The sequence below is a fragment of the Pirellulales bacterium genome (assembly GCA_036267355.1).
Taxonomy (GTDB): domain Bacteria; phylum Planctomycetota; class Planctomycetia; order Pirellulales; family DATAWG01; genus DATAWG01.
In genome coordinates this window covers 1-57,671 of sequence record DATAWG010000079.1, presented here as the reverse complement: position 1 = coordinate 57,671, position 57,671 = coordinate 1, and the positions used below count along the sequence as shown (strand labels likewise).

Annotated in this window: 36 protein-coding genes (1 of these 36 running past the window's edge); 13 read left to right on the top strand and 23 right to left on the bottom strand. The window is 61.7% G+C overall.

What is annotated here, in order from left to right:
- Together VHX65_12660 and surE are read right to left on the bottom strand one after the other, a co-directional pair.
- Positions 1–515, bottom strand: the 5' end (the start) of a protein-coding gene (locus VHX65_12660) for a hypothetical protein (GenBank protein HEX3999395.1). 1,666 nt of this gene lie to the left of the window's left edge; only the first 515 of its 2,181 coding nucleotides appear in the window; its start codon is at positions 513–515; the stop codon falls past the left edge of the window.
- Between the two features lie 35 nt (positions 516–550).
- The gene (gene surE / locus VHX65_12655; protein HEX3999394.1) at positions 551–1,336 is read right to left on the bottom strand and encodes a 5'/3'-nucleotidase SurE; all 786 of its coding nucleotides are present in this window, start codon (positions 1,334–1,336) and stop codon (positions 551–553) included.
- Between the two features lie 435 nt (positions 1,337–1,771).
- On the opposite strand from surE, the gene ppc reads away from it, so the two are divergent.
- Positions 1,772–4,618 carry a phosphoenolpyruvate carboxylase gene (gene ppc / locus VHX65_12650; GenBank protein HEX3999393.1) on the top strand — a complete coding sequence of 949 codons (2,847 nt, stop codon included), beginning with the start codon at positions 1,772–1,774 and terminating at the stop codon, positions 4,616–4,618.
- Between the two features lie 110 nt (positions 4,619–4,728).
- Here the strand turns inward: ppc and VHX65_12645 are convergent, their stop codons facing one another.
- Positions 4,729–5,064, bottom strand: coding sequence for a hypothetical protein (locus VHX65_12645; protein ID HEX3999392.1), 336 nt, complete (start codon positions 5,062–5,064; stop codon positions 4,729–4,731).
- Between the two features lie 267 nt (positions 5,065–5,331).
- Here VHX65_12645 and VHX65_12640 point away from each other — a divergent pair, with 267 nt between their 5' ends.
- Positions 5,332–6,579, top strand: coding sequence for an aminoacetone oxidase family FAD-binding enzyme (locus VHX65_12640; protein ID HEX3999391.1), 1,248 nt, complete (start codon positions 5,332–5,334; stop codon positions 6,577–6,579).
- 325 nt (positions 6,580–6,904) lie between these two features.
- Here VHX65_12640 and VHX65_12635 read toward each other — a convergent pair whose 3' ends face one another.
- From VHX65_12635 to VHX65_12625, 3 genes are all read right to left on the bottom strand, one after another.
- Positions 6,905–8,356: a DUF1501 domain-containing protein gene (locus tag VHX65_12635; protein HEX3999390.1), complete on the bottom strand. Its 1,452-nt coding sequence runs from the start codon at positions 8,354–8,356 to the stop codon at positions 6,905–6,907.
- A 12-nt stretch (positions 8,357–8,368) separates the two neighbouring features.
- Positions 8,369–11,506, bottom strand: a complete 3,138-nt coding sequence (locus tag VHX65_12630) for a PSD1 and planctomycete cytochrome C domain-containing protein (GenBank protein HEX3999389.1) — start codon at positions 11,504–11,506, stop codon at positions 8,369–8,371.
- Between the two features lie 157 nt (positions 11,507–11,663).
- Positions 11,664–12,533: a Ku protein gene (locus VHX65_12625; GenBank protein HEX3999388.1), complete on the bottom strand. Its 870-nt coding sequence runs from the start codon at positions 12,531–12,533 to the stop codon at positions 11,664–11,666.
- Positions 12,534–12,733: 200 nt separating this feature from the next.
- Here VHX65_12625 and treZ point away from each other — a divergent pair, with 200 nt between their 5' ends.
- The 3 genes from treZ to VHX65_12610 are packed head-to-tail and all read left to right on the top strand — an operon-like array spanning position 12,734 to position 18,672.
- Positions 12,734–14,659: a malto-oligosyltrehalose trehalohydrolase gene (treZ, locus tag VHX65_12620; GenBank protein ID HEX3999387.1), complete on the top strand. Its 1,926-nt coding sequence runs from the start codon at positions 12,734–12,736 to the stop codon at positions 14,657–14,659.
- 22 nt (positions 14,660–14,681) lie between these two features.
- Positions 14,682–16,565 carry an alpha-amylase family glycosyl hydrolase gene (locus VHX65_12615; protein HEX3999386.1) on the top strand — a complete coding sequence of 628 codons (1,884 nt, stop codon included), beginning with the start codon at positions 14,682–14,684 and terminating at the stop codon, positions 16,563–16,565.
- Positions 16,566–16,602: 37 nt separating this feature from the next.
- Entirely contained in the window at positions 16,603–18,672 is a 2,070-nt protein-coding gene (locus tag VHX65_12610) for an amylo-alpha-1,6-glucosidase (protein HEX3999385.1), read from the top strand.
- Between the two features lie 216 nt (positions 18,673–18,888).
- Here the strand turns inward: VHX65_12610 and VHX65_12605 are convergent, their stop codons facing one another.
- From VHX65_12605 to VHX65_12590, 4 genes are all read right to left on the bottom strand, one after another.
- Entirely contained in the window at positions 18,889–21,240 is a 2,352-nt protein-coding gene (locus VHX65_12605; protein ID HEX3999384.1) for a hypothetical protein, read from the bottom strand.
- A gap of 83 nt (positions 21,241–21,323) precedes the next feature.
- Positions 21,324–21,833 carry an RNA polymerase sigma factor gene (locus VHX65_12600; protein ID HEX3999383.1) on the bottom strand — a complete coding sequence of 170 codons (510 nt, stop codon included), beginning with the start codon at positions 21,831–21,833 and terminating at the stop codon, positions 21,324–21,326.
- A gap of 359 nt (positions 21,834–22,192) precedes the next feature.
- Positions 22,193–22,690, bottom strand: a complete 498-nt coding sequence (locus VHX65_12595; GenBank protein HEX3999382.1) for a hypothetical protein — start codon at positions 22,688–22,690, stop codon at positions 22,193–22,195.
- 303 nt (positions 22,691–22,993) lie between these two features.
- Positions 22,994–24,214 carry a sialate O-acetylesterase gene (locus VHX65_12590; GenBank protein HEX3999381.1) on the bottom strand — a complete coding sequence of 407 codons (1,221 nt, stop codon included), beginning with the start codon at positions 24,212–24,214 and terminating at the stop codon, positions 22,994–22,996.
- Positions 24,215–24,301: 87 nt separating this feature from the next.
- Here VHX65_12590 and VHX65_12585 point away from each other — a divergent pair, with 87 nt between their 5' ends.
- On the top strand, positions 24,302–25,189 hold the full coding sequence (locus tag VHX65_12585; GenBank protein ID HEX3999380.1) for a DUF3472 domain-containing protein: 888 nt from the start codon (positions 24,302–24,304) through the stop codon (positions 25,187–25,189).
- A gap of 83 nt (positions 25,190–25,272) precedes the next feature.
- Here the strand turns inward: VHX65_12585 and VHX65_12580 are convergent, their stop codons facing one another.
- The 4 genes from VHX65_12580 to VHX65_12565 all read right to left on the bottom strand — a co-directional run bounded on the left by VHX65_12580 (position 25,273) and on the right by VHX65_12565 (position 29,396).
- Positions 25,273–25,629 carry a cytochrome c gene (locus VHX65_12580; GenBank protein ID HEX3999379.1) on the bottom strand — a complete coding sequence of 119 codons (357 nt, stop codon included), beginning with the start codon at positions 25,627–25,629 and terminating at the stop codon, positions 25,273–25,275.
- Between the two features lie 87 nt (positions 25,630–25,716).
- Positions 25,717–26,565, bottom strand: coding sequence for an alpha/beta hydrolase-fold protein (locus tag VHX65_12575; GenBank protein HEX3999378.1), 849 nt, complete (start codon positions 26,563–26,565; stop codon positions 25,717–25,719).
- A gap of 110 nt (positions 26,566–26,675) precedes the next feature.
- A complete protein-coding gene (locus tag VHX65_12570) occupies positions 26,676–28,718 on the bottom strand; it encodes a M13 family metallopeptidase (protein ID HEX3999377.1) in 2,043 nt (680 codons plus the stop codon).
- Between the two features lie 264 nt (positions 28,719–28,982).
- On the bottom strand, positions 28,983–29,396 hold the full coding sequence (locus tag VHX65_12565; GenBank protein HEX3999376.1) for a hypothetical protein: 414 nt from the start codon (positions 29,394–29,396) through the stop codon (positions 28,983–28,985).
- 422 nt (positions 29,397–29,818) lie between these two features.
- Between VHX65_12565 and VHX65_12560 the strand changes: the two genes are divergently transcribed.
- The 3 genes from VHX65_12560 (at position 29,819) to mutY (ending at position 34,934) form a co-directional block, all read left to right on the top strand.
- Positions 29,819–31,078 carry a hypothetical protein gene (locus tag VHX65_12560; GenBank protein ID HEX3999375.1) on the top strand — a complete coding sequence of 420 codons (1,260 nt, stop codon included), beginning with the start codon at positions 29,819–29,821 and terminating at the stop codon, positions 31,076–31,078.
- A 1,100-nt stretch (positions 31,079–32,178) separates the two neighbouring features.
- Positions 32,179–33,804: a phosphoglycerate dehydrogenase gene (serA, locus tag VHX65_12555; protein HEX3999374.1), complete on the top strand. Its 1,626-nt coding sequence runs from the start codon at positions 32,179–32,181 to the stop codon at positions 33,802–33,804.
- An 11-nt stretch (positions 33,805–33,815) separates the two neighbouring features.
- Positions 33,816–34,934, top strand: a complete 1,119-nt coding sequence (gene mutY, locus VHX65_12550; protein ID HEX3999373.1) for an A/G-specific adenine glycosylase — start codon at positions 33,816–33,818, stop codon at positions 34,932–34,934.
- A gap of 303 nt (positions 34,935–35,237) precedes the next feature.
- Here the strand turns inward: mutY and VHX65_12545 are convergent, their stop codons facing one another.
- The 3 genes from VHX65_12545 to VHX65_12535 all read right to left on the bottom strand — a co-directional run bounded on the left by VHX65_12545 (position 35,238) and on the right by VHX65_12535 (position 41,806).
- Complete coding sequence (locus tag VHX65_12545) at positions 35,238–36,548, bottom strand: DUF1552 domain-containing protein (protein ID HEX3999372.1); 1,311 nt, start codon at positions 36,546–36,548, stop codon at positions 35,238–35,240.
- A gap of 201 nt (positions 36,549–36,749) precedes the next feature.
- The gene (locus VHX65_12540; GenBank protein HEX3999371.1) at positions 36,750–40,982 is read right to left on the bottom strand and encodes a DUF1592 domain-containing protein; all 4,233 of its coding nucleotides are present in this window, start codon (positions 40,980–40,982) and stop codon (positions 36,750–36,752) included.
- A 137-nt stretch (positions 40,983–41,119) separates the two neighbouring features.
- Positions 41,120–41,806 (bottom strand): DUF1080 domain-containing protein, encoded by a 687-nt coding sequence (locus VHX65_12535; GenBank protein HEX3999370.1) that lies wholly within the window; start codon positions 41,804–41,806, stop codon positions 41,120–41,122.
- A gap of 539 nt (positions 41,807–42,345) precedes the next feature.
- Here VHX65_12535 and VHX65_12530 point away from each other — a divergent pair.
- From VHX65_12530 to VHX65_12520, 3 genes are all read left to right on the top strand, one after another.
- A complete protein-coding gene (locus tag VHX65_12530) occupies positions 42,346–43,992 on the top strand; it encodes a hypothetical protein (GenBank protein HEX3999369.1) in 1,647 nt (548 codons plus the stop codon).
- Positions 43,993–44,278: 286 nt separating this feature from the next.
- Positions 44,279–44,842: a thioredoxin family protein gene (locus tag VHX65_12525; protein HEX3999368.1), complete on the top strand. Its 564-nt coding sequence runs from the start codon at positions 44,279–44,281 to the stop codon at positions 44,840–44,842.
- A 166-nt stretch (positions 44,843–45,008) separates the two neighbouring features.
- The gene (locus VHX65_12520; protein ID HEX3999367.1) at positions 45,009–45,713 is read left to right on the top strand and encodes a hypothetical protein; all 705 of its coding nucleotides are present in this window, start codon (positions 45,009–45,011) and stop codon (positions 45,711–45,713) included.
- A gap of 19 nt (positions 45,714–45,732) precedes the next feature.
- Here the strand turns inward: VHX65_12520 and VHX65_12515 are convergent, their stop codons facing one another.
- On the bottom strand, positions 45,733–48,303 hold the full coding sequence (locus VHX65_12515; GenBank protein HEX3999366.1) for an NPCBM/NEW2 domain-containing protein: 2,571 nt from the start codon (positions 48,301–48,303) through the stop codon (positions 45,733–45,735).
- Positions 48,304–48,764: 461 nt separating this feature from the next.
- Here VHX65_12515 and VHX65_12510 point away from each other — a divergent pair, with 461 nt between their 5' ends.
- Complete coding sequence (locus VHX65_12510) at positions 48,765–48,893, top strand: hypothetical protein (protein HEX3999365.1); 129 nt, start codon at positions 48,765–48,767, stop codon at positions 48,891–48,893.
- A gap of 251 nt (positions 48,894–49,144) precedes the next feature.
- Here the strand turns inward: VHX65_12510 and VHX65_12505 are convergent, their stop codons facing one another.
- The 5 genes from VHX65_12505 to VHX65_12485 all read right to left on the bottom strand — a co-directional run bounded on the left by VHX65_12505 (position 49,145) and on the right by VHX65_12485 (position 56,421).
- A complete protein-coding gene (locus VHX65_12505) occupies positions 49,145–51,049 on the bottom strand; it encodes a TolC family protein (GenBank protein ID HEX3999364.1) in 1,905 nt (634 codons plus the stop codon).
- A gap of 308 nt (positions 51,050–51,357) precedes the next feature.
- Positions 51,358–52,020, bottom strand: a complete 663-nt coding sequence (locus VHX65_12500; GenBank protein HEX3999363.1) for a hypothetical protein — start codon at positions 52,018–52,020, stop codon at positions 51,358–51,360.
- Between the two features lie 116 nt (positions 52,021–52,136).
- Positions 52,137–52,577, bottom strand: a complete 441-nt coding sequence (locus VHX65_12495) for a hypothetical protein (protein ID HEX3999362.1) — start codon at positions 52,575–52,577, stop codon at positions 52,137–52,139.
- Positions 52,578–52,587: 10 nt separating this feature from the next.
- Positions 52,588–54,033, bottom strand: a complete 1,446-nt coding sequence (locus VHX65_12490) for a DUF3592 domain-containing protein (protein HEX3999361.1) — start codon at positions 54,031–54,033, stop codon at positions 52,588–52,590.
- Between the two features lie 192 nt (positions 54,034–54,225).
- Complete coding sequence (locus VHX65_12485; GenBank protein HEX3999360.1) at positions 54,226–56,421, bottom strand: PAS domain S-box protein; 2,196 nt, start codon at positions 56,419–56,421, stop codon at positions 54,226–54,228.
- Between the last annotated feature and the right edge of the window lie 1,250 nt (positions 56,422–57,671).

Sequence of the window (57,671 nt, the reverse complement as noted above, 5' to 3'; positions counted from 1 at the left end):
GCGAACGTCCCTCGCGGAAGTAGAGACCTTCCCGCGGCTGGGGCAAGATGCGATGTTTCTTGCCGGTTGGCGGGCAGGCCGTGCAGGGTCACCGTGTAGAACTTCGTGGGGGACGCTTGGCCCTGCACGAATTCGTAGGCAATTTGGTAGCGGTAAGCACCCGGCGACGCCCTCGACACTTTCGCGTCGGAAAGTTTGATAATCGCTTGGCCGTGCGACGCCGGGTTTTGGCCCGCCGTGGGTGCCGCAAGGGGTTGGCCATTGTCGGAAAAATCGAACGGCTGTTTTCCGTTGTCGGCAGAACTCGGCGCCGCAATCTCGATCTTCGGCAGCGGGGCGGGGGCGAGCGGGGGCGGGCTCAGCTTTAGATCGCGATCTTCCGGCGCTGGGGGCATCGGCTGCAGCGCCGCCGTCTGAGCCTGGGCGGCGGCCGCGTTGCTCCCCTTCACCTCGCCGCAACCGCTCATCACAAGCAGGCCGAGTGACACGGCCAGAAGTGCGAATGTTCGAGTCATCGTCAGGGTGGGGGGTCAGGGGATACGGCTAGGTGTTAGAAATCGGATTTAATCTCGCAGTCTAAGGAGGCCCAGTTCCAGCGCTCCATTTCGGAGATTGTGTTCCGCTGTGTCAGGTCGTAGTTGAGCGGAGTGACGGTGATGTAGCCCTGCTCGAGGGCCGTGATGTCGGTCTCTTCTTTGCCGCGAGGGGGCATCGGTTCGTTGGTGGCCCAAAAATACTCCCGGCCGCGCGGATCGATCCGTTTTTCGAACTTTTCGCCGTAGCGATAAACGCCCATCGGCACGACTTTCACGCCCTTCGGCTTGTTGATCGCGCTGGTCGGAATATTGACGTTGTAGAGCCGCGGTTGCGGGCCCTTCGCGGCCAAAATTTGCCGGATCACCCGCAAAGCCAACTCGGCGGCCCGGTCGAACTCGGCCTGCTCGTCGAATTCCAAGGAAATCGCGATGCTCGTGATTCCGAAAAACGCCCCTTCGATCGCCGCCGCCACGGTGCCCGAATAAAGCACGTTGATTCCCGCGTTCAAACCGCCATTCATGCCGCTGACGACCAGATCGGGCCGTCGCGGGCAAAACTCGAACACGCCGATCTTCACACTATCGGCCGGGCTGCCGTCGACCGCCCAACCCCGTCGCCGCGGACCGTCGAACACCTCTTTGGCCGTCAGCGGCCGGAGATAAGTAATCGAATGAGCCACGCCGCTTTGCTCGGTCGCCGGAGCGACGACAGCCACCTCTCCCAGCTTTAGCAGGGCTCGCTCCATCGCGGCCAAACCGGGGGCGTATATGCCGTCGTCGTTGGTCAGCAGAATCTGCATAGGCCACCGCTGCTCGAACGAGGTTTCCTCCGTGAACGCCAGCCTCCACTATAATCATCTCACCCAAGAGGGGCAACGCGGCGGATGGGCCATTCGGCGAACTGCGCAGCGGAAATACCGAGACGAAATCCGATTTTTCCGGCGGTCATGTTCCGCCGCTAGCCTCGTCCCATGGCGAAAAAATCGCCGCAACGAAGCGTTCGCCAGTTGCGAAAGCCGCCATGCGCGATACAACATTATCCATGCTGGGCAGCGGAAAGGGCTCGCCTCCCATCGGTCTATCTCGTGCCCCAGCGAGACAGGCCGTGCCAGGCAGGACGGCGAGCAACGCCGCCACTCACGACAGCCAGCATAGCGACCCGCCCTGATCGCGCACATGCCTGCCACACAACTGCTTTCGCCCAAAAAAAGTCACGGCGATCTGGGGTGCCATCAATGATCAGCGACGACTTACGTAGCGACAGTCTCCGCACCGAAAAGCCGCGCCGCGACAAAGCTCGCGACGACCAAAAGCCGGCCGACAACACCCCCGGCGACGGCCTGCTGCATCGCGATGTGCGGCTGCTTGGCGATATGCTCGGCCGAGTGCTCAACGATCTGGCGGGCGCTCCGGCCTTCGAGTTGGTCGAGCAGATTCGCCGCCTCTCGCTCGAGCGCCGCGGCGGCTCGGCTCAAGCGGAAGAAGAACTGGCTGCGAAAATCGCGGCGATCGACGGGGCCTCTGCCCGAGTGGTGGCTCGAGCGTTCAGCATTTTCTTCGATCTAACCAATATCGCCGAAGACCGGCAGCGCGTGCGCGTGTTGCGATCGCGCGAGCAGCAGCGCGATCCGGCCCCGCTCTCCGAATCGCTCGGGGCGGCCATCGCCCAACTCAAAGCGGAAAACTATTCGGCCGAGATGGTGCAACACGCGCTCGATGCCCTGGCGATCGAGCTGGTGTTCACCGCGCATCCCAGCGAAGCCAAGCGGCGGTCGATTCGGGCCAAGCTCCGCCGCATGCGCCACGTGCTCCAAGAATACGATCGCAGCGACCTGCTCCCGCGCGAGAGGCGAGCGCTCGACCTCAGCCTGTTGGGCGAGCTGACGGCGATGTGGCAAACCGAATTCTTGCGGCCCCAGCGCCCGACCGTGTTGGAAGAAGTCGAGCGCGGGCTGTCGATCATGCCCCGGCTGTGGGATGTCGTGCCGCAAGTCTATCAAGCCATGCGCCGGGCACTGGCCGAACATTATCCGCAGCATGCGTTTCGCGTGCCGATTTTTCTGCGGTTCGGCTCTTGGATGGGCGGCGATCGCGACGGCAATCCGCATGTCACCGCGTCGGTCACCGCGCAGACGCTTTGCCGCTTGCGAAATGCCGCGATCGAACATCATCTGGCTACGGCCAAGCGAATGTACGACTATCTGACCGTTTCGACGGCGATCACGCCGGCCGCCGCGGCGCTCTCGCACCGCATCGCCGCGGCCGTCGAGCGCTGGCCCGACCTCGAGCAAGAGTTGGCCGGCGTCGCGCCGAGGGAAATATTGCGACGCTGGGTCAAAGTGATGGAATGGCGGCTCGAGCGATCGCGGGCCGTGGGGGCCATCGAGCCGGTTCGCCCGGGCAATTATCAAGATGCCGAAGAATTCACGGCCGACGTCGAAGCGCTGGCCGAACAATTTACCGCGGGCGGCGGGCGCTTGGGGCGCGACAACGAGGCCCAGCGCTGGCTCGACTTGGCAATGGCGTTCGGCCTGCACCTCACACGGCTCGATATTCGCCAAGATTCGCGGCGCTATTTGGAAGTGATCGCGGAATTGCTCCGTGCCGCGGGCGTGGAAAACGATTTCGCAGCGCTCGACGAGCGGCAGCGCGCCGAAGTGTTGCAGCGGTCGATGGGCGCGCCTTTAACCGTGCCGCTCGATTCCCTTTCGCCGCTGGCTCAAGACACCTTGGAGTTGTATCGAGTGCTGCATCGGGCGCTGGCGCAGTTCGGCGCCGATTGCCTGGGAACCAACGTCATCAGCCTCACGCAATCGGACGGCGACGTTCTTAGCGTACTCTGGCTCTGGCGGTGGGCTCAGGCCGACGCCAGGCGTCGGAACGAACCCGCCGCCGCGAGCGAGCTGCGCATCTCGCCGCTGTTCGAAAAGATCGGCGATCTCGAACGAGCGCCGCAAACGCTGGCCGCGATCCTTGCTTCGCCGGTCTACGCCGAACATCTGGCCCGGCAAGGAAATCGCCAGATCATCATGGTCGGCTATTCCGACAGCACGAAAGACGGCGGCTACCTCGCCGCCTGCTGGGGGCTATTTTTGGCGCAGAGCGGGTTGCACCGAGTGGCCAGCGAACATGGCGTGCGTGTCACGTTTTTCCACGGCCGCGGCGGCTCGCTTGGCCGCGGCGGCGGCCCGGCGGCCCGCGGCATCCTTTCGTTGCCCGGCGAAGCCCTCGACGGCACGCTGCGGCTGACCGAGCAAGGCGAAGTGCTCGCCGAGCGCTACGACGATGTGCAGATCGCCTACCGGCATCTCGAGCAGGTGACCTGGGCAACACTCGTCGGATCGACCGTGCATCGCTGCGATCCCGAGCCGGCGTGGATGGACTTGATCGAGGGGCTTGCCAACCGTTCGCTGGCGGCCTATCGCGAATTGGTCGATCAGCCGGGCTTCATGGAATATTTCGTCGCCACGACGCCGATCGAGGAAATCGAAGATCTGCCCATCGGCTCGCGGCCCTCGCGCCGCCGCGGCGAACGCACGCTCGGCGATCTGCGGGCGATCCCCTGGGTTTTCTCCTGGACCCAGAATCGCTGCATCATTCCGGCGTGGTATGGCCTGGGCGCGGCGCTCGGCGATCTGCAATCGCGCGATCCGCTAGCGTGGCAAATCGTCAAGCAGATGTATCGCGGCTGGCCGTTCTTTCAAGCTACGATCGACAACGCCGCCCTGGCGCTCGTGAAGGCCGACATGTACGTCGCCGGCCGTTATGCCGATCTGATCGAATCCGACGAAGTTCGCCGGGCCTGCTGGTCGCGGGTGTCGGCGGAGTACGACCGAACGCGGCAAGCGGTGCTCGATCTGGTCGGCGGCGAGGATCTTTTGGTGTCGGCCCCGTGGCTGCAACGCTCGATCGAAGCCCGCAATCCGTATGTCGATCCGTTGAATCTGATCCAAATCGAATTCATCCGCCGCCGCCGCACCAAGCCGCTCGAAGAACTCGAACCCCTCGAAGCCGCGAAACTACGCACGCTGCTGCGCCTAACCGTCCAAGGAATCGCCGCCGGAATGCGCACCACAGGTTAGGCCCTTCATGGCGGGCGCGCGGCGCGGGGATGTCTAGCCCTTCGACCGGCAGACTGTCCCGACGATGAGTTCCAATTGCATTGAACCATGGTGCGAAAAGGGCTTTCCCCTCATTTCTTGACGACGACCCAATCGATGGGAAACGTGTGGTTGGCGTTGTCGTACGAGGCGGTTGAGCCGGCGCCTAGAGATGGATCGACCATCGTTACGTCGAAGCCGTCGGCGGCCGGTTTCCATAGCGGCGAGAAAAAGGGATAGCCCGCTTTGGGATATCGTGCCGAAACGAGAACGATGTAATCGTCGCCGAGCCGAGCAGCGACGTCGGCGGCGAGCTTCACGTGCGTGAATGTGGCGTTGTCTTGCTCCGCGCCCATTCGAAATGTGGCCGTCCCGGCGGCGACGATATACGGCGCTGCAGCGGCGGGCGGCGGGGCCGAAGTCGCCATTCCATGCAGCCGCGAAATCGCGAAGATCGCGCACAACGCGACCGCAACCAACGCCGAACGATGGGACGCAATCCGGTGGCGAATCATACTCAGTTCCTTTTTTTGGCGCGGACAACTAATTGGGACGTTCGTTCGCTACGCGATTTCCCCGCCGATTATGCAAGTGCTTCTTCGCTTGCAACACCCGGCTTGTCGGCGGGCGAGCGGCAGCGGTAGTTTAGCAATATTCGCACACGGAAAAGCAACCGCGCCGGGATTTGTTATCGCATGAACGATGAAACTCGAACGGAGCCCTGGGATGTTGTCGTGGCCGGGGCGGGGGCGGCTGGGCTGGTCGCCGCGTTGCGCGCTGCCGAACTTGGCCGAAGCGTTCTGCTGTTGGAGAAGAACAAGCGGCCGGGAATCAAGATCCTCATGTCGGGTGGCACACGCTGCAACCTGACCCACGCCACCGATAACCGCGGCATCGTGGAAGCCTACGGCCTGCCGGGCCGGTTTCTGCATTCCGCCCTTGCCGCCCTCGGCGTCGAGGCCACGATCGCCATGTTCGAAGCCGAAGGCATCGCGACCAAGGTCGAAGAAACCGGCAAAGTGTTTCCCGAGTCGGACAAAGCCGCCGACGTGCTGGACGCATTGCTCGCACGGTTTTCTCGTAGCGGCGCGACGATGTCGCTCGGCGAACCACTCATGCAGCTCGAACGCGCAGGCGATTGCTTTCGATTGGCGACGCCACGGCAAACGGTGCTTGCCCGGAGCGTCGTTCTCACGACCGGCGGGCAATCGTATCCCGGCTCGGGAACCACCGGCGATGGCTATCGCTTTGCGGCGCAGTTCGGGCACACGATCGTTCCGCCGCGGCCCGCGCTGGTGCCGTTGACGACGACCGCGCCGTGGGTGCTCGATTTGCGTGGCGTCACGCTGCCGGATGTCGTGCTGACGGTGTTGGACGGCGACGGCCGGCCGCTGGCAAGCAGGCGCAGTTCGCTGTTGTTTGCACATTTCGGATTGACCGGCCCGGCAGCGCTCGATGTCAGCCGAGCCGTGTCGGGGCATCCGTGGCCGGGAACGCTGGTGGCCCAGATCGATTTGTCGCCTCAGCAACGTGAATCGCAATTGCTCGAATGGCTGCGCGCTGAATCGGCTGCCTCGGGCAAGAAGCAAGTGTCGGCCTTGGTGGGCCAATTGCTGCCGCGACGGCTGGCCGAGATCGCGCTCGAGCAATCGAGCGTGCCGGCGGATCGCAAGGCGGCCGAATTGAGCAAGGCGGACCGCGGTCGATTGGCCCACATGCTCAAGCATTTGTCCGTGCCACTGAGTGGCACGCTCGGATTCAAGAAAGCCGAGGTCACGGCGGGAGGCGTGTCGCTCGACGAAGTCGATTCGCGCACCATGCAGAGCAAATTGGCGCCGCAGCTGTTTTTCGCTGGTGAGCTGTTGGACCTCGACGGCCCGATCGGCGGCTACAATTTTCAAGCCGCCTGGAGCACCGGCTGGCTGGCGGGCGGCAATGTGTGATGGCGCACACCGTATGGTAGTAGGCACACTCCGTGTGCCGTCGGCGCTCCGCCGCGTGCTGCGCAAAGAGCAGGGCAGACGGCACACGGAGTGTGCCTGCTACTTTGGTTGCGGCTCCCCTTATGCCAAAAAGTCTTTCACCACAGTGCCGGCGACGTCGGGCAGGCGGGTGAATTAAAGTGGCCTGGCGGGCGGCAATGTGTGATGGCGCGCACCGTATGGTAGCAGGCACACTCCGTGTGCCATCGGCGCTCCGCCGCGTGCTGCGCAAAGAGCAGGGCAGACGGCACACGGAGTGTGCCTGCTACTTTGGTTGCGGCTCCCCCTATGCCAAAATGTCTTTCACCACAGTGCCGGCGACGTCGGTCAGGCGGAAGTCGCGGCCTTGATGGCGATAGGTCAGCCGGGTGTGGTCGATGCCGAAGAGCCGCAGCATCGTGGCGTGGAAATCGTTGGTGTGCACGCGATTTTCCACGGCGTTGTAGCCGAATTCATCGGTTGCCCCGTAGGTGATGCCCCCCTTGATGCCGCCGCCGGCCATCCACAGCGAATAGCCTTTGATGTGATGATCCCGGCCATCGCCCTGGGCCATGGGCGTGCGGCCGAATTCGCCGCCCCACACGACCAGCGTGTCGTCGAGCATCCCGCGTTGCTTGAGATCGCTCACCAAGGCCCAGGTGGCTCGGTCGACTTCGCCGGCAATTCCCTCGATGTTTCGCTTCAGCCCGCCGTGATGATCCCAATCGCGATGGTAGAGCTGGATGAATCGCACGCCGCGCTCGGCAAGTCGCCGGGCCAGAAGGCAGTTGGCCGCAAACGAACCGTCGGCCCCCTTGGTGCCATACATCTCGAGCACGTTGGCCGGTTCGCCCGACAGATCCATCAGGCCCGGCACGCTCGTTTGCATCTTGAACGCCATTTCATATTGGGCGATGCGCGTTTGAATCTCGGGATCGGCGACCGTCGTGTCGTGGATCCGATCGAGAGCCTCGGAAGCTTGGATTACATCTTGCTGCCGGTCGCGATCGACGCCCGGCGGGCTGCTGAGATAGAGCACGGCATCGCCCTGCGAACGAAACGGCACTCCCTGAAATTTGCTCGGGAGGAAGCCGCTGGCCCACATGCGGGCGGCGATCGGCTGCTGCTGGCCGAATTTGCCCGACGAAGTCATGACCACGAAGCCGGGCAGGTCTTCGGCATCGCTGCCCAGGCCATAGAGCAGCCAGGAACCCATCGACGGGCGGCCCGAAATCGTCGTGCCCGTGTTCATGAACGTGTGGGCCGGATCGTGGTTGATCGCATCGGAATGCATCGAGCGAATGATGCACATATCGTCGGCCAATTTGCCGATGTTGGGAAAAATCGTGCAGATCTCTTGCCGCGATCGCCCGTATTTGGCAAACGCGTGCTGCGGGCCGAAGCATTTCAATTGCTGGCCCTGCAATTGCGCGATCGGCTGCCCCTTGGTGATCGACTCGGGCATCGGCTTGCCATGCAATTGGGCCAGCTTGGGCTTGTAGTCGAAGGTTTCGAGGTGCGACGGGCCGCCAGCCATGTAGAGATAGATGATTCGCTTGCAAGTCGGCTTGAAATGCAACGGACGAACGACGCCGCGCCATTTTTGATTCGCCGGGCCGCCGCCGGCAGCCGCTTCCGCCGCGGATAGCAGCTGGGGATTCAACAGCGAAGCCAGGGCGAGCGAGCCCATGCCCGACGCCGTGCGCCCCAAGAATGTGCGGCGGTTGAGCTGCAAGCGGAGTTGTTCGAGATCGTTCATCACTTTTGGCTCTCAACTTCGTGTAATCGTTTCGTGCAAATTCAGGATCACCCGGGCGACCGATGTCCATGCGGCCAGCTCGGCCGGATCGACGCCCGCGGGCGGCGCCGCATCTCCGACGCCGAGCAGCTTTTTCGCTGCGGCAGCGTCGGCGATATATTCGGCATGATGCTTGGTGTAGAGTTCGAGCAGAATGCGGTTCTCGTCGGCGGTCGCCGGCCGTGACAGCGCGCGGTGAAACGCCCAATCGATTCGTTCCGCCGCTTGGCTGCCCCCTTGCCCCACGATCTCGGCTGCGAACACCCGCGCCGCCTCGACATACGTCGGATCGTTCAAGAGCACCAGCGATTGCAGCGGCGTGTTCGACCGCGTGCGCGAGGCGGTGCATTCTTCGCGCGTCGGCGCGTCGAAGGCCTTGAGGCTTGGATGCAGGAAAGTGCGCTGCCACCACGTATACAGCCCGCGGCGGTATTGGTTTTCTCCGCGATCGGCCTGCCAATCCCGCGTCGGAAAATTGAGATAGGCCCAATATCCGGCCGGTTGATATGGCTTGACGCTCGGTCCTCCGATCTTCGGCGACAACAGCCCGCTGATCGCCAGCGCATCGTCGCGGACGAATTCCGCATCGAGGCGGAAACAGCCTTGCCGGGCGAGCCAGCGATTATCGGGATCAATTTGCTGCAGCTCCGGCGACGCGACCGACGCTTGCCGGTACGTGTTCGACATCGCGACCAACTTCACGATATGTTTCACATCCCAACCGCTGGCGACGAAATCCGTGGCCAGCCAATCGAGCAACGCGGGATGCGAGGGCGCCGCGCCTTGCGAGCCAAAATCTTCACTCGTTTTTACGATCCCCTGGCCGAACAATAGCATCCATATCCGATTGACGAACACACGCGCCACCAGCGGATTGCGGCGATCGACGAGCCAGCGGGCGAGGTCCAAGCGGTTCGGCCGGCGGTCTTTGATCTCGAGTGGCAGCAAGAATTCCGGCACGGCCGGCGACACGATCTCGCCCGAATCGTCCTGCCAATTCCCGCGCGGCAAAATGCGCACGCTTCGCGGAGCGACGGACGTCGTGATGAGCGTTTTGGCAAAGCTCTTTTCCAATTCGGCTTTCTTGCGATTCAGTTCGGCGACTTTAGCTCGCGCGGATCGAAGCTCGGGAGCGATCGAGCGGAAATAGGCGGAGACCGATTGGCGCTGGGCCGCGGTGCGCTTCGCCGCGGCGATGTCGAGCAGTTTGGCGATATCGGCGGGCAAGCCCTTGCCGACGGCGAGAGGCGGCGCGTGCGTGGTGGTAGAAAGTCGAAGCCGGCCGATGCTATGCGCCGCGCCGAAGTGAAATTGGAGAACGAATTGGAGCTGGACGCCGGCCTTGTCGTCTTTGCCAACTTCGCGGATCGGCGACGCCGTTTCGAAGATCGCGGAATGTGTCTTGCCGACTTCCGGCAAGATCGCCCAACCGGTGCCGAGGTTGCCGTCGATCGATTTTTCGATGTTGAATCCGGATTGCGAAAAATCGGCCGACGCGTGTGCGAGCGCGATCGGCGAAGCTTTTTCGTGCGAGGATTGTTGTGCCGCGGCAAGCGCGATTTCGGAGAGGACAAAATTGCCGTTGCTTGCGCGCCCTGGCCCGTGGGCCGGCATGCTCGGATCGGCCATCGCTTCCAGCCGAATGCCGTTGATTCCGGCCGCTCCGCCGCGATCCAGATCGGCGATGATCGTGTACGTCTCGCGATCGGGCATCTTCCCGCCGGCGAGAATGGAATTGTCGTCGAGAATCTTCAATGTCGCGCCGGATTTCGCGGTCGCACTTGCCGGATGCAGCGGCGTCCAGGCGACCGTGTCCCTCGTCGCGGTTTTCTCCCATTCGGCTTGCGCCGCATCGAGCGCCGGAGTTTGTTCGTCGAGATGTCGGGCCGCGGTGGCACGTTCGTCTTCCAACCGCTTCAGTTCGACAGCCTGCTCAGCCGACGGCATCGGAGTTTCTTCCTGCCGCGAGATGGCGTTTTCCTTCACGTCGGCAAAGAACGCCTCCATGCTATAGAAATCGCGCGTCTTGAACGGATCGAATTTATGGTCGTGGCATTCACAGCACGCCATCGTCGATCCGAGCCAGACGCTCGCGAGATTGCGCACCCGGTCGGCCGCATATTTGGCCGTGTATTCCTTGGCCTGCGCGCCTCCTTCTTCGGTCGTCAGCAGCAGACGGTTGTAGCCGGAGGCGATCCGCGTTTCATTCGATGCATCGCTTAGCAGATCGCCGGCCAACTGTTCGGTGGTGAAGCGATCGAACGGCTTGTCGGAGTTGAATGCGGCGATCACGTAATCGCGATATAAGTACACATCGCGAGCGTTGTCGCTGTGATAGCCGCAACTATCGCCGTAGCGCACCAGGTCGAGCCAATACATGGCCATCCGCTCGCCATAGTGCGGCGATGCGAGCAAGCGGTCGATGAGCTTTTCGTAGGCCCGCGGATCGCGATCATCGACAAACTCGGCCACCTGCGCCGGCGACGGCGGCAAACCGGTAAGGTCGAAATAGAGCCGCCGCACGAGCGTCACGCGGTCGGCCTGGGCCGACGGCTTGAGATGCTGCTCCTTGAGCTTTGCGAGCACGAACGCATCGATCGGATTTGCCGGCGGATCGCCGGCGGGCGCCGCAATGGCCAGCGGAACCGCCGGCCTCTCCGGAGCGACATACGCCCAATGCCGCTTGTAGACGGCCCCTTGGGCGATCCATTGTTTCAGCACTTGCCGCTGTGCATCGCTGAGGTGTTTGTTGCTCTTCGGCGGCGGCATGCGCTCGTCGTCGTCACTGGAAAAAATGCGCTCGACCAATTCGCTCTTGTCGGGCTTGCCGGGAACGATGGCGATCGATCCCGATTCGGCCGGCTTGGTGGCCACTTCGCCGACATCGAGCCGCAGCCGCGCCTTCCGCTGGGCGCCGTCCGGGCCGTGGCACTTAAAGCAATTGTTCGACAGAATTGGAACAACATCGCGATTGAAATCGACCGGCTTCGCCGCGGCGGGCGATGCGGTGGCCGACGAAACAGCCGGCGCTGCGGATTCGGCAACCGAGAAATTGCCGATGCAAAATCCGAGAATTCCAGCGACGAACAGACCGCGGAGCAAGCGTCTCATCTGCGACTCGCCTGGGTGGGCAGCGGCGTGGGCGGGCATCGTTTGGCAGGAGGGCTGATGAACAACCCTCAGCCAAATATAGCAGGCAGCAAACCCAGTCGCAACGAAACGGCTGGCCCGCTGGCCCCGTTCCACTGCTTGGCCGCGTATTTCGTATTCAGCTTGCGCGGCGATTGCCGCTTGGGCGGCGGTGGGCTGGGGTCGGTTTGGAGGCTGCGGTCTTTTTCGCTCCGCTGCCTTTCGCGCGGTTTTGTTGCGCGACGCTCCGCCGCAGCGCATCCATCAAGTTGATGAGCGGCAGCTCCTTTTCGGCGGGGCTCGAGACACTCGGCTCCTCTTCCATTTTCGATTCGATCAAGCGTTTCAACTTGGCCGTGTATTCATCCTCATACTTCGCCATATCGAATTGGTCGGAAGTGGTGGCTTCGATCAATGTCGTCGCCAGCCGGAGTTCTTCTTTCGACACTTCCACCCGGGGAACATCGGGAGCGATCGACTCGGGCGAGCGGACCTGGTGCGGAAAATAGAGCATCTCCAGGCACAGCATGTCTTTCATCGCCCGCACGGCCACCAACCGCTGCCGGCCGAACAGCGCCGCCTGACCGATGCCCACATACCCGTTGGCCGCCAGGGCGCGCAGCAGGACCGCGTAAGGCTTTTGTCCGATCGGGCCGTCCGGCAAGAGATAATAGGCCCGGCCTTCGAACTGCATGGGATCGATCGAATCGGGCGAGACGAACGTATCAATTTGGATCGCCTTTTCCGCTTTTCCCTTGATGTCCTTGACCTCATCCTTTTCAACGACTACGTATTGCCCCTTCTCGCGCTCATAGCCGAGCACAATTTCATCATTGGGCACCTCGCCGTGAATTGGGCACACCTTTTGATAGCGGATGCGGCTATGGCAAGTCGCGTGTAGTTGATGCAGCGTCACCTCGGCCTCCTCGGCTGCGATGGCGTTGATCGCCTCCACCGGCACCGACACGAGGCTCAAGCGAAGATAACCTTTCCAACTCGGGCGCGGCATGATGGCCTTCCTGGGAGACTGGCAGGAAAAGATTGCTAGCAATGCTAGCAAAAGCTGGGCCGGACGGGGGAAGACCTGTGGCCAGTCGGTCGCTGGGCGCGGCACGGACATTGCATAGGCCCGTGAAAATGCAGACGACCACCGAACGGCCAGACGAAACGTCGATATTGCAGGAAACCCGCGAACTAGCGAGTCGCCGCATGCCCATCGGCGCCGAATGCCGGGCGGGGGGTGGCGTGCATTTTCGCGTTTGGGCGCCGCGGCGCAAGCGAGTGGCAGTCGTCCTTGAGCGCAGTGCGAGCGACGACAATCCATCCGCAAACCGGCGGAAAACGCCGACACGCGCCGCATACACCGGTGTTTCGGTAAACCTCACGGCCGAGGCTGACGGCTATTTCAGCGGCTTCCTGCCGGACGCAGTCGCCGGTTGGCGATATGGCTTTTGCCTCGACGACGGCAATGATTGCTACCCCGACCCGGCCTCCCGCTGGCAACCCGATGGTGTCGAGGGTGCGTCGGCAATCGTCGATCCGGCGATGTATCAATGGCACGACCAGGCGTGGCCAGGTATTTCGCGATTGGGCCAGATCATTTACGAAATGCACATCGGCACTTTCACGCCGGAAGGAACTTGGACAGCCGCCATCGAGCAATTGCCGCTACTGGCGCAAACGGGGATTACGGTGCTCGAGGTGATGCCCGTGGCCGAGTTTCAGGGGCGATTCGGCTGGGGCTACGACGGCGTCGACCTGTTTGCGCCGACGCGGCTTTACGGCACGCCCGACGATTTTCGCCGCTTCGTCGACGAGGCGCATCGGCATGGCATGGGCGTGATCTTGGATGTCGTTTACAACCATTTCGGTCCTTCGGGCAATTACCTTGGGCAATTCTCGGCCGACTATATTTCCAAACGCCATCGCACCGACTGGGGCGACGCCATCAATTTCGATGGCGCCAATTCCCATCCGGTGCGCGAGTTTTTCATCGTTAACGCGGGATATTGGATCGACGAATTTCATCTCGACGGGTTGCGGCTCGATGCGGTGCAGGCGATCGTCGACGATTCGCCCGATCACATCCTTGCCGCGATCACCCGCCGTGTTCGCGAAGCCGCTGGATCTCGAAAGACAATCGTCACCGCGGAGAATGAATTTCAAGAAGCGCGGCTGCTGCGACCGACAGACCAAGGCGGCTTTGGTCTCGATGCCGCGTGGAACGACGATTTTCATCATGCGGCCCGTGTCGCGCTCACCGGCCATGGCGAATATTACTACGGCGATTACCATGGCACGCCGCAAGAATTAATTTCCGCGGTGAAGTGGGGTTATCTCTACCAGGGCCAATGGAACGCTCGGCAAGAGCATCGCCGCGGCACGCCGGCATTCGACCTGCCGGGATCGCAGTTCGTCATCTTTCTGCAAAACCACGATCAAGTCGCCAATTCCGCGCAGGGATTGCGGGCGCATCAGATCGGCTCGCTCGGCCGGCATCGGGCGCTAACGGCGTTAATGCTCTTGGCTCCCGGCACGCCTCTGTTGTTTCAGGGACAGGAATTTTGTGCCTCCGCGCCCTTCTTGTTTTTCGCCGATCATGACGTCGAACTCGGTAGCCTCGTGCGCGATGGCCGGCAGGAATCGCTGCGGCAATTTCGCAGTCTGACCGGCGCCGATGCCGCGAGCTTTTTCGCCGATCCCGGCGATCCAGGCACATTTGCCCAATGCAAGCTCGATCTCCGCGAACGGGAATCCCATGCGGCTGCCTACGCCTTGCACTGCGATCTGCTTCGCTTGCGAAGGGAAGACCGGGTGTTTGCCGCGCAGCGGTCCGATCGGGTGCACGGGGCGGTGCTCGCGGCCGAAGCCTTCATGTTGCGATATCTGGGCGCAGACGGCGACGATCGATTGTTGCTGGTGAATCTTGGCCGCGATTTGGAGTTCGTGCCGCCATCGGAACCGCTTTTGGCGTTGCCGCCGGGCAAGGATTGGCAGCTATTGTGGTCGAGCGAAGATCCGCGTTACGGCGGTTGCGGCACTCCGCCATTGCTCCAGACCGAATGGTATTTGCCTGCCCACGCCACGCTGGTTCTATCGCCGCAAAACGCCGAGGAATCGACGCCGCCTCGATAGAACCCAAATCGCGACCGTTCCCATGGCTACCCACGCCCTCACCCGCCAACTTCCGATCGGCGCCGAACTCGCGCCGGAGGGAGTGCATTTCCGGGTTTGGGCTCCGGATTGCCAAAGCGTGGAAATCGAGTTCGAAGCGCCAAGACGCTGCCCTGCGGTGAAACTGGCACGTGAGGAGGGGGGATATTTTTCGGGCTTCGCGACGAGTGCCACGGTCGGGGATCGGTATCGCTTCCGCCTGGATGAGGGCGACGACCTGTGGCCCGACCCCGCGTCCCGGTTCCAACCCGAAGGGCCCGAAGGACCCTCGGAATTGGTCGATCCGAGCGGCTATCGATGGGACGATTCGGACTGGTCCGGACCGTCGATCTCCGGTCAGGTGTTTTATGAAATGCACATCGGCACGTTCACTCCGGAGGGCGCTTGGAGCGCCGCGGCAACGCAGTTGCCGGAGCTGGCGTCGCTGGGAATCACGGTCGTGGAGTTGATGCCGGTGGCCGAGTTTCCAGGCCGCTTCGGCTGGAGCTACGACAACGCGAATCAATTCGCCCCCACGCATCTCTATGGCCTGCCCGACGATTTCCGCCGATTCGTCGATGAAGCACACCGCAATCGGATCGCCGTGATTCTGGATGTGGTGTACAACCATTTCGGAACCGTCGGCGAGCGCCTGCTGCGGCCATTTTCCGGCGCCTATTATTCGCAGCGCTACGAGAACGAATGGGGCTCGGCGATCAATTTCGACGGCGAGCAATCCGGTCCGGTCCGTGAATTCTTCCTCGCGAATGTGAAGCACTGGGTCGGCGAATATCATCTCGACGGGATGCGCATCGACGCCACGCAAGCGTTCCACGACCATTCGATAAGCCACATCTTGCGCGAGCTGGCCCGCGAGGCCCGCCAAACGGCCGGCGCGCGCCGCGTCATCGTGGCCGGCGAAAACGAGCCGCAGCGGGCCGAATTGCTCCGCCCGGTTGACGCAGGGGGCTGCGAACTCGACGCGCTCGCGAACGACGACTTCCACCACACGGCAATGGCGCGGCTCACCGGCCGCCGCGAAGCCTATTATAGCGACTACGAAGGCTCGGCCGAGGAATTCATCGCCTGCGCGAAGTGGGGCTACCTTTTTCAGGGTCAGCGCTATGCATGGCAAGACGGCCCACGCGGCTCCCCGGCGCTCGATATCCCCGCCGAGCGATTCATCAACTTTTTGCAAAACCACGATCAGTTGGCCAATTCGCCGACCGGATTGCGAGCGCACGAATTGACGAGCCGCGGACGGTATCGGGCAGCGACTGCGCTGTTCTTGTTGATGCCGCAAACGCCGATGCTTTTTCAAGGGCAGGAATTCGCCTCGTCGGCGCCGTTTTGTTATTTCAACGATTGCGCGGCGCAGGAGGCCCCTGGAGTCGCCCGAGGCCGGGCGAAGTTTCTCTCGCAGTTCCGCTCCTACGCGTTGCCGGAAATTCAATCGCGACTGCCGGAACCGTGCGACCCCGAGGTCTTCCGCCGCTGCAAGCTCGATTTCGGCGATCGCCGGCGGCACGCCCAAGTGTACGAAATGCATCGGGATTTGCTCCGCTTGCGGCGCGAAGATCCAGTTCTCTCCCGGCACGATGCGACTCGAATTCACGGCGCAACGCTTGGCCCCGACGCGTTCTTGTTGCGATTTCTTTCCGATGACGAAGCGACTCGACTAGCGATCGTGAATTTCGGCCGCGACCTGCGGCGCGAATCGATCGGACAGCCATTGATCGCGCCGCCGAGCGGCGCCCGCTGGAGCATCTTGTGGTCGAGCGAAGACCCGCGTTATGGCGGCAACGGCACCCCGCCGCTCGACACACCCGAAGGCTGGCATATTCCCGGCGAAACGGCAGTTGTGCTATACCCTGTATTTATCGAATGAGGGGATCCCTCGCTCACGACACGGAGCCCTATCTCGGATGAAACTGCCCACCATTCATCGCACGCCGTGGTCGCTCGCCGAACGCCACAATTCGCAGCAACTGTTGCGGCGCGAATGGCTCGTGACCAACGGCCTCGGCGGCTACGCATCCGGCACCGTGTCGGGAATTTGCACTCGGCGATATCACGGGCTGCTCGTGGCCGCGCTGCAATCTCCCTTCGGCCGAATGATGATGTTCAACCATATCGCCGAAGAAATTTCCTTGCCGAACGGCACCCGAGCGATCCTCAGCGGCGATTCGCTTCACGATTCGACGTCGCCCGAGGCGGCGACGCTCGCCAGCTTCTCGCTCGAATTCGGCTTGCCTGTTTGGCACTACGAAGTCGAATCGCATGTGCTCGAGCGCCGCATCCTGCTCCCCTACCGCAGCAATACGGTGCATCTCACCTACAGGCTGCTGGAAGGAAACAAGCCGGTGCGACTGCGGTTGCGCCCGTGGCTTCACTTCCGGCCACATCACGAGCCGGTCGACATGCAGTCGGCTAAGCCTTATTCCGTGCTCGCGGCGGAAGGCCGCTACGAAATCAACTCGCCGAACCTGCCGCCATTGCGGATGCAACTCTGTGGTCATCCGGGCGTGTTGGTGCTCGATGGCGGACGGATGTCGGAAAGCGAATATGCCGTCGAGCGCGAACGCGGCTATGACGATCGGGAATCGCTCTGGTCGCCGGGCCATTTCGGAGCCGATCTTTCAGCCGGCAATCAGATCACGCTCATCGCGTCGAGCGAGTCGTGGGAGACGATCCTCGCCGTGCCGCCGGCGGCAGCGATCACCGCCGAAACCGAACGCCGCCAACGTCTGTTGGTCGGTGCCGATCCGCGAGCGCAGTCGGGCTTTGCCGCCGAGCTGGTCCTCGCGGCGGATCAATTCATCATCACCCCCACGACGCGACTCGCCGATGCCGTCCGCAGCCACGCCGCCGGCGATGAAATTCGCTCCGTGATCGCCGGATACCATTGGTTCACCGATTGGGGCCGCGACACGATGATCAGCCTCGAAGGGCTCACGCTCCGCACCGGCCGCCAAACCGAAGCGGGCTATATCCTGCGCACCTTCGCGCAATATGTCCGCGATGGACTGATCCCGAATCTATTTCCCGAAGGGGAAAAGGCGGGGTTATACCACACCGCCGATGCGACGCTCTGGTATTTCCACGCCCTCGACCGCTACCTGCAAGCCACCGGCGATCGGCCCACCTTGCAGCTGCTCATGCCGACGCTGAAAGACATCATTGCCCATCACCTCCGCGGAACGCGATTCGGCATCGGCATGGACCCTGACGATGGTCTGCTGCGCGAAGGCGAAATTGGTTACCAGCTCACGTGGATGGACGCCAAGATGGGCGACTGGGTGGTCACCCCGCGCCGTGGCAAGCCGGTCGAGATCAATGCCCTTTGGTACAACGCCCTGCGGCTGATGGCCGCCTGGCTCGGCGATATGGAAGAACGGGCCACGGCCGACGAAATGACGCGCCACGCCGATCGCGCTCGCGAATCGTTCAATCGGCGATTTTGGTGCGAGAATCGCGGCTGGTTATACGACGTGGTCGACGGCGAAAAGGGAGATGATCCGTCCATGCGGCCAAACCAGATCTTCGCGATTTCGCTTCCCAATCCGGTTCTCGACGATCGGCGCTGGAGGCCGGTGCTCGACGTCGTCGTGCAGAAATTGCTCACACCGATGGGCCTGCGCACTTTAGCCCCCGGCGAACCGGAATATCAGCCGCGCTACGACGGCGATTTGCGCGCCCGTGACGCAGCGTACCATCAGGGCACTGTTTGGGCTTGGCTGATGGGCCCGTTCATCGACGCTTGGCTAAAGGTCTATCCCGATCGCATTGCGACGGCGCGCGAATTCCTGACCGGCTTTTCCGCGCATTTGGGCGAAGCCTGCCTCGGCTCGATCAGCGAGATCTTCGACGCCGAAGCGCCGTACACCGCCCGCGGCTGCGCGGCGCAGGCGTGGAGCGTGGCGGAAGTGCTGCGCGCGGTGGTCCGCACCACCCCGATCGAGTTCGACATCGGACCCTCGAGCCCGCAACGCTGACAAGGAACCATCTGCGATTGCTTAGTGGGTGCGGATGGTGAAAAGCGTCGCCGTTTGGTTGCCCGTCCCTGGCTAACGCTGTGGGCTACGAGGTACGCCGCCAACCCGAACACTAGCCCGAAGCGTTAGCGAGGGACGGTCGCAGGCCCGATGTTACGTTCGTGCTGCCGCGTGTTGAGCGCCGCCAGGCAGCCGAAGTGCCCTTCAGCGATCGCTCTACGATCCACCGCGAATGCTTCCGGGGCGGGCGGTTCGGGCTTGCTCGATGATTTGCTTCAGTCGCACCACGCTCGGCCGGTTCGCCAGGGCCGGATTCATCTCGGCCGCGAGTTCGGCCACTTGATCGAGCACATGGGCGTTGGCAGGCAGCAGATTCGAATTGCGCAGCACGTCGGCCGCTTCGGCGGCGATGGCTGCCGTTTGCAACGGCAACGCACATTCGCGCCACGTCGCCACGAATTGCAGCCGGCTGATCGGCTGGCGGATATGCCGCGGCGCGTCGCCGACCGGGTCTCGCCACGACACCTCGACGAAGGCAACTTCCGTTGGCCCGTCCGGCTTCAGTTCCACTTCGTAGAGGGCTGTCGCGGCTTGACCCGATCGCAAATCTTCTTCGAGCGGTGCTCCCAGCAATCCGCCGCCGGCGCCGATTTCATGGCCGATCAGCCGATAACGGCTCACGGCCGCGGGATCGAAGGTCACTTTCATTTCCACGCTTGCCGCCACCACCTGCGACCGCCCGGCGAGCGTTTCGCTCAGGCGCTGAAACAATTCGTCGGGCGTGTTGGCCTGTCGCACCGCATGGCCGCCGATCTCGGCCAATTCGTCCCACTGCGGGCTAAGGGGCGGATCTTGAGCGAGGCCGATCATTTCCCATTTCGCGCCGCCGCCGACCGTTTTGTGGAGAAGATCGCGCAGCCGCGGCAACGAGCGATCGTCGATCGGCTCGAGACTATCGGCGACCAGCACCATTTTCTCGGCAACATTCTGGTCCACTCTCTCGTTCGCGCGTTGGCTCGCATTCGCGGGTGCTTTCGCATCGCTCGCCGATCGCAAGGAACCGGCTGCCAGCTCGATTCCGGCAGCCATGTCGGCCAACCCGTCGAGCGGCATGTAATTCTCAGCCGAACCGCTGACTGCCGAACCGGCCCAATGCGATTCATTCCACGTCGCGAGAAGCCGCTGCATCGCGGCTTGATCCCCATTCCGCAGCAACCACCTTGCGGCCGAATTGAATGCCACGATCGACACCCGATCGCGCGGCCCCATCTGCTCGGCCAATTGGCTCAGAGCCCGTTGCACTAGATCGGCTCGCCCCGATTCGCGCATCGCGGCGGAAGCGTCGAGCACCAATGTCAAATGCGTTTCATGCGCCGCGTCTCTCGGCAGCTTTGCGGCTTGAACGCCGATTTGCATCAGGCCCATGCCCGGCGGACCCCAGGGAGCCGGACCCGCAGCCGTTCGGATCCCGAGCGGACCGCTGCTGGGAAGCGGGAAGCCATAATCCATTGCAGCCAAAAAATCTTCGGCGTGCACTTGCGCCGGAGGAGGCAACCGCCCATGAGCCACCAACCGGCATGCAAGTTCATAGCTCGAAGTGCCCGTCCAAATCGGCACTCGGCTTTGCCGCAAAACGGGATTCAGCGACGGCACGACGAAAGGATGCCGCCCCCAACGCAACTCCGACAGCAGATCGTAGCCCGAAACGCGCGGCCCGCTCACCCCGCGAGCCAATGGCGCTTGCACGAGCCTCAAATTCGGCGGCAATTCCGCAACCGGCCCACCGAAGATGCTCTGCTGGCCGATCCACGGCATCTCGGCAACAGCCGGTGAATCGGCGGAACCGGCGGCATCCTCCGGATTCGCCGGTGTCGGCACGCCGCTTTCCGCGACAGTCGCGGCTGCCGGATTATTCGCTGCCGGATTATTCGCTGCCGGATCATTCGCTGCCGGATTATTCGCAACGGGATCATTCGATTGATATCTCGTCGGCAGCTTCGATGACGGAGGCCCGACCGCATCCGCCACTCGGGGCACGGCATGACCACCCGCGCTGCCCTTTGCCGTCAGATCGCCGGATTGCTGGCCTGCAAACTTTGCCGGCACGGCGTGCGATGGATTGAAATCCGCCGGTTGGCCAGTGCCGCCCGATTGTGCTTGACGATCGAGCGACGAACGATTTGCCTGATTCGTCTGCTGAGCCACCTTCCGATCGGTGCTAGACCAAATCGCGAGGCCGGTGACGATTGCCAACAACGACGCAGCGACCGCCCAGCCGATCAACCGCGCTCGCTGTACCTCCCAGCGCACCGCTCGATCGATCCGATGCCGCATCCCGCGCGGCAATTCGACGTCGCGCAGTTCGCCGTCGAGATCGGAATCCGAAAGCGAGCCGATCGCCCGCAGCCGATCGAGCGTTCCCTCGGGCAGGGGCACGGTGCGAATCAGGAAATCCAACTCGACATCTCCCGTCGCGGCAATTTCGCGCAGCCGAGGCAACAGCCCCGGCGGCAGCGCGACATTGCGCAACCGGCGATCGATCGAATTTGGCGTTTCATGTTCCGACACAGCAATACCTAACTAGCGTTGGGGTAGTGGGTTATGGACGCGAACGCCTTCATGTTGCGAACCCCTAACCCTATCCCCTGACCCTATCCTTTCATTGCACTGGCCCGCGCCAGTAACAGGTCTCTCAGCTTCGTCCGTGCTCGGCTCACGCGCGATAGCACGGTTCCCAACGGCACATCGAGCACCTCGGCCGCCTCTTGGTGCGTCAATTCGCCGACGACCACCAACAACAGCGTTTCCTTTAGTTCCGGGGCGATCGCATCCAACGCGCCTTGCATCTCGTCCGAATAATCGTTGGCCAACGGATCCACGCCCGGACCGCCCGGTTCAGCGATCCCTTCGATTTGCCGAAATCGCTGCGAACCGCGATGCCGCCAATGATCGACGACCCGCCGCCGCAGAATGGCTGCCAGCCACGCACGCTCACCACGGTCGGCCTGAAACAGCTTTCGGCTTTTCCAGGCGGAACGGAACGCCTCTTGAAGCAAGTCTTCAGCCTCATGCCGATCGCCGACCAGGCGATACGCCATCCGATACAGGGCCGGACCATGCTCCGCCACCCAGCGATTAAAATCGGCCTGTACCAGCGCCAAGGTCGCCGCTCCAGCCAAAAATTCTGCCTTGCCTGCGGATGGGCCGCCTGCCCACCTCGAGCGCCCGACATAGATTCGGAAGAAACCGCCCGAGTTATTCCACCGCGATCATCGCCCTACGGACAACCGCAACCACGCCGTAACCAGTGAATCAAGCATGGGTTATCGCAAGCCAAATGCTTGCCATCAGATAGGTTAACCCGCCGGCCGTCGACGAAGCAAGCACCGACCGCCGCGATTTGCGATTTTCGATGGCCCACGCCGATCGTATCGCGGCCATCAAAACAGAATCGGGGCCGACCTCGTGGGAGATCGGTCCCGATTCATGCGAGTGGTGTTTGCTTAGCTGCTCACGCGACTTACTGGCAGCAAAAGTCGTAGTCGCAATCGTAGGCACAGTCGCTGGTGAAGCCCCAAAAGTTCCAGTAGCAAATGTCGGTGAAGAATCCGCGGTCACAATGGTGGTCGTGATTGTGGTCGCAACCATGTTGCGGAGCCCGCGGCGGGTTTCCGCCCCACGTCACCGGGGTGGGCTTCGGGAGTACGACCAGGCCGTGTCCGCGCGACGGACCACCGAACGGCAGTTGGCCAAACACCTTGCCGCCGTTCTTCAGTCCTTCGAGCCGATAGGGCATCGTGGTGAAGATGGGTTTGATGGCCGGCTTGTTGATCAGTTTTGTAATCGTCTTGAAGTTCGTATTTCGATTCGAAGCGACGTTGGTTTGGCGATCGACGCCGCGGGCCGTGATTGCCCGACCGGCGCCACCCAGCGGGGCCTTGGCCTCGGCCGTCGCGGCCTGAAAGGCGAGCAATCCCACGAAACCCACCGCGGCGAGACTCATTGTAAAGCGGCTCATAACCCACCCATCCTTTCTAATGTGCAGCGTTTTTTGATTTGTTTTGGGTACGTCGTTGCTTCCCACACTCTGCATAGCGAGAAAGCGCGGCGGGTGTTACAGCCTCGCGGGCCAAATTCTCGGAATCGTCTAGCAGGCTGAAGTATCTGGCAGGAGCATGTCTTCGTGTGCCACAGGCGCGGCCATTGCAGGAGTTTTTGAAGATCTCGACACTGGCAGAGCCAGGGGGGCACATAAGAGCGACGGCTCCCCCCTAGGAATGCTTTGCAATCCCCGTCATCCGAGAAAGACAACACGGCGAGATTACTTCGCGGCCGCGCCGTCACCGGGCCCTGCTCCCGGCTGCTTTGCGAGCCAGGGGGCGACTTTTTCGAACCAGCGGGCGGCGTGCTCGCGCAGACCCCGGGCGCTGAAATGGACGCCGCGGCCATGCTGCTCGCGCAGCTCGCCTTTGAGGGCATCGGTGTCTGGGCCGAGCAGAGCGATGCCGTCGTCAGAAACCGCCTTTTGGGCCGCCCGGATTTCCGGCGACGATGGGTCGGCCGGGGTGTGATAGCTCGCTTGTGCGACGAACCATGGGGCGTCCCAACCGATCTCGCGGCGCGAATCCTTAATCAACTGTTCGAGATATTGCCGGTAGAGATCGCCCGGCAGCGTGCGGCTTGGATCGGCTTGATTGGCGTCGGATTCGCCTTGATGCCAAAGCACGGCGCGAAAACCGTGCGGGCCGAGTTGTTTCATCCGTGCGACGAACATGTCGAAGGCTCGGCCATCGCTTGCCCATTGGCCGCTGGAAAGTTTTTGCACCCGGCCGGTGAGCGTCGGCGGATTTGGAAATTTCGTGTTCTTGGGCAACCACTCGCGGATGCTCGTGGCTCCGATGCCGCAGGCCACGATCCCCACCGGCACTTTGAATTTCGCGCTGATTGAATCGCCAAATGGCGGCATGAAGCTGCCGCCGCCGCCACTTGCCCCCGGCTGCGGATCGTTGGCCGGTTGCCAGCGCGAACCGTCGAAGGCCGCCACGAGCCCGGTAAGCGATTTTTGGCGTTCTTCGCCATGATTTGCCGAGTTCGATTGCCCGGCGACGACGAACACTTCACCTACGCCGAAGTGGGCAACAGTGGCTTCCCCGAGAAGGGCGGGCGCTGCGGCGGTCGGCTCGTCGGCGGCTTTTCGAAATCGCACCTTGAGCGTGTACCAACCGCCCGCGGCCAATTGGATGCTTCCGCGGAACGTGCCGCTCGAGCCACCGTCTGGCTTGGCGAATTTCAACTGTGGACCGCGCGCCACGACGGTCCAGCCGGTGGATTTTCCGTTGTGCCCCACCGCCAACTCTGCCTTTGCTTCGACAAGGCCGGTCTTCGTGGGGCAAGTTCCCGCGATCCGAATGTTCGCGGATCCCCGCGCGTCGCGCTGCGCGATTTGCCAATCCAGTGGGGAATCCAAGGCCGCGGCCCGCGCAGAGCCGCATGGCACAAGCACGAGGACACCGGCAAGCGCGAAGCAAATGTTGCTAATCATGCGATTCGGTTGCTGAAGCTACGATATCGAATCTATAACTTACCACAACCACTTCCCATCGAGCGTTTTCAAACAAGGAATAACCAGATGATCCGAGCGAAGATCGTTGCAATCGGTTTGGGCTTCGCCTGCGTTCTCCTTGCGGCCAACGCACGGGCCCAGCATCTCTGGTGGAAATCGGCCGGTGAGCACGATACTTGCGTTTACGGCGAAATCACCGTGCTGGCGACGCATCCGGGCATTTATTATTGCGGCATTAACTGGCATCCTGGTGAGCCGGCCGGCGGCTATTGCGGCATTCAGCACAACAGCCCGACCGAACGGCGGACGATCTTCTCCATATGGGACACGACGCCCGAGCTGCATCCGCGCGTGACGGCGGCCGATCCGCAAACGAAATTCAATCGTTTCGGCGGCGAGGGCACAGGCGCCCACACGCACATGCTCTGGCCCTGGAAGCTCGACGAGACGTTTCAGTTCTTCGTGCAGAAATCGACGGGGCAGCATCCCGACACGACCGACGCCCGCTACTATGTCTACGATCGATCGCAGAAGAAATGGCTACACAGCGCGACGATCAATTGCCCGAATGGCGGCAAGAAGAGCGTCGCCACCATCGGCGGAGGCATGAATTCGTTTCTCGAAAACTTCACCGGGCAGGATCGCGGTGCACCGAAGCTGGCCATCTATCGGCTCTGGCTCGGCACCGGGCCGGGCGAATTGAAATGCCTTCGCCGAGCCGTCGGCGACGGCACGTGGGGCGAGCTTGACGATGCTTATTTCCTCGCGGCCGGCAGCGCCGCAGAGCTAGACACCACCTTCGCCAAACTCGAAAAGCAATACGGCAAGCCGGTGTACGGCGGGAAGGGCAAGACGCTCGAACCGATCTCCAACCGCCCGCTGTCTGCGAAACTGGTCGCGGAACTCAAAGGCGTTCCGAAGGCCGATCCGGTGGGCAAAGAAACGAAGCAGTGAAACCACGAATGACACGAAGGACGCGAATACGAAGAAAGAAGCGATTCGAGATTCGGTCAGATGGGCCGTGGTTCAAAGAAGCTCTAACGGACTCCCAATGCTGGCCGCGTTTCACGGGCGGCAAGCACGTATGCCAACACGGTTTCGCGTTCCTCGGGCGTCAGCTTGGCCTTGCGGGCCATCTTGGGCATGATTCGGCTGGCCCAATCCTGAGCCGCATAAGCATTGACCGGCTTCACGCCGTGGCATTTCGCACACCGCGTGACATAGATTGCGCGCCCAATTTCATATTCTGGCACATTCGCCGGATCCACGGCGATCTGACCGACCAGCGGCGCCAGTTGATCCACCGGCACCGAATGGCACCCGCCGACCGTCAGTAACAGGGCAGCGGCGGAATACACGGTCGCCGTCAACCGATGTCGTGCCGAATCGCCCATCAATGATCCTTCCTTGTCCCCGCGATAGCAGACCGCATCGCGGCGGAAGGATAGCGTAAAACCGTGATCGCCGGCAACGGGAATCGATCACTTATCCCGAAACAGCATCGGCGCGAACAGATACAGATCGTTTTTCCAGACCGGCCATTCGTGCTTGCCGCTGTCGATGTGCCAGACGTGGGCGATTTTCTGCTCGTCGAGCGAATCGTGCAGCGATTTGCTCGCTTCCATCAAGCGGTCTTGATCGCCGCACGAAAGCCACAGCAAGCGGAGTTGCCTGGCCGCCGTTGCGTCGGGGATCAGACCGGTTTGCTTGCCGTGAAGACCGGAGGAAAAACCGCCGATCCAGGCGAATGTGTCGAGATGCTTGAGGCCGATTCGCAGCGCCTGTCCACCGCCCATCGACAAGCCGGCGATCGCGCGATGCTCGGCATCCGCAATGGCCGGATAATGTGAGTCGACAAACGGGATGATGTCGTGCAGGAGATCGTCTTCGAAGGCATTGTTGCGGCCGCGGCCTTTTTCGGCAGGGGCCGGCTCGGCGCCCGGCTTGCGAGCGAAGCCGTTCGGCATGACGACGATCATCGGCACGAGCTTCTTGTCTGCATAGAGGTTATCGAGAATCACCGCGGCCGAGCCTTTTTTGAGCCAGCCGGTTTCATCGTCACCTGATCCGTGCAAGAGATAGAGCACCGGATATTTTTTGTCTTTCGAGTAGCCCGGCGGAGTGTAGATCACCAGCGGACGTTTCGAGCCGACGGTTTTGGAGTCGTATTCGATCGTGTCGATCTTGCCATGCTCGATGTTGTCGCGCGGTGTGTCGAATCCCTTTGGGGCCGGCGGCAGATCGCCGGGCGAGCCGGACGCCGAGACATCGGCCCGCGCGGAGATCGAGAGGAAGAGAACAAGCGTCGTGGCGAGCAGGGTCGTTTTCATAACGGTTTCCTCGGACATTGGAACATTGGTTGTGAGGAGGTAGGGGGATTAGGCTTCCGGCGGCGCGCAGCCTCGCTAATGCTTCGGGCTTGTGTGTGTGTGCGTGTGCGCTACCAGACTTGTACTCGGTCGGCCGGGGCGCGGTACATCGCGTCGCCAGGTTTGATGTCGAACGCATCGTAAAACGCTTGGATATTCGATAGCGGCACCAGCGTGCGAAATCGCGGCGGCGAATGCGGATCGGTCCGCAGACTGACTCGCAATTCCGCCGGCCGGCTCTCGCCTCGCCACACTTGGGCAAAGCCGATGAAAAAACGTTGCGGCCCGGTGAAGCCGTCGATCCGCGGCGCGGGCTTGCCCGCAAGCGCACGTTGGTAGGCGGCATAGGCGATCGTCACTCCGCCGAGATCGGCTAGATTTTCGCCGAGCGTCAGCCGGCCGTTGACATGCAGATCGTCGATGGCCACGCAGGCGTCGTATTGCTTGACGAGCTTTTCCGTCTTGGCGTTAAAGCGCTCGCGATCCTCGGTGGTCCACCAGTTTTTCAAGTTGCCTTCCGCGTCGGATCGGCTTCCCTGGTCGTCGAACCCGTGCGTGATCTCGTGTCCGATGACGGCGCCGATCGCGCCATAGTTTACGGCATCGTCGGCCGCGGCGTCGAAAAACGGCTGCTGCAAGATACCGGCCGGGAAGACGATTTCGTTCATCGTCGGATTGTAGTAAGCGTTGACGGTCGGCGGCGACATGCCCCACTCCGTGCGATCGACCCGTTTGCCGAGTTTCGACAGATCGTATTGCGAATCGAAGGCCCGCGCCCGCAGCACGTTTTCGACATACGAGTCGGTGCCGATTTGGAGCGACGAATAGTCGCGCCATTTGTCGGGATAGCCGATTTTCGTCATCACCGAGGCCAACTTCGCCAGGGCTTGCTCCTTGGTTTGCGGGCCCATCCAATCGACCGCTTCGATCCGCTGGCGATAAGCGGCGAGGACGTTTTTCACGAGCTGGTCCATGCGCTCTTTGGCGGACGGGGGAAAATGCTCGTCGACATAAAGCCGGCCGAGCGCTTCGCCCATCAGGCCATCGAGCGTGCCGATGGCGCGCTTCCATCGCGGCTGCATCTTTTTGGTGCCGCGCAAAATCTCGCTGTAGAAGTGAAAATTCTCCTGCTCGATCGCATCGCTCAGATATACCGCGGTGGAATGAATCAGGTGCCAGCGCAAATAGCTTTGCCAATCGGCGATCGGAATCGACGACAGCATGCCGTCGAGGGCTTCGAAGAATTCCGGTTGGCCGACCACCGCCTCCGATAGTTGCTCGAGTTCGATCGGCTTTAGATACAGCTTCCAATCGAGGCTCGGCGTGAGAGTGTTCAGCTCGGGGCGCGATTTCAAATTGTATTGCGCTTCTCGATCGCGGAGCTTGACGGGCGAGCGCGATGCCTTGGCCAGTTGTGTTTCGATGTTCGTAATCGCTTCCGCGGCGTTGGCGGCCGTCTCCGGCGAGTCGCCAAGGAGCATGAGCATGTTCGCTATGTGCGCCCGGTACTCGCCGCGCAGTTTCTTGAAATATTCGCTTTGGCCGAGGTAATAGTCGCGCTCGGGCAACCCCAGGCCGCCTTGCCGCAGGTACGCAACGTAGCGAATGCTTCGTTTTTCATCCTGATCGACGTAGAAGGCAAAGAGCGACGACAGGCCGCGGGCCCGCAGATGGCCGAGTTCGGCAACGAGATCGTTTCGGTCGTGGATCGCAGCGATTTTCTGCAATTCGCCTGCGAGCGGTTTGATGCCTTGTTGTTCGAGCTGTGCTTCGTCCATTGCGGTGTGGTAGAAATCGCGGAGTTTGCGGCGATTCGCGTCGAGCGGTTCGGACCGCTTGGAAAGCTCTTCGACGATGGCACGCAGTTCGACCAGATTTTCGTCGTGCAACTTTGCGAACGCTCCCCAGCGGCTGTATTCCGCGGGGATCGGATTGCGTTTGATCCAACCGCCATTGACGTATTCGAAGAAGTCTTGGCCGGGCTGAACCGACGTGTCGAAATTTGCCCGATCGATGCCGCTGGCTAGCGCCGGCTCGGTTGCCGACGATGAAGTGCCGGCGGCCAGAGAGAGAGCCAGGATGACCAGGAGAACGAATGGGCGCCGCAAGTGCATGGTTGCCTCTCGTTGCCAATAATCACGGACCATACCACAGGTTCTGCCCTGTGGACCGCCGTCGGGCTGGTCAAGCGTGAGTTTGACAAAGAAGCACCGGCAAAGCCAGTGGCAGGCGGGCGGTTTCCCGCCTTCGGATTGGGTCCCGCACGATTTTCCGACTGGAGACAGGGTGCCACCGGCAAGCGCAGCCTGCCAGTGCAGGAACTGCCGCGCGGCATCGCCACTGACAGACTGCGCTTGCCAGTGCCACACGACGGCGGATCAGTCGTGCCGGAGTGGCTGAAGCTTGACGACCGCGGTGGCCTGGTCTTCCCAGCGGAACCACCGCAGGCCATTGAACCATCCACTCTCTCGGTAGCCTGGCCAGCTCGAGGCGACGTCGCAAGGTTTGTATCCCGCCTTTTCGAACTTCACGTCGGACTGTCCGCCGCCACCGGCGTCGAATTGAACGAGGCCGCTGTTGTCGCTGGCGGCATACTTGGTTTCCGATTGGCACAGGACCGGCACGCCAAGGAAGGCACTCGGCTGCCACGCGTCGTGGCTTCCCGTGGCGTGAACACCGTCGATCGGATGGCCATCAATGGCATCGACCACCCGGAAGCGATCGACATTCATCTCCGTGCAACCGAAGCTAAGAAAGCACGAAGCCAAAAGCGCTGCGATTTTGATTGGCATGCCGAGTTCCTTGAAGAGACGCGAAGAGTAGCAATGCCGGAATATTGGGTCAACGTCGAGCCCGACAATACGACGATGACCGGGGCTGGCGATCGTGGGGATTGCTAGCAAGCGGCGTCACACGCTAAAGCGTGAACGCCAACCGTTGGAGTTCACGCTTTAGCGTGTTGGTCTGGCAAGCCAACGACAACGGTTTGGCCGATCGGATAGCCTCTGAAACGGTGCGAAAAACATGACGCTTTTTGCCCAAGCGGCAAACTTGCCGTTTCATATCGTCTGGCGGCGAATGGCACTGCCCTGGCCGCGGGGTTTGCCTAACCATCATCACTAGGCGCGGCCGATGCACAAGTAGGAGGCTCTACCTACGGATAGGATTGCCGCCCGAATATTTCAACCGCCATTCGGTCATTGGGGAGTTCGCCATGCTGAGCCGCGATGGATCGCGCTCGACACTGTATTTGCTTTTGGTAGGCGCGGTGTTGCTAGCATCTGCCCGCACCGCCCTGGCCCAAGCTGCTCCGCCCGCGGCGCCATTGCCGCCCGCAATCGACGATCGTGCTCCGACCGCTCCAAGCCTCGCGCCCACGCCGGGCAGCAACGTTCCGCCGTCGCCCACGGCGACTCCTTCGAATCCGGGGCAAAACACTCCGGCTTCGATGCCGGCGCCGCAAAACGCGCCGCCGCCCGACAACGGTTCGCTGCTGGCCTATAGCCTTGCCAGCGTGCCCGACATGATCGGCGATTCACCCTCGACGGGCCGTTACGCGATCGGCCTCTTGGGTCGCTATCCTGCTTCGATTCCGCTCGCGGGGGGCGACGGTTATGCCAAAATCGGCGATGACACCAGTCCCGTTCCCACCGACCGTGTCTTCTTCGACTACAACTATTTCGACCGCGCGGTGCAAACCGGCAGCGGGGCGTTCATTGGCCTGAACCGGTTTACGTTCGGCGTGGAAAAGACCTTTTTCGACGGCTGGTGCTCCATCGAAGTCGAGACGCCGATCGACACGGGTCTTAATGATACGCAATTCCTCGGCGGCCCAGCGGGCGCGAGCGAAGGCACGGTGTTCGGCAATATGGCGCTCACACTAAAATGCCTGATCTACCAAAGCGAAGGGCTGGCTGTGGCCGCCGGCTCCATGGTCGACCTGCCGACGGCGCCGAATGCGCGATTCGTCAACGATCCGGATTCGATAACCGTGCGGAACGATTCAGTCCACGTAGCGCCGTTCGTGGGATTTGCCTTCGCACCGAACTGCGATTTCTTCGCAATCGGCTTCGTGCAGGCTGATTTCGATACCAACGGCGACCCGGTCTATGAACATTTCCCGACCACGGATCCGTACCTCGGCCGCTTCCGCGATCCGAGCCTGCTGTATCTCGATCTCTCGACCGGTTATTGGCTGTTCCGGGATGAACCGGCGTGCGGACGATATCTGACGGGCATTGCCCCCGTGGTCGAACTGCACTACACCACGAACCTGCAAAATTATCGTGGCGTCGACGGTGCGATTCAACCTCTCTATGCCGGCACCGATTGCCTGAACCTGACCGCGGGCTTGCACTTTCAAATGGGCCCATGCTCGATGCTGACCCTGGCCGGGGTCGTGCCACTGACGGGCTCGGAGCGCGACCGAGAATTCGATTCGGAAGCGACCGCCCAATTCGATCGGCGATTCTAACAGCCCGCGGCGCGAGCAAGGGGATTTCGGCTCCCGAGCCCGCAGCGTGAGCAAGGGTGTGGTAAAGGCGGTCGGTGGCCGTCTCGCAAGGTCAGTGGGGCTGCCGGAAAGCCCGACCTACGCCTTCGCGCCAACCTCTCACATCACCGGCTGGGCAAGAAATCTTTCAGGACTTTTCAAAATTCCTGTCGGGCGCGGCCGTCGTTTCGCCATCTCCTTGTTGTAAGGACCTGCACTTCACGGCCGGCAAGCCGGATAGACGCTCCGCCACTCGCCGTCGTCGCGAGATCGAAAGCATCGAGATTTGCAACATGAGAGATCGCAGCCGGATCGGCAACATCCTGGATCGACACCATGATCGGCACTTTGGATCGGCACCCTGATCGAAGTCGTCGTGGCCGAAGGCATCCCTGAACGGCATCCGGTCCGCTCAGCAATTCGGCCGCAGCAATCTGGTCGGCGGCAGCGCGAGGCGCGGAAGCGCAAGCCGACGGCCCTCTTCGGAAACGGAGAGGGCCGTCGGTCGTTTTTTTGCGCCACGAAACTTGCGCCGCCGCGGAGCGGAGGCCTACGCAGACCGCGACCCCCGCGCGGAGGCGTCTCGGAAAGGGTGCGATTGCGGACCTATGAGCCGAATATACGAGGTTTTGTCTCCGAAACTCACCAACCAGCACACTAGCCCGAAGCGTCAGCGAGGAAGCCCCGCGATGGCGGCTTGATCTCGGTACGTGGAGGCACAGCAAGTCACCGGAACGATTTCACTCGGCGGTAAAATCCGCCATGGCGGCTTGGTCTCGCTACGTGGCGGCACAGCCGCATGCACCGTGGATTACGGTGTTAGCGAGGGCGAACTCCCCAACGGAGTCCACCGTCGCTAACGCTTCGGGCTACTGTTATGAGATTAAGTCTGGCCTGCTAAGCTCCGCGGACAACTTCGATCGAAATCCTCAGTTCACGAGCCCCGGCCGGTGCCTTGACCGCTTGCCGGTCGAGTTCTATTCTGCTGGATTGCCGATTGCGACTGGGGGCGGCCGCTCGCCGATTTTCAACGATCGCCATTTCACCATTCGGTTCCAACAACCTGCATCTCGCCATCCATCATGCCACGCATCATTGTCTTGGATACGCTTAGTCCCGACGGTTTGGCTCTGCTCGACGCCGCCAAGCCCAAGGGGATCGATTATGAAGTGCGCACTGGGCTGAAAGGCGACGCGCTACGCGAAGCGCTCGCGCAGTTCGAAGGGGCGATCTGCCGTAGCGGCGTGAAAATCACCGCCGACGCTTTGGCCGGCAATCATCGGCTCAAAGCGATCGTTCGCGCCGGCGTGGGCACCGACAATATCGATCGCGAAGCGGCCACGCGGCTCGGTATCGTCGTGATGAACACGCCCGCAGGCAACACCGTCAGCACCGCCGAACACACGCTGGCGATGATGCTGGCCATGTCGCGAAATATCGCCCCGGCATACCAAAGCCTGCTCGAGCACCGCTGGGACCGCAACAAATTCATGGGGGCCCAATTGGCCGGCAAAACGCTCGGCGTCGTCGGCCTGGGCCGGATCGGGCAAGCCGTCGCCAAACGGGCGCAGGCCTTCGAGATGCGCGTGCTCGGCTTCGATCCGTTTCTCTCGCGAGACCGCACGCAAGAATTGGGCGTCGAGCCGGCCGACGGCGTGCAGGCCATGCTTCCGGAGATCGATTATCTGACGGTCCACACTCCGCTCACCGAGGAAACTCGCAATCTCATCAGCCACGCCGAAATCGAACTTTTGCGGCCGACCGCGCGGCTCGTGAATTGTGCCCGCGGCGGAATCTACGATGAAGCGGCGCTTGCCGAGGCGTTGAAGGCAAAACGGATCGCGGGCGTGGCGCTCGATGTTTATGCCGCCGAGCCTTGCACCGATAACCCGCTGTTCGGCTTGCCCGGCGTGGTCTGCACTCCGCACCTCGGGGCGAGCACGGAAGAAGCACAAACCCAAGTGGCCGTTGAAGGGGTTGGCTTGCTGGTCGATTTCCTCACCACCGGCGCCGTGCGCCACGCGGTGAACATGAACCCGCTCGATCGGCAAACGCTCGAAAGCCTGCGCGGATATTTGAACGTCGCCCATCGGCTCGGCTTGCTGCTTTCCCAATGGGACCGTTCGGCGCCGAAGCGCTGCGTGTTGCACTATCGGGGCGAAGTGGCCGGCAAAAACACGAAACTGCTGACGGCCGCGTTCGCGGTCGGCTTGCTCGAAAATGCGCTCGAGGAAGAGGTCAATCTCGTCAACGCCGAATTGCTGCTCCGCGAACGGGGCATCGAGGTGGTCGAGCAATCACGGGCCGATCTCGGCGCTTTTAGCTCGCTAATTACCGTCGAATTGATCACCGCGTCGGGCAATCACCGCGCGGCCGGCACGATCCTGGGCCAAGATATGCCGCGGCTCGTGGAATTGGATCACCATCGGCTCGAAGCATTTTTGGACGGCGTCCTGCTGATCTTTACGCATCGCGATGTGCCGGGCATCATCGGTCGCGTGGGCACGATTTTCGGCCGGCAGCAGATCAACATCGCCCAAATGGCCGTCGGCCGAGCCGGCCCGGGCGGAGAGGCCGTCGGCGTGTTGAATCTCGACCAGGAGCCGTCGGCCGCCGCGCTCGCCGAAGTCACCGGCTCGCCCGACATCCGTAGCGCCACGGTGATCCGCCTTCCCGCCGCCGGTCAACTTCCGGCATGGATGCAGTGAACGATTGCCTTTTGCGCTCCCGTCGAAAAGATCCTCGCCGCGGCGAAATGCCGTGGCCGGATGGACCGTGGCGGCGCGATCTGAGGCGGCGGCTCTCGGCGTGGTATCGCCGCAATGCGCGTGATTTGCCGTGGCGCAAGAACGGCGATCCGTATCGCGTCTGGGTCAGCGAGATCATGCTGCAGCAGACGCAAGTGGCCACGGTGCGGGGCTACTTCGAGCGTTTCATGGCCGCGCTGCCGACGATTGATGCTTTGGCAGCCGCCGAGGAAGACTCCGTGCTGCGGCTCTGGGAAGGACTCGGCTACTACCGCCGGGCTCGGCAACTTCATCGAGCGGCCAAGATCGTCGTTGCCGAACACGGCGGCCGGTTTCCCTCGGATCCGCAACACGTGCGGCAATTGCCTGGCATTGGCCGTTACACCGCCGGCGCGATCCTGTCGATCGCATTCGACCTTCCGCATCCGATCTTGGAAGCCAACACGATCCGCCTGCTGAGCCGCCTGTTGGCTTATCGCGGCAGCACGCATTCGACCGCCGGCCAGCAATTGCTCTGGCACGCCGCGCAAACGCTTTTGCCCGCCCGCGGCGCCGGCACGTTCAATCAAGCGCAGATGGAGCTTGGAAGCCAAGTCTGCCGGCCGCGCGATCCCGATTGCCCGCATTGTCCGTTGGTCCGGCTGTGCCCGACATTCCGCGACAGCTTGCAAAGCAAAATTCCCGCCCCGCGCCCCAAGCCGCAGATCGAGGCGGTCCGCGAAGCGGCCGTGGTAATCCGCCGCCGCGGCAAGATTCTATTGATCCGCCGCGGCGCGCACGAACGCTGGGCCGGCCTATGGGATTTCCCGCGCGTCGTATGCGATTCGCCGGACGCTTCGCCGACGCCGGCCGAGTTGACGGCCAAAATCCGCGCCGCCACTGGCGTAGCCGCCGACAATTTCCAGCTACGAACGACACTCCGCCACGGCGTGACCCGCTTCCGCATCACGCTGGAATGCTACGAAGCCCGCGCCGCCGGCCCCGGCATGCGGAAGAAGCCGGCCCCGGAAATGCGCTGGATAACGCTCAGCGAACTTCCCGAGTACCCGCTCAATACCACCGGCCGCAAACTGGCTCGGCTACTGGCTTAGTTTCTTACGGTTGGACTTCGCTGCCAGATGCGGAGAAGTTTTGGAGCTCCGCGAGTGGCCCACTGGCTGTGCCAGTATCTTCGCGGGGGGAGTATGTCAACTCGCAGTTCACACTGGCAGAGCTAGCGGCACACGAACGCGGCCTTTGGCCGCAACCAACGTAGCAGGCACACTCCGTGTGCCGTCTGCCACGCACTGTGGGCAACGCACCGCGAAGCGCCGACGGCACACGGAGTGTGCCTGCTACAATTGAGCCGTCTCGCCGCGTTGCAAGGATTTCGAACGTTCGTTTTCTTACGAGCCTTAGATATCCGCGAGCTGTTCCCGTGAGTCTCCGAATTGGTCGAGGCGCACGCCGACTTTTTCGAGCATCGAGAGATATAGGCTGCACATCTTGCGGTTCGGCTTGCCGAGATAATCCAACACGCGGCCGGTTTTGATTTGCCCGCCCGCCCGGCCGAGCATTATCACCGGCAGTTGCTGATTGTCGTGGTTGCCGGTCATCATGCTCGAACAGTACAGCACCATCGAATTGTCCAGCAGCGTGCGATCGCCTTCCTTCACCTGGTCCATCTTCTCGGCAATATACGCCACCTGCTCGACGAAGAACCGGTTCACCTTCAGCCAGTCGGCCGAATCGGTGTGCGACAGTAAATGGTGGATCATGTAGTCGACTTTCAGATTCGGGAATCGCAGCGACGAATGGTCATTGTTCAGCTTCAACGTTGCGACTCGGGTCGTGTCGGTGCGGAAGGCGAGCACCAAAATATCGGCCATCAGGCGCATGTGCTGGTCGATGTCTTGCGGAATTCCGTCGGGAGGGCGCTTCATGTCGGGCTTGGCCAACGTCGGCCGCCAGCCTTGCAACCGCCGCTCCTTGCCGGCCTGATCGATGCGCTGCTCGACCTCGCGAACGCTCGACAGATATTCGTCGAGCCGGCGCTGGTCGGAGGTGCTGATCTTGCTACGCAGGCCCGTGGCTTCTTCGAGCACCGAGTCGAGCACGCTCTTGTCGGCCCGGCCGACGTCGTCGCGAAACAAGCGATCGAACGCCAAGGCGGGATACAGTTCGAGCGGCGTCGGCGTGGTGGGCGAGGTCCACGAGATGTGCGAACTGTAGATCATCGAATAATTCTTGTGCAGCGCGGCGATCGATTGCTCGCAGCCGAGCACGAGGCTGGGCACCTTGGTTTGCCCGACGAGCCGCTGGGCGACGATCTGGTCCATGCTCGTGCCCGAGCGAACTTCGCCGCCGCTGGCCAAATGCGCGCCGGTCAGCAAGTTGCCGGTTTGGCAGCTATGGATGCCGCCGATGAGGGCTTCGGCGTTGTAGAGCCCGCGGAGGAACGTGAGCTTTTCGCGATAAGGTTGGAGCGGCTCGAGCACCTTGCCCAATTCCATCTGCCGACCTTCGCCGCGAGCCCACCACTCTCGGCTATGAAAGCCATTGCCCGAAAAAATACACGCCAGCCGTACCGGGGGCTCCGAGGAACTGTTTTTCGCCGCTTCGTCGCCCCAAACCGGCAGCGACTCGAGCCACGGCAACGCCATCGAAACGCCGAGCCCGCGAAGCAACGCCCGCCGCGAAAATGGATAATGGATGCTGTTGGGCATGTTGAGCTCGCTATGGTTTGGTTGTTGGCTCTGTAGCGTCTGATTATCCAGCGATATGGATTCGATCCGTCGTTGTGTTATTGCGAACGGCGCTTCGGGCTCCCTTGCTAACGCTTCGGGCTCCCTCGCTAACGCTTCGGGCTAGTGTGGCCAGCGCCACAACTGGCCATCAACGCAAGCCCTCGCCCCCTCAGCCTCACCCTAATCTTCCTCGCTGCCGCGGATCAAGCGGAACTGCGGGCTGGCGACGATCTGCAACATTGCGGCCGAAATTCGCCCATCATTCTTGTTTATTGCTTCGATCATGGCGTCGATCACGGGAGCATCCGAGGGGGATGTCTCGCGTCCTAAAGCGTAGCCGAGAAGCCGGCGGCAAAACAACCGCATGACGACATCCCGCTTCTTCGTCAGTAGATAATGCCGCAAACCGTCGATCCCTTCGAATTCACTGCCGTCTTTAAGCTTGGCGTGGCAATCGATGGACACGCCGCCCGAATCCTTGTCGCGGAATCGGCCGATTGCGTCGTAATGCTCGAGCGCAAATCCGAGCGGATCGATTCGCCGGTGGCAAACCGCACACTCGGCAACCCTGGCGTGCTGCTCGACGAGCTGGCGGACCGAAAGCCCGTCGCTGCCAGATTCTTCTTCGCGGAGCTTGGGAACATTCGGCGGGGGCCGAGGGAGCTTTTCGCCAAGCAAGGTTTCTGAAACCCAATTGCCGCGTAGCGTCGGACTGGTGCGCGACGCACCCGATTCCGCGGCTTGCACGCTGGCCAGGCCGAGAATGCCGCCGCGGCCATATTTTTGCACGCCATCAACGAGCCGCCACTGCTGGCCCGACACGCCAGGAATGCCGTAGTGCTTGGCCAGCGTTTCGTTGAGATAGGTGTAGTCGGCATCGAGAATTCGCTCGAGCGGCCGATCATTTTGAAACAGGTCTTGAAAAAACAGGATCGATTCCTCGTAAATGGCCGAGCGGAGCGACGCGTCGAACATGGGAAACAGCCGCTCGTTCTTTTCTTTCAGGTCGTCGAATCCGCGAACGTGAATCCATTGCGTGCCGAATTCGATCGCCAGGGACCGCACCTGCGGTGATTTCAGCATCCGCAGGGTTTGTTCGGCGAGGATCCTGGGGTCGTGTAATTGGCCCGAAGCGGCGACTTGGCGCAGCGTTTCGTCGGGCATCGACGACCACAGAAAATAACTCAAGCGGCTGGCCAAATTCCAATCGTCGACCGGCTTCGGTTCCTTGCCGGGCGGAGCCGTTTCCAGATGAAACAGAAATGCCGGCGCGATCAGCACCCGGGCAAGCACGCCACGCATGGCGTCTTCATGCGAGACGTTTTTCTTTTTCCGCAACGATTGATACAAACTCAAAAGCTCGGTTCGCTCTTGCCCGGAAAGAGGGCGGCGGTACGCTCGTGCGGCAAAGTCCACGAGCAGATCGAGATGTTTCGCTTCCGACGCTTCCATTTCCCTTTGAAATGCCGCGGCCCGAGCGCGGAGCGGCTCGCGCATTGGCTCGAATTTCGGCACCAATCCGACCTGCGATGCAAAGCCCATGAACAGCGGAAAGCTTTCATTCTCCTTTTGTGCCTGCCGGCCGACGTATTTGAGTTCGAGCCACAATTGTTCCAGTCGCTGCTGCTGGCTTGGCTCGAGCATGAGCCGGCTCAGCGGTTCGTCTTCGCGGCAATACATGCAGAGCGTGATGCCGTCGGAGTCTTCCGGAACAATGCGACCAAAGCACAGCGCGGCGGGAAAAACGCGGCGAAATTCGTCGGACGCCTGCGCGCCGGTCTCGCGGCCGTTGCCTTGCTGGCTGCAAAGGATCGGCGCAGGCGCGAGCCCTTCGGCGCCTGCGGGCGGTTCGGCCAACGCTTGCGCCTGCACCAGCCGGTTGCCGGCGCTTGCGGGGTCGAGCTTGGCTTCGACGATGAATTCTCGATTCGCCACGAGCCGCGCCGGCAGCCGGATTTTTAGAACCGACGGCGATTCAGTCGTGAAAGCCGATTCGGGGATCGACTTCGAACCTTTCCGGCCAGTTCCCCAGCGCGAAGGATCGATGCCATAGGCTGTAGCGGACGCCGATGACGCGCCTTTGCGCTTTTCCAAAAGCGAATTTAATTTGCCGGCATCCACGAGCGGGCTAGCGGGCGAAACCAACGCGGCGAATAGAAGCGAGTCCGGCTTGCCATCGGCTGCGGGGGCTGGGCCCGTGAGGAGTTTTCGAACTTGCTCGGCCAGCCGCGTCCGCTCGGTCCGTGAATTGGGGCGGTCGAGCGAATCGCGCCATTTGGCCAAGATCGAATCTGCCGCCAATTGCATCTGCGGGGCGCGCGGGCTGTTGTCCCGCCCCTTGCAAAACCGCCAGACATTTTTGTTCCCCTGCCGATCCGCATGCGGATTGCCGTCGAGCACGTTGTCGGCAATGTCGGCCGAAAGATTCCACGTGCGATGCTTGCCGTCGAGCTCCGTGATCGTGAGATCGACGAGCGTCGTGTCGCAAAAATGATTGTGCTCGCGGGCTGCGACTGCCAGGCAGATAATATCGTCAGACCGCACTTGCGTTTCCAGCGGTTGGATTGTCGCCGCCTTGCCGTCGTCGAATTCTCCGCCGACCAGTTTTTGGCGCTGGGTCGCATGCTGCGTGTCCAACCACCATGCCACGCCGTTGCCGCACCCCGCATGGGCATCGGCCACGATGGCCTCGATGCGCACGCGCCCTTCGAGCGGGCTACGCCACGCCACGGCGACATATTCATCGGGCGATGGATGCACGACCACTTTGTGTCCGGGAATTCGGCCGGGCACATTCACCGTGCGATCGGCGGAGTTGGAAAGCAAGATCGGCAGCGTGTCGGGCGTTTTGCTGCCCCACCCGCTGACCGACGGCGGTTCGGTGCGCCCCGGCATTTTCACTTCCAGCAATTCCAGCGGCCCGGGCGCGTCGCGGCTGACGCCGGCCACATCGATCCAGCGCTGGAGCCGTTTGGCGTCGAGCGAGTTCTTCTTGGCAATCGATTCGACGGAATCGGCCGGGCCGCCATCGTGCCATTCGGCCGCCGCCGCCAGATACTCGCTCGTGTCGCCGAACATTTCCCCCAGCGCGCCATCCATTGCCTCGGCGACGGCCGCGACATCGCGCAGGGCAAGCGGTGGCTGGCGGTCGGCCTCGAAGCGAGCCTTGTCCCAAATCACGAGCGGTTGCACGCCCGAATCAGATTTGCCGTCGGGCTCCGCAGCGGCCACCGTGCGAGCGGAGAGATACAGCATGATCTCCTGCGGCGAATTGCCGTTCCGTGCCGGAGGCGGCCGGAGCTTGATGCGAAATTCTTGCGTGTCGTTCACCACGCGCCTGGGAGTTTGATACGGCTCGTAGATGCAAGCCGCCTTGTCGCTCAAGGTCCAGGCAGTTTTCTGCCAGCGTTCGATGCGTTCGGCAATCGCCCCGGCATCGCCGACGCCCGCCGATTTCCAATGCTTGCGAATATCGTCGAGCACGAGCGACGGCCGAGAATCGGCGAGCGCGTGCCATAAGATTTCGAGATATTTCGCGCTCAGATGATCCTGCCGTGCGACCTCGGCAAACGACTTCGTCCCCGCGGCGAATTCAATCCGATATCGGAGGGTCGCCGCGAGATAACGCCGCAGCGGAATGCGGCCATCGGCCTCGATGAACTGGTCATAGAATTGGTGCAGCGCCAGCAGCGATTCGTCGATCCAATCGTGCTGGTGTGACGACGGGGAGAAGCGAAATCCGTCGGGCAGCATCACGGCATGGTCGGCAATGCTCTTCGCCGCGGCGAGATACTTGTCGACCAATGCCGACGACATCGAAAGCGCTTCAGCGGCATTGGTAAAGCCTTCGCCCGCCGCCCCGTCGGCGGGAAACTCGCGCGCGGGCTGAAGATCGACGCCGGTCAAATCGCGGACCGTGCAATTATATTCGGCATTGCTCAGCCGCCGCAGGGCGACACGGCCTGGATCGCCGGCCCGAGCTCGGGCCTCCAGATCCAGCCAACGGCGGGTCCAATCGATGAGCCATTTTCGTTCGGCGTCGGTCGGCTGTCGTCTTCCCTTGGGAGGCATTTCGCCCGCATCCAGCATTTCGACGACCGATTGCCAGGGCTTCAAATCGGTCCGGGCCACGTCGATGGAAGCGAACCGCTCGAGATCCAGCTCCCCTTTCTTTTCCTTCACGGAATGGCAAGCGAGGCAATAGGTGGCCAGCAGCGGCCGCACCCGTTTGGCAAACAGCGGCGCGACTTCGGCATTCGGCAGCCCGACGAGCGATTCGAGGGGTGCGAGAACGGCGGCTTGTTGCCCGGCGCCGGGGCTCACGGCGGCCGCTGCCTCGGCCCGAACCGCCGGCCGCCACGCCGCCAGAAGCAGCAACACCAAGGGGGCGCAACATCGCAACGGCTTCGTCATCGGGGGACGCTTGTAAGCGTTCGAGAGGCTAGGGGTGGGAATAAAAGGAGGGCAGGATGGCGAGCGAATCGCTAACCACTGCTTCCCAATATACAGACTACCACTGCAATCCGCGAACGAATTCGGCCCGTCCCACTTCAATCATCCAGCGCTTTGACGCGGATATCCTTGAAATACGTCTTGCTGCCGGGGTCGTGGCCTTGCAGGGCGAAAGTGCCGTGGTGCAGATAGCGGCCGGGATGGCCCTTCGGCGGCTTGAAACCTTCCGGTTCGGTCCAGTCGCATACCGTCGTGCCGTCGATCTTCAGCACGACGTGTTTTCCTTCGACGATGATGTCGTACTCAAACCATTTGTTGTCGACGTGATGCGGGTCGCGGATGTCTTTCACATCATACAGGCTGCCGGTTTTCTTCCAGTCGCTGTGCGTTGCATTCACCTGGGCCTCGAAGCCGTCGTCGGGCCAGCCCGCTTTTTGATACTTCGTGTGGAAATAGATTCCCGAATTCGCGTGCGGGAACGTCATTACCATCGCCTTCAGATGGAAATTCTTCCAATCGTGGTTATGCACCGGGCCGACATAAAATATATGCGACGGGCCAGGACCGTGGACCTCGATCACGCCATCTTCGGCCTTCCACGACGCGGCGTTGTTGCCCACCTTCCAGCCGTCGAGCGTCTTGCCGTCGAACAGGCTGTAGTAGCCCTCCTTGTCGGGCTTCGGTTCGTCGGACGCCTTGGCTTCGTCGGCGGAATAGACGTTGTGGGCAACCAGCAGAATCGCGCCGGCGGCAAGGCCTGCGAAAAGCTTGGACGTGAATCTCATCGTCGGCTCCGAGCGGGAAATAAGGAGGGGAGGATTTCGCGGCGGACTGGAAGCACGCGCAACGGCGAAATGGATGGCCTACTGCGCGTGGCCCCCTCCGATTGCGGTTTCGTCCGATGGGATCTCGATTGGGGTTCAATGCGATTGCATCCGCGGTCGTTGAGCGCAGCATACCGGATTGATTCGGCAGTCGAATTCTTCCTGGGGCCGTCTTCGCCAAGCCATTCTTTTGCGCATTCCGTGCGCCCGACCCGTCGTCTACCCATGCCTGGGCAAGCAATGGGTGTAGTTGCGCGGGCGCGATCTCGCGAAGTCGGCGCGATCGGCGAGCGTGGCTATTATTCACCAACCGTTTCCCACCCGCAACTGCCGGCCACATTTTTCCTGGATTTTTTAGCACTTGCGAAACTCGGCCCGTGCGGCGAAGGTACTGTTTTGCAGCGGAACGGTTACTGCCGAGCGAGCGAGCGCGAATCGCTTCGCCGATTGCAGCGGTCAATTGCCCGGCTTGGATCATTTATTTTCTGGAGGTTGTCACCGTGCGAAAGTTACTGCTATCCACCCTGTCGCTGGCCTTATTGCTGGCGGGAAATTCCCAGCTCAAGGCGGATGAGCTCAAGCCGGTCGTCGTCGTATCGCTCCCGTCTTACGACAGCCTTTCAGCCGATCTCAATTTTATCGCTCAAGTGGCCGACATGCCCGAGTTGCCGAAGCAATTCGAGCAGGGTTCGGCGCAGCTCAACGGTGGCCAGGGCATCAAGGGGCTCGACAAGACCAAGCCGATCGGATTGGCGTTGGTATTCGATGCGGGCGGCCAGCCGAAGTTCGTCGGTTTCGTCGGATCGACGGATCTGAAGGCGTTGCTCGGCTCGTTGCCGTTGCCGGCGGCCGATAAGGGAGACGGATCGTTCGAGATCACGAGCCCGCAAGGTCCGGTGCGCGTCGAACAGAAGGGGGGCTGGGCCGTTTTCTCGAACGAGCCCGATCTCATCAAATCGCTTCCGGTCGATCCATCGCAGTTGCTCGGCGGATTGGATAAGGACTATGGCGCCGCATTGCGGGTGAATGTTCAAAATATTCCGCCGCAAATGCGCGACATGTTCATGAATCTGGTGAAGATGGGAGCCGAAGCGTCGCTGCAACAACGCCCGGGCGAGGATGAAAACGATTTCGCGTTGCGCAAAGGTTCGACCCAGGCGATTCTCAAGCAGCTTGATCAGGTTGCCCACGATCTCGATCAATTGACGCTCGGCTTGGCGGTCGACACTGAGGCCAAGGCGGTGCATTTGGACGCCACGGTCACGTTTGTCGCCGATTCTAAGCTGGCAAAGGCTGCCGGCGAAAAGAGCAGCGGGAAATCCGATTTCGCGGGTTTCTTGCAGCCGAATGCCGCTTTCAATCTCAATTTTTCTCAAAAGCTGGGCGCCGACGACATCGCACAACTGACCGACATGCTGAAGGCCGGCCGCACGAAGGTCATGGCACAGCTCGAAAAGGATCCGAATCTCTCCGATGAAACGACGCAGAAGGCCGCCAAGCAATTGGTCGACCAACTGTTTGACATCGGTGAAAGCACCATCAAGGGAGGCAAGATCGACGGCGGCGCCGCCTTGATTCTCGACCCGAGCGCGCTGACATTCGCCGCCGGCGGCTTTGTAAGCGATGGATCGGAAGTTGAAAAGATGTTCAAGAAGCTCGTCGAATTAGGTCAGGCTGATCCGAACTTCCCGCCCGTCAAATTCGATGTCGAGACCTATAAGGGCGTCCGATTCCACAATGTGGCAATCCCGATGAACGACGCGCAGGGAAAGCAGTTGTTCGGCGATACGCTCGATGTGTATCTCGCGGTCGGCGATCATAGCACCTATGTCGCCTTCGGAAAGGGAAGCGTCGCGCTGTTGAAATCGGTGATCGACAAGTCGAGTGCCGATGCGAGCGAAACCTTGCCGCCGTTTCAAATGAATGTGGCACTGACGCCGATCGTCAAATTCGTCGACACGATTCAGCCGGGCAATCCAGCGACCTCCGCGATCGCCCAGATCTTGGCCGCCACGGGTGGCAAAGACCATTTGAAGATCAACGCGAAGATGATCGAAAATGGCGCCACCTATCGGATCGAGGCCGAAGAGGGCGTGTTGAAAGTGCTCGGCCTGGCGGCGAAGATCGGCAAGGGGCAACATCCGTAGAAAAGCGTCAGACGGTCCTCAACGGCGCCGCTCCGGAAATCCGCGAGCGGCGCCGTTTTTTGTTGATGATCGTTTGTGCGGGCGCCACTTCGGGCTTTGTCCGGCAGCGAGGCGCTTTCGCTTGATGCGTGGGTGCCCGACAAGCCAGTTTTGTCGCCCGGCGTGCTGTTTTCGAGGCCAAGGGTTGGTTCGTCGGCGCTGTCGCTCTTGTTTTCCCATCGACGGCATTTCGGTATAGAATTGGCCATCGGCATCTTGCGAAATCCATCCAACCGGACGAAATTTTATGTTCGATTTTGCGGCGAAATTCGAGCGGGCTCTTTCTTATGAAAAGTTTCTCGCGGCCCACGGCAGCGATGAGCATTGCCGCCGCTGGGCGACGATGCATGCGTCGATTCAATTAAGCGAACCGCAGTTGGCCGCACTGAAGGATTTTCGCCGCGAGATGAAAGTGCTTTGCGTCGCTGGAACATGGTGCGGCGATTGCGTGAACCAGTGCCCGATCTTCGACCACTTTGCGCATGCCGCCCCCGCGATTCAGCTTCGGTTCATGGATCGCGATGCCGATCCCGATCTGGCCGGCGAATTGAAGATTTGCGGCGGCGGGCGGGTGCCGGTCGTCGTGTTTCTCAGCGAGGATGGCCAACTGGTGGGTTGGTATGGCGATCGGACAATCTCCAAATACCGCCAGATGGCCGTCGATCAGCTTGGGTCATCTTGCCCGACCGGGATCGTCCCGCCTGGAGCGGCGCTGACGGCGGCGGTGGTGCAAGATTGGCTCGACGAATTCGAGCGCGTGCAATTGCTGCTGCGCATTTCGCCGCGGCTACGGCAATTGCACGGCGATTGAGTCGGCAGCCAATCGTCGCTTGATGTTCGGGAATACTCGCGCGGCCTCGAGGCGAACTGGGATTTGGCAATATCCAAGCGCCGCCCGGAGCCCGCAGCGCTAGCAAGGGAGTATCGTGTTTCGTTGCCAGCGCTGCGGGGTCCTGAAACAATAAATTGTGATAACGATGAAAAATCTTTTTTCGCTGCTGCGGGCTCGTTGGCTGTTTTGGCTCGCGTCGCTGTGCGTGATCTTAGTTTCGCGAGCGGCGGTAGCGGACGAAAAACCGACGAAAAAGATCGCTGAAAAGCCAGCCGACGAGCCGAAGCGCATCAAACAATTGCCCGACGGCCGCGTGATTCTTCCCGCCCGCGATGCCACGATCCACGGTGCCAAGCTGCACTACGAAAAGCAGAAGGGGACGCTCGGATATTGGTTCAATGCCGAGGATTGGGTCAGTTGGGAATTTGAAATCACGAAGCCGGGCAAGCTTGTCGTCGATCTCGCGGAATCGTGCGATCGCGAAAGCGCGGGAAGTCACTACACGGTCGAAGTTGGCGACCAGATTCTGAAAGACAAAGTGCAAGGGACCGGCAGCTTCCGCCAATTTCGGCTTCGCCGCCCCGGCACATTCGAGTTCGCCAAGCCGGGCATCTACACGCTGTCGGTCCGAGTTCAAGACAAGCCACGACTGGCAGTGATGGACCTGCGCGGCGTGACGCTGCAGCCGCCGGATTTCGACAAGCGGCCGCTCGTGAAGCCCGATGGCAAGAAACCGGCTGCGGCACCCACAAAGCCAGTCGCTCAGTCGCCTGCAACCGTGCCGCCGGCACTTGCGCCGCCCTCAACTACACCGCCGACAACTACACCGCCGACAACCGAGCCAAAATAAGCCGCACGATGTTGAACTGCTATTTCGTGGTGATCGGCGCCGCTTGCGGCGGGCATTGGCTGAAATCTTCCGGCGCGCGGGCTAGATAAACGTGGTCCAACAGGGCATAGTCGCCGTCGGGGCAGACCAGGGCGATCCCCGTTAACTGTCCCCCTCCGGCCGACTCCTGGAACAGGTCGCGGGTGACGATGGTCCATTGTTGCGGCGCGGTGTCGGCCAGCTTTATCCCGCGCGTGTCGATCGGCAGCGTCACGTCTCGGCCGGTGTAATATTCCAAATGCGAGCGCACTCCTGCGCCGGCCGCGCCCGTGAGTTCCTGATCGAGGGCATCTTGTTGCGCTTGAAGCTGTGCCTCTATCTGCTTGAGCCGATCGAGATGTCGTTGCAATTTTCGCAGTTGTGCCAGGACGTTTGGATCGCTATTGTTCGCATCCTTTTGCCGCATTTTGACGAGATCTTCCGCTTGCCGCCGGTTGTCCTTGATGGTTCGTAGCTGCTTGATCCGGTCCACGCGCCGCCAGCGGTCTTTCTGATGGGTTTGGCCCAGGTCGGTGAGCACATAGTCCAAATCAAGACCGATCTGCTGGCCCCCGCTCTTGCGCCAAGCGAAGCAAAGATATCGGTATTCGCCGAAGCGGGGATGCTCGCGAATCGGCAGATTCAGATTTCCGAGCACCGCCCGGGCCTCCTGCTTTCCTTTCGGAGAGAGCTTGATGCAGGCGGTGCCGGAATAGCGATCGATCGTGACGACCGCGGCATCGCCGTCGACGGCCGCCAGCCTGGTCGGCCGTTGCACTTCGTCTTCGAACACTTCGGCGAGCGTCGGCAATCGATCGACGATCTCGGCCGACCGCCAATCGACATACGATTTCTTGCCGCGCGACACCAGCCGCACTTCGAGCGCAATCTGCTGGCCCTGAAATTTGTCGACCGGAATCTTGAGCGGCGGCGGATCGTCTTCCCACCTCGCCGGCACGTTGAATTCGCCCGCCGGCTTGCCGTCGATGCGAACGACGGCGTCGGTTTGCGAGGTGATGCCGTCTTCCGCGTTTCGGTTTACGTAGAGCAATAGCCAATTTTGTGCGGGCTCGATCCGCAGCGAGCGCTTGAGCACGACCGCCGAAGCCTCGGGCCGAAATTCGAAGTGAAACGATCGCGTCACCTTGTCCCAGCGGGCGTCGAATGTCATTCGCCCATCGTCGCCGTCGGCCACGGTCCAGCCGTCGAGGCCGGGCAATTGCCGCACGAGCCGGCTCCGCACTTCCGCCCGCAGCTTTTCCAAGTCGAGATTCAGCTGCGGTTCGAGCCAATCGACCACGTCGCGAATGTCGAGCGGATCGGCCCCGGCCGGCCGATCGGCACTGTCGGGATGCGAGACGATCACCAACTGCGCATTCGGCACGTTGCCGTTGAGCGGCAATAGACCCGTGTCGGCCAGTTTTTGCGAACCGATGAGATGATCGCTGCGGTAGAGCGGTTGGCCTTCCGCTTTTTGCGCATAGACGATCGCCCGGGCGCAGCCGCCGCTGCCGACCACCCGATCCAAACCGACCGTGCTGTGGAACGACACCGCGCAGCTCGGCAGCGGGAAATCCATCTCGGTATAGGCCTGCGTGCCGAGTCCCCAGCCGAATTCTTTATCGCCGCTGATGAGCGGGCCGCCCTGCACGTTGCGGTCCACGAGCGGCCGCCAACCGACGGCCATCGCCGAGCGGAGGCGGATTTGACTTGGCTCGATCATCGAAAGCGGCACTTCGTGCGGACCAAAATATTGCCGCATCAGAATCCGGGCATGTCGCAAGAAGAGCGCATCCATTGACCACGCCGGTTGCACCGCCTGGTACCAAAAGTCTTGATTGTTCGCATCTCCCCACGGCACCACCTCCACCCGGTCGGGCGAAACGGTGGCCCGCAACCCGTCGAGGCTTTCCAATCGCAGCAGCCGCAGTTTGCAATAGGGTGTCAGAAGAGCCAATTGCTCGAAATAGGCGTTCCACCAATCGATACGCGGCATGTGCAACTCCGCGACGTCGGCCATCGGTACCTCGCGGCGGCCGTTGTCGGTGAGCACCGACAAGGCGTCGTCGCGAAAGCGAATCGAGCGAAACGCCAACTGCCGGCCGTCTTTGAAAAACAGCGTCGACGGTTCGTATTGGTCGTGGCTCCGCCGCTGCCAAACGATCCGCCGCAGCCAGCGCGTCAGAATCCGCACCGTGCCGCGCGGCGGCCCGTCGGGGCGGTTGACCGGCGTCGTCGGTTCGACCGATAGAAACGAGCCCAACTCACCTTCCTGAACCGTCGAAGTGGCCCCCATGCCAATCACTCGGCCCGGCATCACGTCGCCGCCGACCATCTCGAGATACGCCGTCGGCAACGCGGGCTGATCGGCTGTTTCTCGCCGCAGCCAGCGAATCGGATTGGCCTGATCGTGCAACGGCCGGCCGTTGATTTTGGGCTGGTCGCTATTTCCCCAATTGCTCAGATGCCCGCCGCTAATGCGCTCGCCGTTGCTCATCACCGCGGTATACAGTGCTTCGGCCGCAACGCTTCGGCTTGCGGCCGAACCAAGAACAAAGGCGACGGCGGCCAACAACCAACAAACGCGCGGACGAAAAACAACTTCTCCACAGCCCCCGCTCCCCTTGACGGAGAGGGCAGGGCGAGGGGTTCGAAAATCGGAAGTCATTTTCCGGCGGAGCCGAAGCGGCTTTACGACCATCGATCACCCAGGGCGAAAGGCGGGAAACAGCGGCGGGGGCCGAGCGACTTGAACACGCCGATCGCTCACCCAGCCGCCAGGCAGGAACAGGAACACAGAAAAACACCACCACCCCATTCTAGCCGCCGCGCGACGCAAACTTCAATCGACCCCATCCGCTGCCGAATAGGACCACGCGCTTCCGGCGCCTTCGCCGTGCCCTCCGAAATTCCCTACCAAGGGATGAAGCAGCCTCCTATAATCCACCCCGACAAGCCGGACAAAGGTGGCAGGCGACCGGCGCGGTCTCCCATTCGCGACATCTCGATCGCTGTTCAATCGCGAATTCGCCAATGGACCTCACGTTAAGCTCCGCGGCAGCGAGATTCGGAGCCGCGGCGATGGCCAAGCTCGCAAACCCGGCCGCGGCCGGAGAGCCCGAAGATCAACTCCGATCGCCGCTGGAACAGCTGATCGACTAGTGGCGTGGCGATCATTGCCGGCGCGGATTCACGTGCAATTGGTCCTTTGCACGGTAGCACAGTTAGCCTGAGTGCGATCAAACATGCCGGAAAAAAGATCAGATGGGACCAACAGCCGATGCCGCTCGCCAGCCGCCACGACTTTCAATTGCCGAATGGCCGCAATTCGTGAAACCGCTCTACGGCACGCAAGCGAAACGAGTCGCTCTGCGACAATTTGACCTCAAAACCTAAAATGCCGCCGTTGGCGATCATCGCTGCGGAGGGAATTGGCGCGGCGGTATTTGGGCCGGCGGTGGCACCTCTTCCGCACCCGGCTCGGGCACGACGGGCACGGCGACGGAACGCATATGCGCGTCGGCCGGTGCGTTGAGCGGCGGCTGCCCCATTGCCCAGAACAAACGGAATTCCGCCTTGTTGTAGCCGACTACGGCGTTCAGATAAGCCGTTCGAGCCTGGTCCAGATCGCGCTCGGCAATCAACGGTTCGAGCGGATCGTAGAGGTTTCCGTTGCCGGCCATGCCAAACGACGCAGCCCGCAACCGGCGCCATGTTTCGATGGCCTGCCGAACCGCTTGCTCGGCCGAATCGAGACTACGGCGATTGGCCTGCACTTGGCGATACGCGGCAGTTACTTCCTCGCCAACCTGGGCACGAATCTCGGCGAGTTGGAAATTTGTTTCGCCGAATTGGGCCTCGCGCTCGCGAGTTTGGGCTACGTCGCCGGCGCCGAGATTTTGCAGTTGCCAGTAAATATCGACCTCGCCATCGCCGCGCGATCCGAAATCTCCCATCTGCGAATTGACGCCGCCGCCGAACTCGCCGCCGAAATAGGTAACATCGACGTGCGGCAACAACGGCGCCAGCCGCGCTTGCCGCAAGCGGGCCATGGCCGCGGCGGATATCGCTCGACCTTCTTGCACTTCCGGACGAGTGGAAATCGCGACATCGACAAGTTGATCTGGATTCGAGCCTTCCGGCACCAACGTGATCGGCACGATTTTCATGTCCGCCGGTCGCAACAGCACCGTTGGCCGCAACAGCAGGATATGTGCGAGCCGTGCCGATGCGATGCCGAGATTTCCTTCAAGCTGCACGCGCTGTTCCCGTCGAATGTCGTATTCCGCGCGGGCCCGATTGATATCGCCGGCGGTTTTTGTGAGTCCTGCCCTATCGGCGGCCGCGGCGTTGTTGAGCATTTCCGTGGTGCGCGTCAATGTGTCGGCATTGACGGCCAGCGCGCCTTGGATTTGCAACAGATCGAGATAGGCTTCCGCGGCATCCAATTGGATTTGGGCGCTCGTGGCCTGAGCGGCGGCGCTTTGTGCGTCGACCAAGCGCGCCGCCACGAGCGGGCCGAAGAGAATGTCCGACGTTCGCCATTCAAGCGTCGCTCCGCCGTTGATAAACAGGTTTTGCTTCGACACGGTGATGATCGGGCCTTGCGTCGTCTGGTCGCGGCCATCGTGGCGGTTGTAATTGGCTCCGCCTTGCAGATTCGGTAGCCACGCGACGTCGGCGATCCGCTCGGCGGCATACGCTTCTGCGACACGTTCGCGGGCCAATGCGATCGTCGGGTTGTTGGCATTCGTCAGTCGCAACGCGGTCGCCAAGTCGACCGGCAAGACGTCGGCGTTCGGCGGGTACAGCGACTCCGGCGGCGGCACGCCGGGCGGCAGATTGGGCAGCACGTTCGCAGGCGCGACGATTGACCCCGGCATCGGCATCGGCTGAGGGTTCGGCCCGGGAATCGAACGACTTGGCGCATCCGGACCATTCAATTTGATTCGCAGTTGGCCGTTGTCGGGGACGGCAGGCGGCGCATTGGCCGGCGGCTGCGCCGCGCGCACCGCGGGCAGTTCGGCATTCGCAGGCGGCGGCTCGGTGCTCGGCAATGGCGGCGGTACGGTAGTCGCCTCGCTGCCGGGCGCATATGCAGTGAGGTGGATCAATGGATCCGGACCGATCGCAGGCGGCCGAATTGGATTCGCGTAGGTCGTCGGTTGCCGAATCTCTGGCGGCGGGCTAGGCGCTGGAATGGGGGCCGGCGCGATCGAACTCGCGGTCGTGGCCGCGCTGTTGCCCGCCGGCGAGCTCGTCGCTGGGGCAGGCCTGACTGTCGTGCAACCCACGGCCAGCACAAGCGGCAGGCCCATCGCCGCAACAGCGGACCAACACGATCTTCCAATTCGTGGGTTGCTCATTTTTTCGCGGATGCCGCCATTTGAGTTCGAATGGCGAACGGCCATCGCCTCGTCACCTTATCCGCATCCGACGGATGTGGATCACCGTGCGGCGCGAGACGAGGCGGCGCACGAATTGGCGGCGAGCCGCTTGGCTCGCCTTGGCCTGCAACACACGGCCCTAGAGACTAAATCGACGGCCCGGCCGGCCAACTTTGCGGCATATCCGTCACAAGCGACAGAAGTTGTCGGCAATCTTTGCGCATCTTAACGAGGCATCGCTAGCAATTCGAACAACCATCGTCGCGTTGGCGTTCGAAAGCATCGTAGAGATCAAACAACGTCTCGCGGAGATTCCCGCGGTGATTCAGCCATAACCGGTGAAGAACCTCGCGCCGAATTGGTGTCGGCCCGATCGCCGCGGCATCAGCGCCGCTCGCGCCGGCAAGCAAGCGCCCGACGATTCGCTCGGCCACGGCGAAATCTGGGCAGGTGCTAAATAACGTTGGCAGCGCGGTCTGCCGGTGAGCCGAAATCAATAGCCCAGCCCCATTCGTGCAGCACTGCCGGAGCAACCTCCAACTGCTCCAAAAACTCAACTGCTCATAGCCATCGACAATGACGATCGTTCGGAGCTCTCGCCGTTCGATCGGCTTCAAACCGGCAAGAAACTCACGTGGCAACCGTCGTTGGCGATCGCGAAGCGAGATCGACCGGACCTCGCGACCAGCCCGAGCGAGTTCCGGCATTAAGGCAGCGAGCAACGTCGATTTGCCGGTGCCGTGCGGCCCGACGATTGCCCCTCGCCAACCGAGACGAGCCAGTCGGGCCAGTAGCGCCGCGGCGTTGAGGCCGGTCGGAAATTGAAACGGAATCGCCCCCGGCCGAATCCGCCGGCTCGTAAAAGGATTGTCCGCCAACGAGGCGTCAAAGGTTGATTTCATCGGTAGCTATCGAGTAGCGGCGAGTGCCATGCCCACGGCTTTGCGCGGGGATGTGTATCGCATCCGGCGGCATGCGCACTCAGGGCGTCGGGGATGGCACCCAAGGCACTGATCCGTCAGGTTTTCACCGGCCGCGCGTAGGGTACTTCGCCCAATTGAAAGTCGCGCTCCGCAATAACATCTTTCCCTTGCCGCAAAAACACGCGCAGCCGCACGCACCAACGCAGCTTGATCAACACACCTTCGTAGCTCAGCGGGCTGTTCGGAAGCACGACCTCAAAGCGGTGCAACTCATGGAGCATCGGAGGCCCGCCGTCGTCGGGCGTATGGCGTTCGAAATAGTGGACGGCCAGATCTTCGTCCCCTTTGCCTTCGGTGTACCACAACACGGAAAGCTCGACCGCGAGAATATCGGCCGGATCGACCGCGTCGATCTGATATTCGCCGCGCAGCATTTCGCCCGGCTGATGAATTCGTTGCGATTTATCGAGCACAATGCTGCAAAGCGGTTCGCGCATGAAACGGCCGACAGCGTGGTTGTGAACGAGGGTTTTCATGGAACCGGTTTCAAAGCCGCAGACTGTCCCCATTGAGCGGCGCCTTGTGGGAAAAATGGGGACTCTCCTCCTGTCGCCACGGTTTTGAAATCGCTTCCGGCCGGCGTCCACCGGCCGGATTCGGATACACGACGATCGGAAAGCTTCGTTCGAACGGCGGCCAGCCTCCCGCTTCGCCGCGGACGACGAATTTCCATTGCACCAGATTATGATCCGCCTGCAACGAATGCATCGCTTCCGGCGGGATCTCGACGCGGCATTGCTGTTGAAATGCCAAGCCCTGGGGAATGTCGAACGCTTGCCGATCGAAAATTCGCTTCTGGTAAACGCGGCAGGTGTGCGTGCGTGTGTCGGTGCCCTGGCGAAACGTGGCTTGCTCTTCGCAAACCAAATCGACCGCCAAAGATTTCATCGTCAACCGTCCGATTTGCGAAAGGAGCAAATCATAATGCCGCCCGGGAAAGAGCGGATGATCGGATACCTCCAATTGCGTCGGCCCCACACCCGAAGCGATCACCGCCTGCCGTACAAGGAAATAGATCAACCCCAAACCGCCCGCAAGAAACGGCACGACGAATACGAACAGCCACACATCCGGCCGCCCCGAGATCGCGCGCCGCACGGCCATCACCAATAGAGCCACGACGATGCCGTTCCAGACCAGCGCCAAGAGCGTCAGCGCCGCCAGCCGCCAGCCGTTCGTGGTGATGATCGGCAGGCGATATTTTAGTCGCGTGCCGGGGCTGTTGGTGAGATTGGCGTCGCGGGGAACGTTCGGAAAGTCCTTTGCCGCGGCGGAATCGTCGAACTGCTCGAATCGCGGAGCGAGCTGCGCTTGGGCGGCCAACCGCTCCGCCGACTTGCCCCACTGCAAGCCCGCGTAGATCAACCCCCCGCCGCCGATCACGATAAACGAAGCCGGCAACAGCAAGAGCGACCAGAGCCATCCGCTATAGCCCCGCGCCACCACGACCGTATCCGGATCGCGCGGATCGTACCAAACCGGATATGCTTTGCCGGGCACGAACCGATCGATCAATGCCTGTTGGCTTTGCCGATCGCTCGACGATGCCCAGGCCGTGTCGAAACTGATGTCGTACGTCCAATGCCGACGGGTTTTGCCGCCGGCGTTGTATTGAATCAGCACTGCCGCCCGGTATCCCTGCGAGCCATCGGTCGGCTGGCTGACTTGCACGCGCTCGACGACGCCGGTCGTTTCGACGAAATCGTGGTTCACCCGCCACTCGGGCAAGACGGGCATCCGCACGAGCAGCACCATGAATCCGGTTCCGAGCACGAAGAAGAACGCGAACACCACGGCCTCGCCGACGCTGGCGAGCGCCTTCGAGCCGGTGCGCCGGTTCCCCCGCTTCTTGCCATACATGCGAAACGACCGACCAGCCACGAACGATGCCTCCAACAACGGCGATTCGAGAACAAACCAACGATTCGCCATCAATCATAGCCGGACGAAAGCTGCAAGCCCACCCTTGCCGGCCGCCAAAGGAACCGCGGGATGAAGCGCGCCCAAACGGCAAGAGGCTTGAAAATCACGTCGACGGCATCCGCCGCGGGGGCGCCGGGCTAAGTAGACCGCGACGCAATCGCAGATGCGGGGCTGACTCGCGGTCGTCCAGCGGGCCGCCGCTCAGCGTGCCATTGCGGCCGGCAATTGGCGGGCGACTTGTTGGATGAGGTGCAAGCGGTTGATCGGCTTCGTGGCGTAGTCGTTGCAGCCGGCGGCAATGCATTTTTCGCGATCGCCCGACATCGCGTGTGCCGTCAGGGCAATGATCGGCCTTGTATAGCCCTTGCGGCGCAGGCTTGCCGTGGCGGTGTAGCCGTCCATGATCGGCATTTGCATGTCCATCAGGATCACGTCGAACGGCTGTTCGGCCGCGGCCACCAATTCGACCGCTTGTTGACCGTTTTCGGCGACGATCACCTCGGCGCCCGCTTTCTTCAGCACGAAGCTGATCAGCCGCTGATTGTCGGGACCATCCTCGGCCAACAAAACTCGGCAACCCTCGGGGAATTGAATGGCGGTGGCGCGATCGCGGGGCGGCTCGGGCAGCGCGGCGAGCGAATCGGTCGGTTGCAACAGGTGAATGCCATCGAGCGGACCGGTGCCAATCGTCAAGCGGAATGTCGTGCCGACGCCCATTTGCGACTCGACGACTGTCACGTCGCCACCGAGCAATTCGGCGAGGCGCTTGCTGATCGTGAGGCCAAGGCCGGTGCCGCCGAATTTCCGGACCGTGCTATTGTCGGCTTGGGTGAACGGTTGAAACAGAGATTGCTGCTGCTCCGGCGTCAGGCCGATGCCGGTGTCGACGACATCCCATTGCAGCACCGGCGCCCGTTGCTGGACGAGCCGAACGGCCAATTTCACGCCGCCCGATTCGGTGAACTTGACGGCATTGCCCACGAGATTGACCAGGATTTGCCGCAGCCGCGTCGGATCGGTGAGGATGGTTTCGGGCAGCACGCCTTCTTGGACCACTTCGAGCTTGATCCCTTTTCCTTGCGTTCGCACTTGCATCAACGACTGAACATCGGCGAGCAATTGCCGCGGGCTGAAGCGGAGCGATTCGATCGTCATCTTGCCGGCTTCGATTTTCGACAGGTCGAGGATGTCGTTGATGATGCTCAGCAGGTGGTTGCCGTTGCGGCTGATGGTTTCGATGGCCATGCGGCTTGCATCGTCGGTGACCGATTCGCGCAGCAGATCGGTATAGCCCAGGATGGCGGTCATGGGGGTGCGGATTTCGTGGCTCATGTTGGCCAGGAATGCGCTCTTGGTTTGATTGGCCACTTCGGCCCGTTCGCGAGCCGCATGGACGGCCCGAGATTGCTCTTCGATGCGGGTCGACGCGTCTTCTAGCTGGGCGACGTAGCGCGTGCGCTGCTCTTCCGCTTTTCGCCGCTCGACGATTTCAGTCTGCAACTCCTGATTCAACCGCGCCAGATCGACGGTGCGGTCTTCGACGCGGCGCTCCAAATCCGATTGCGAGCGGAGCATCATTTCTTCGGCAGCTTTGCGCTCGGTGATATCGAACGCGATGCCCTGCAGAAACGATGGCGTGCCGTCGTCGTTGCGCACCAAGGTGGCTTCGCCATGCACCCAAACCACGCTTCCGCTGCGCGAAATGAAACGATATTCGGAGCAGAACCGCTCGCCGACGGCGCACGTGCGAGCGAATTCCCTGTGCCATCGCTCGCGGTCGTCGGGATGCAATTGCCGATACCACAACACCGGGTCGCCGAGCCATTCCGACTGGCTGAAGCCGAGCATCGTCTCGATCTGCGGGCTGACATACATCTCGTTGGCCCCGCCGTCGAGCGAAGCCATGAACGTGACGGCCGGAATCGTTTCCAGCAGCGTGCGGTAGCGGGCTTCCGTTTTGCGCAGCTTGGTTTCGGCAGCCTTGCGTTCGCTCGTGTCGCGAATCGTGCAAATGACGAACGTGCCCTCGGTCGTCGGAAATGGCGACAGGCTCACCTCGACCGGGAACTCGTTCCCGCGCCGCCGGCGCCCCAACAGATCCATCTTCGCTCCCATCGGCCGCACCATGGGCGACGCGATGTAGCCGTTGCGGTGGGCGAAATGTTTTGCCCGATAACGCTCCGGAATCAACAGTTCGATCGGCTGGCCGAGCAATTCTTCGGGCCGATAATCAAACATCTGCTCGGTCTGCGAATTCATCAAATCGATGCACCCCTCCGCATCGACGATCACCAGCGCGTCCGGCATGGCGTCTGCCAGCGGCTGAAACGTGTCGACAGGGGATCGCGTGCCGCTCGGCGAATCCTCGCGCGCCAAATCAGCAAGAATTGATTCCATGGGGAACCGTTCAATGATCCACGGGGTGTGCAGGGGGGAAATGCAGGTGGGCGCTCTTTTGCCGTAATGCGGAATCACGGCTATGGAGCCGGATCGGGGCAGGCATTCGAAGCATAGCTTGAACGGCGCGCGACGGCGAAGCGTTTCGGCGACGCAAGATGCGAAAGATAACCACGGATCACACCGATGAAACGGATGGAATACTCGGCAAAATCGCTACGACCGCGCCGCTAGCGCCACGGTTTGATCAAACGCGCTGCAACCGCTGTCCCCCTCCTGTTCCAACTACGCAGGCGACGGCGAGTGTCGTTCATCGAGCACGGCGCTTGCCTTCGCGGCTCAGCTTCTCCAACGCCTGTACCAATTCCCGACTTCCATTTGTTTGGGATCGTGGGTCGGTAGTGAGGCGGAAAATCGTCGCGCGAATCGCTTTGACCATCCCAAATTTCCGGCGTTGACGCAAAACTAGCCCGAAGCGTAAGCGAGGATGTGCTCCGTTGCAGGGCCGCCCTCACGAACGCATTGATCCAATGTGCATCCGGCTGTGCCGCCTACGGCAAGACGATGCCGCCGTTGCGGCGCTCCCTCGCTAACGCTTCGGGTTAGTGTTGCGCCAAAGATTTGGGATCGTGGGTCGGTAGTGAGGCGGCGAATCGTCGCCCGAATCGCTTTGACCATCCCAAATTTCCGGCGTTGACGCAACATTAGGCGCGAAGCGTTAGCGAGGATGTGCTCCGTTGCAGGGTCGCCGTCAACACTAGGCGCGAAGCGTAAGCGAGGATGTACTCCGTTGCGGGGTCGCCCTCACGAACGCATTGATCCAATGTGCATCCGGCTGTGCCGCCTGCAGCGAGACGATGCCGCCGTTGCGGCGCTCCCTCGCTAACGCTTCGGGTTTGTGTTGCGTCGCAGCGACGATGTGGGATCGTGGGTCGGTAATGGTGCGGCCAACACTAGCCCGAAGCGTAAGCGAGGATGCGCTCCGTTGCGGGTCGCCCTCACGAACGCATTGATCCAATGTGCATGCGGCTTGCCGCCTGCAGCGAGACGACGCCGCCGTAGCGGCGCTCCCTCGCTAACGCTTCGGGTTTGTGTTGCGCCACAGCAACGATTTGGAATCGTGGGTCGGTAATGGGGCGGCAAATCGTCGGCCGAATCGCTTTAGCCGTCCCAAAATTCCAGCGTTGAGCCACACTAGCCCGAAGCGTAAGCGAGGATGCGCTCCGTAGCGGGTCGCCCTCACGAACGCA

Bases quoted from the DNA above. Each gene is read 5' to 3' on its own strand.
- surE (HEX3999394.1), bottom strand. From the start codon at position 1,336: ATGCAGATTCTGCTGACCAACGACGACGGCATATACGCCCCCGGTTTG.
- ppc (HEX3999393.1), top strand. From the start codon at position 1,772: ATGATCAGCGACGACTTACGTAGCGACAGTCTCCGCACCGAAAAGCCG.
- VHX65_12645 (HEX3999392.1), bottom strand. From the start codon at position 5,064: ATGGCGACTTCGGCCCCGCCGCCCGCCGCTGCAGCGCCGTATATCGTC.
- VHX65_12640 (HEX3999391.1), top strand. From the start codon at position 5,332: ATGAACGATGAAACTCGAACGGAGCCCTGGGATGTTGTCGTGGCCGGG.
- VHX65_12635 (HEX3999390.1), bottom strand. From the start codon at position 8,356: ATGAACGATCTCGAACAACTCCGCTTGCAGCTCAACCGCCGCACATTC.
- VHX65_12630 (HEX3999389.1), bottom strand. From the start codon at position 11,506: ATGAGACGCTTGCTCCGCGGTCTGTTCGTCGCTGGAATTCTCGGATTT.
- VHX65_12625 (HEX3999388.1), bottom strand. From the start codon at position 12,533: ATGCCGCGCCCGAGTTGGAAAGGTTATCTTCGCTTGAGCCTCGTGTCG.
- treZ (HEX3999387.1), top strand. From the start codon at position 12,734: ATGCCCATCGGCGCCGAATGCCGGGCGGGGGGTGGCGTGCATTTTCGC.
- VHX65_12615 (HEX3999386.1), top strand. From the start codon at position 14,682: ATGGCTACCCACGCCCTCACCCGCCAACTTCCGATCGGCGCCGAACTC.
- VHX65_12610 (HEX3999385.1), top strand. From the start codon at position 16,603: ATGAAACTGCCCACCATTCATCGCACGCCGTGGTCGCTCGCCGAACGC.
- VHX65_12595 (HEX3999382.1), bottom strand. From the start codon at position 22,690: ATGAGCCGCTTTACAATGAGTCTCGCCGCGGTGGGTTTCGTGGGATTG.
- VHX65_12590 (HEX3999381.1), bottom strand. From the start codon at position 24,214: ATGATTAGCAACATTTGCTTCGCGCTTGCCGGTGTCCTCGTGCTTGTG.
- VHX65_12585 (HEX3999380.1), top strand. From the start codon at position 24,302: ATGATCCGAGCGAAGATCGTTGCAATCGGTTTGGGCTTCGCCTGCGTT.
- VHX65_12580 (HEX3999379.1), bottom strand. From the start codon at position 25,629: ATGGGCGATTCGGCACGACATCGGTTGACGGCGACCGTGTATTCCGCC.
- VHX65_12575 (HEX3999378.1), bottom strand. From the start codon at position 26,565: ATGAAAACGACCCTGCTCGCCACGACGCTTGTTCTCTTCCTCTCGATC.
- VHX65_12570 (HEX3999377.1), bottom strand. From the start codon at position 28,718: ATGCACTTGCGGCGCCCATTCGTTCTCCTGGTCATCCTGGCTCTCTCT.
- VHX65_12565 (HEX3999376.1), bottom strand. From the start codon at position 29,396: ATGCCAATCAAAATCGCAGCGCTTTTGGCTTCGTGCTTTCTTAGCTTC.
- VHX65_12560 (HEX3999375.1), top strand. From the start codon at position 29,819: ATGCTGAGCCGCGATGGATCGCGCTCGACACTGTATTTGCTTTTGGTA.
- serA (HEX3999374.1), top strand. From the start codon at position 32,179: ATGCCACGCATCATTGTCTTGGATACGCTTAGTCCCGACGGTTTGGCT.
- VHX65_12545 (HEX3999372.1), bottom strand. From the start codon at position 36,548: ATGCCCAACAGCATCCATTATCCATTTTCGCGGCGGGCGTTGCTTCGC.
- VHX65_12540 (HEX3999371.1), bottom strand. From the start codon at position 40,982: ATGACGAAGCCGTTGCGATGTTGCGCCCCCTTGGTGTTGCTGCTTCTG.
- VHX65_12535 (HEX3999370.1), bottom strand. From the start codon at position 41,806: ATGAGATTCACGTCCAAGCTTTTCGCAGGCCTTGCCGCCGGCGCGATT.
- VHX65_12525 (HEX3999368.1), top strand. From the start codon at position 44,279: ATGTTCGATTTTGCGGCGAAATTCGAGCGGGCTCTTTCTTATGAAAAG.
- VHX65_12520 (HEX3999367.1), top strand. From the start codon at position 45,009: ATGAAAAATCTTTTTTCGCTGCTGCGGGCTCGTTGGCTGTTTTGGCTC.
- VHX65_12510 (HEX3999365.1), top strand. From the start codon at position 48,765: ATGGACCTCACGTTAAGCTCCGCGGCAGCGAGATTCGGAGCCGCGGCG.
- VHX65_12505 (HEX3999364.1), bottom strand. From the start codon at position 51,049: ATGGGCCTGCCGCTTGTGCTGGCCGTGGGTTGCACGACAGTCAGGCCT.
- VHX65_12500 (HEX3999363.1), bottom strand. From the start codon at position 52,020: ATGAAATCAACCTTTGACGCCTCGTTGGCGGACAATCCTTTTACGAGC.
- VHX65_12495 (HEX3999362.1), bottom strand. From the start codon at position 52,577: ATGAAAACCCTCGTTCACAACCACGCTGTCGGCCGTTTCATGCGCGAA.
- VHX65_12490 (HEX3999361.1), bottom strand. From the start codon at position 54,033: ATGGCGAATCGTTGGTTTGTTCTCGAATCGCCGTTGTTGGAGGCATCG.
- VHX65_12485 (HEX3999360.1), bottom strand. From the start codon at position 56,421: ATGGAATCAATTCTTGCTGATTTGGCGCGCGAGGATTCGCCGAGCGGC.